We start from the raw sequence: 55,220 nt of genomic DNA on the forward strand, positions 1-55,220 counted from the left end.
AGCCTGGCCAGCCAAGACCAGACCACGGGCATCGACCAGATCAACCAGGCCATGGTGCAGATGGACCAGGTCACGCAGTCCAACGCCGCGCTGGTGGAAGAGGCGGCAGCGGCCGCGCAGTCGCTGGAGCACCAGGCGCAGACGCTGGTGCAGGTAGTGAGCGTTTTCAAGACCGGCGCGTCCGGTCAGCGGGCCTTGGCAGGCTGAACGCCTGGGGGCCGGGGCAGATTTGGCACACACAGGAGAACCACAGATGGCTTATTTCCAATGGGCAGATGACATGGTGATCGACAACGGCCCCATCGACCAAGACCACCGCAAGCTGGTGGAACAGGTCAATGCCCTGCACACCGCCACCACGGAGGGGCGCGGCCAGGAGGTGGTGGGCGCGCTGCTGGAGGCGCTGATCCACGACACGGTGCAGCACATCCAGCGCGAAGAGCAGCAGATGGCGGCCCTGGGCTATCCGCACCTGGAGCAGCACCAAAAAGGGCACGCGCTGTTTGTGGCCGATCTGCACGGCCTGCGCACCAAGTACCAAAGCGGGGGCATTACCGTGGCGGCGCAGCTCTCGACGCTGCTGCGCGACTGGCTGTCGCTGCACATCCGGCGCTACGACAAGGAGATGGTGGGTTTCATCCGGCAAAAAGACCGCGAGGGCCGGACAGTGGCGCATTCGCGGCGCCCGGCTGCGCTACTGAATTAGTAGCTGCTTGCGCCCATTGGACGGGCGCTTGAAGCTGTTTTGGCTTGAAATCAGCGCGGCGCCAGCACGGCCATGGTGATGCGCGATACGCAGGTCAGTTCACCCGCGTCGTTGACCATGTCGATCTGCCAGACCTGCGTGGTGCGCCCCACATGCACGGCGCGGGCCGTGCCCGTGACCCAGCCGCTGGTGGCTGCGCGGATGTGGTTGGCGTTGATGTCCAGGCCCACCACACGGTGGCCTTCGGGGCTGGCGTAGTTGGCACCCATGGAGCCCAGCGTCTCGGCCAGCACCACGCTGACGCCGCCGTGCAGCAGGCCAAACGGCTGCTTGGTGCGGTGGTCCACCGGCACGCGGCCGCGCAAAAAATCATCGCCCACCTCGGTAATTTCAATGCCCAGGTGCGAGATGGCGGTGTTGGCGCCAGACTGTTGGATGGCGGCCAGGGAGAGGGGTTTTTTCCAGATCGGCATGGGTTTTCTTCAGGCGGTGGCGGGTCACAACAAGGCGGCATTATCTGGCGCAGGGGGCACCGGCCCTGTCACTTGCGCGCCCCCGGGCCGGGGGGCGCCGCAGGCCGGGGCGGGCACTGCGGCAGGGGCGGCGTGGCGCTGGGCGTCAGCGCATCAACGCATCAACGCATCAACGCATCAACCGCGCATGGTGCCGGTTTCGACAAAGCGCTGGTGCCACGACAGCGCTTCGGGCAGCAGGTGCGGCGTGTGCTGGCCACCGCCGCTGTGGCGCGCGCGCTCCAGGTAGTCGCGCAGGGCGGGGCGAAAGTCCGGGTGGGCGCATTTGTCGATGATGAGTTCGGCGCGCTGCGTGGGCGAGAGGCCGCGCAAATCGGCCAAGCCCTGCTCGGTGACGATGACCTGCACATCGTGCTCGGTGTGGTCCACGTGCGAGGCCATGGGCACGATGCACGAGATGGCACCGCCCTTGGCCACCGAGGGCGTCATGAAGAACGACAGGTAGCCGTTGCGCGCAAAGTCGCCCGAGCCGCCGATGCCGTTCATGATGCTGGTGCCCATGATGTGCGTGGAGTTGACGTTGCCGTAGATGTCGGCCTCGATCATGGCGTTCATGGCGATCACGCCCAGGCGGCGCACCAGCTCGGGGTGGTTGCTGATCTCTTGCGGGCGCAGCACGATGCGCTGGCGGTAGAAGTCGATGTTGCGCGTGAAGTCTTCCAGCGCCGCCGGGCTCAGCGACAGCGCCGTGGCCGAGGCGCTGGCCAGCTTGCCGCTGCGCAGCATGTCCAGCATGCCGTCTTGCAGCACTTCGGTGTAGGCGGTGAGGTTCTCAAACGGCCCTTGGTTCAACCCGGCCAGCACCGCGTTGGCGATGTTGCCCACGCCCGATTGCAGCGGCAGCAGGTTGGCGGGCAGGCGGCCCAGCTTCACCTCCTGCTGCATGAACTCGATGATGTGCCCGGCAATCTGCTCGGACACCGCATCGGGTGCGGCAAACGTGGAGTTGCGGTCGGACTGGCTGGTGTGCACCACGGCAATCACCTTGCTCAGGTCGCAGCGCAGGTAGGGCTCGCCAATGCGCTCATCGGGCGCGGTCATGGGGATGGGCTTGCGGTGCGGCGGGCGGTCGGTGCCGTAGTAGATGTCGTGCATCCCTTCCAGGCCGGGGTTTTGCAGGTCGTTGACCTCCAGGATGATTTTGTCGGCCTGGTCCAGCCAGGTCTTGTTGTTGCCCACCGAGGACGACGGAATCAGGCGCCCGTCGGGCAGCACGCCGGCCACCTCCACCACCGCCACATCGAGCTTGCCCAGAAAACCGAACCAGACAAACTGCGCCATGTGCGAGAGGTGGATGTCCATGTACTGCATCTGCCCGGCATTGATGCGCTGGCGGCAGGCCGGGTCGGACTGGTAGGGCATGCGCATTTCAATGCCGCCGACCTTGGCCAGCGCGCCGTCCAGCTCTGGCGCCGTGGAGGCGCCCGTCCACAGGCCGATCTTGAACGGCTGGCCCTGGGCGTGCAGCGCCTCGATGCGCCGCGCCAGCGCCATGGGCACCGCCTTGGGGTAACCCGCGCCGGTAAAACCGCTCATGCCCACATTGGCACCGGCAGGAATAAGCGCTGCCGCCTCGTCGGCTGACATGACGCGCTGGAGAAAGTCTGGGTGGCGTACCCGATCGGCCAAGGACATGGAAAAACTCCGCAAGATGTGCTGGGCGCCGCAGGCTGCGGCGTGCGAAAGTTGCGGATTCTATCCGGCACACCTTGCGCTATCAGGGTTTGCCCTGACAGGGTTTTTACCGAGTCGGCGCGGCGGTGCCGGAGCGGTTGAGCAGCGCGTGCAACACGATGGCGCCAAACGTGGCGGTACCGATGCCGCCCAGGGCAAAGTCGCCAAACTTGAGCGTGAAATCGCCCGTGCCCAGGATGAGCGTGACAGCGGCCACGATGAGGTTTTTGTTGTCCGAGAAGTCCACCCGGTTGTCCACCCAGATTTTGGCCCCGGCCACGGCAATCAGCCCGAAAACGACGATGGAGACGCCGCCCATCACAGGCAACGGAATGGACTGGATCACGGCGCCAAACTTGGGCGAAAAGCCCAGCAGCACGGCAATCAGCGCCGCTGCCAAGAACACTGCGGTGGAGTAGATTTTGGTGGCCGCCATCACGCCGATGTTCTCGGCATAGGTGGTCACGCCGGTGCCGCCTGCTGCGCCACTGACCATGGTGGCAATGCCGTCACCAATGAAGGCGCGGCCCATGTATTGGTCGAGGTTCTTGCCGGTCATGGCCGTCACGGCCTTGATGTGGCCCAGGTTTTCGGCCACCAGAATCACCACCACGGGCGCAATCAGCAGCATGGCCGGGCCGCTGAACACGGGGGCCGAGAAGCTGGGCAGCCCCAGCCACGGCGCCGCTGCCACCGCCGACCCATCGAGCGCCTTGCCCAGGCCCAGGCCGTTGGCCAGCAGCGCATACAGCAGGCTGGAGACGATCAGGCCCACCAGAATCAGCAAGCGCTGCACCATGCCGCGCGTGAGCACCGCCACCAGCCCGACGCAGACAAACGTCAGCGCCTGCATCCAGCTGTCAAAGTTGCTGGCGGCCATGTTCTTGACCGGAATGCCCGCCAGGTTCAGCCCGATCACCGCCACCACGGCGCCCGTGACCACGGGCGGCATGAAGCGCTCGATCCAGCCCGTGCCCAGCACCTGCACCACCACGCCAATGAGCGTGTAGATCAGGCCGCAGGCGATGATGCCGCCCAGCGCCAGGCCGATTTGTGCGTTGGGGCCTTTGCCGCCATAGGCCGTGGCGGCAATCACCACGCCGATGAAGGCAAAGCTCGAACCCAGGTAGCTGGGCACCTTGCCGCCGGTAATCAAAAAGAAGATCAGCGTGCCGATGCCGCTCATCAAAATGGCCAGGTTGGGGTCAAACCCCATCAGGATGGGCGCCAGCACGGTGGAGCCAAACATGGCAATCACGTGCTGCACGCCCATGGCGCCCGTTTGCGCCCAGGGCAGGCGCTCGTCGGGGCCGATCACGCCGCCTTGCAGTAGTACATCCGCGCTTTTCTCGCGCCATTTCAGCAGTCCCATGGTGGTTTTCCAGATGGTGAAAGGCTGAAATGCTACGCCCAAATGCGACAAGGACGGCCATGCCGTCCTTGTTTTTTGCTATTTATTCAATAGCTGTTAGCGCTTACCGTGCGTGGCTTTGAGGCCAGAAAGACCTAAAAACCATGCCACACGGTGTGGCGCCCGTGGTTCAGGCCACGCTGCGGGCGGGCAGCACGGTGCCACGGCATTCGCCAAAACCGATGCGTGCCGCACCGGCTTTTTCGCACCAGCCGCGCAGGATGACGGTGTCGCCATCTTCCAGGAAGCCGCGCTGCTCGTCGGGGGCGCCAGGGCCGCTCAGGGTGACGGGCTCACGGCCCCCCTTGGTCAGCTCGATCAGGGCGCCGGCCTCGGAGGGCGTGGGGCCGGAGATGGTGCCCGAGCCCAGCAGGTCGCCGGGCTGCAGGTTGCAGCCGCCCACGGTGTGGTGGGCCACCATTTGCGCAGCCGTCCAATACTGGTGGCGGAAGCTCGTTTGCGACACGCGCACCGGGCCAGCGCCCGCAGCGGTGCGCTGGGGCGTTTGCAGCAGCACTTCGAGCTGGATGTCCAGCGCGCCCTCGGCGTTGTTGCTGGCGTCATCGAGGTAGGGCAGTGGCTTGGGATCGGCAGCGGGGCGCTCCCAGGCCTGACGGTAGGGGGCCAGGGCCTCCATGGTCACGATCCAGGGCGAGACGGTGGTGGCAAAGTTCTTGGCCAGGAACGGGCCCAGGGGCTGGTATTCCCAGGCCTGGATGTCGCGCGCCGACCAGTCGTTGAGCAAGCAAATGCCGAAGATGTGCTGGTCGGCTTCGCCCAGGGCAATGGCCTCGCCCAGCGCGTTGCCCTGGCCGATGTACATGCCGACTTCCAGCTCATAGTCCAGGCGCTTGCATGGGCCGAACTCGGGGGCCGTGGCACCGGCGGGCATGTATTGGCCCAACGGGCGGCGCACTTCCTGGCCACTGACGCCAATGCTGGAGACGCGGCCGTGGTAGCCCACGGGAATCCAGCGGAAGTTGGGCAGCACGGGGTCGGTGCCGTTGTCGCCGCGCATGATCTTGCCGATGTTGGCCGAGTGGTGGACGGAGGTGTAGAAGTCGGTGTAGTCGCCGATTTGTGCGGGCACGTTGTACTCCACGGCCACTTGCGGCACCAGGCAGCTGCGCAGGGCTTCGACCTTGGGGCCTTCAGCGCCTTCCTTGAGCAGGTCGAACAGGCCGTGGCGCAGCGCTTGCCAGGCCTTGGGGCCCAGGGCCATCAGCACGTTGAGGTTGTGGTAAGCGCCAGCCAGGGCGGCTTCTGCGGCCAAACCTTCGAGGCAGCCCACCACCACCACCCGGGCCAGGTCGATCACCTGGTCGCCAATGGCCACGCCACCGCGAAACGCTTCGTCTTCCTGGTAGTGGCGGAACACGGCCAGGGGCAGGTTCTGGATGGGGAAGTCGGTGCCGGGCGTATTGGCCGAGGCCACCCAGCTGCGGGCTGCGGGATCGTGGGTGTGGTTCAGTGCGGTCATGCGATCAGACTTTCTGGGTAAAAAAGAGGGTGGCTTGGGCGATGGCCGGGCCACGGTGCCGTACCAGGTGTCGCGCGCGACACCTGTCGCCCACATTGTGGTGCCTGCGGCGCCGGGCTAAAGGGGCAATCAGCGGGGGATTTTGCCGGGGAATCGGCGGCATCAGGTGCGCTGCACAAACACCAGCACAAAGCGTGTGCCGCTGGCGTCGCTGTCCACCCGCACACTGCCGCCGTGCAGCTGCATGATGGAGCGCACGATGGCCAGCCCCAAGCCACCCGAGTCGCCCGGCTGCGCGCGTGCCGGGTCGCAGCGGTAAAAGCGGTCAAACAACCGGGGCAGGTGCTCGGGGGCGATGGGGGTTCCCTGGTTACTCACGGTGATCTCGGTGCCGCCCGCGCATGGCCCGCTGGCGATGCGCACAGGGCTGTCGGCGCTGCCGTAGCGCAGGGCGTTGGCAATCAGGTTGGCCAGTGCGCGGCGCAGCAGCTGCGGGTCGGCGTGCAGCGTGCCGTGGGCCGCGTTGACCAGCACGATGCCGCGCTCCTCGGCCATGCCCTCGAAGTAGTCGCACAACTGCGCCACCGTGTCTTGCAGCGCGACGGGTGCGCGGTCCACGGCGGCATCGGGCTGCTCGGCGCGGGCCAGAAACAGCATGTTGTCGATCATGCGAGCCAGGCGCTCGTACTCTTCCAGGTGCGAGGCCAGCAGGCTTTGGTACTCCTGGGGCGGACGTTCTTTGCGCAAGGCCCACTGGGTGTGGCCCAGCAGGTTGTTCAAGGGCGTGCGCATCTCGTGCGCCAGGTCTTCAGAAAAGCGCGACAGGCGGCCAAAACCGTCCTCCAGGCGCGCCAGCATGTGGTTCAGGGCCTGGCCCAGGTGCTGCAACTCGTGCACCTGCTCAAACCCCTCCACGCGCAGGTGCAGGTGCTGTACGTCGATGGCGGCGGCGCGCGCTGCCAGGTCACGCACCGGGCGCAGGCTGCGCTGGCTCAGCGCCCAGCCCAGTGCAAACGCCAGCAGCGCGCCCGTGCCCAGCGCCAGCCACAGCTTGGTGCGGTAGGCGGCTAGCATCTGCGTGCGCTCGGCCAGCAGCTTGCCAGCCACCAGCGTCAGGTCGCGATCCCCGTGGCGCACATGCAGCCAGGCCAACCGCGAGGGCACAGCGCCGCCGCCTTCGCCCAATTGCACGGCAGCGTGGCGCGCCAGCACTGGCACGGCCAGATGCGCCGGGTTGACCTCGATGAGCGGCTGGCCCGCACTGTCGAGCACCCACAGCAGGTTCTCGCGGTTGCCCAGCATGTTGGCGTAGAGCTGGGGGCGCAGTTGCAGGGCTTCGATGCTGGCGGTGTCGTCCAGCAGCGCGCGCATGCGCTCGATGCGCCCCACCAGCGCCTGGTCGTCACGCCAGGCAATTTCGCGCTCCAGCGACTGGTACAGGTACAGGCCCAGCACGCCCAGCACCAGGGCACTGGCCAGGGCAAACAGCAGCGCCAGCCGCAGGGCCAGCGCGCGCGGCCACAGCCTCATGCCGGCACCTCCAGCGTGTAGCCCATGCCGCGCACGGTGTGGATCAGCTTGAGCGGGTAGGGGTCATCCACCTTGGCGCGCAGGCGCCGGATGGCGACATCCACCACGTTGGTGTCGCTGTCAAAGTTCATGTGCCAGACCTGCGAGGCGATCTGCGCGCGCGAGAGCACCTCGGCCTCGCGGCTGATCAGCAGGTGCAGCAGCGCAAACTCTTTGTTGGTCAGCGTGATGCGCTCGCCCGCCCGCGTGACGCGCCGGCGCAGCACATCGAGCTGCAAATCGGCCACCTGGAACTGGGCCACCTCGCGCGGCGGCCCCCGGCGCAGCAAGGTGCGCACGCGCGCCAGCAGCTCGGCGTACGAAAACGGCTTGACCAGGTAGTCGTCTGCACCCAGCTCCAGGCCCCTGACGCGGTCTTCCACGGCGTCGCGCGCCGTCAGGAACAGCACGGGCGTCTGGCTGATGCGCCGGATGATCTGCAACAGCTGCCAGCCGTCGATGCCCGGCAGCATCACGTCCAGGATGACCAGGTCGAACGCGCTCTCCTGCGCCAGAAACTGGCCGTCGATGCCGTTGTGCGCCACCTCGACCAGATACCCCGATTCGCCCAGTGCCTTGCGCAGGTAGTCTGCGGCCTTGACCTCGTCTTCCACCACCAATATGCGCATGTGCGTATGCCTCCAGGGGGCCAAGGTTAGGCGCATTCGGTGCGGGCGGGGATGACAATTTTGTAATCCCCGTGCCATCGTTTTGACGGGGTGGGATGGGCACCATCACAGGTCTTCGCTGTCCGAAGCCCCTGAAAGGAACCCGCCCATGCTGTTGCGCACTGTCCCCCTGACCTTGACCGCCTTTGCGCTGTGCGCCTGCGCCGCCACCAGCGCCCTGGCAGCTCCGCCCGCACCGGCGCCCATCGCACACCAGCCCAATGTCTCGCTGGCACTGGCCAATGCGCTGGTCCATGCCACCTTGGCCGCCTGCCACGCCGAAGGCCGCTCCGCCGTGGCAGCGGTGGTAGACCGGGGCGGCAACCTGATCGCCGTGCAGCGCGATGACAGCGTGGGCCCGCACAACACCGAGGCAGCGCAACGCAAGGCGTTCACCGCGCTATCGACCAAGACGCCCACGCGCCTGCTGGCCACCAACGCCCGGGCCAACCCCGATGCGCACAACCTCAACACCATCGGCTCCTTGCTGCTGATCGGCGGCGGTGTGCCGCTGACCATGGGCAAGGACGTGATTGGCGCCATCGGCGTGGGCGGCGCGGGCGGTGCCGCGCAGGACGAAGCCTGCGCCCTCCAGGCCATCGCCCAAGTGATGCCCAGTGCAGCACCTGCGCCAGCCCCCTGATTTTGTGACGACTGACCCGCTTTCTCCCTCAACCGCAACCCCAAGAAACCTGACCATGACCTCTTCTTTCAAATCCCTGTGCGCTGGCATCGCTTTGTGCGGTGCTTCTGCCATCGCCTTTGCCGCGGGCAACCCCCTGAGCGTGCACGTGCTCAACCTGCAAGACGGCTTGCCCTCGCCGGGCGTGAAAGTGCTGCTGGAAAAACAAAGCGGCAAGGATTGGACAGCCCTGCACAGCGGCACCACCAACGAGCAAGGCCGCATCACGGCCCTCTTCCCCGAAGGCAAGGCCATGGAAAAAGGCACCTACCGCGTCACCTTCCAGACCGGCGATTGGTTTGCCAAAAACAAGGCCAGCACCTTTTTTCCTGAAGTGCCCGTGATCTTTGCCGCAGATGGCACCGTGCCCCACTACCACATCCCGCTGCTGCTGAGCCCCTACGGCTTCTCGACCTACCGCGGCAACTGAGGCGGCGCGCCAGGCCCAGTGCGATCGCCGGTGCCGGGCGGGTGCGCAGGGAACTTCAACGCGCGGCGGGACGCCAGTTCACCAGCACGATCCCTGCGGCCACCAGCACCAGCGCCCCCACCAGGGGCAGCGTGACCGGCTCGCCCAGCCACCAAGCGCCAAACAGCAGCGCAAACACCGGCGTGAGGAAGACGAACACCGAAATTTTCGTGGCGGGGTAATGCGCCAGCATCCACATCCAGGCCAGGTAGCTGGCAAACGCCCCGACCAGCGCCTGCACCAGCAGCGAGGTGGCAGCAAAGGCGCTGATATCCAGGCTCCAGCGCTCGCCCAGCGCCAGCGACACCAGCGGCAGCACCGCCGTGCTCACGGCCACCTGATAGAACAGCTGCTTTTCCGGGGCGATGCCGCCCAAAGGCGTGCTGCGGATGACAACCGTGGTCAGCGCCCAGAGCAGGCCGCCCAGCAGCCCCAGCACATCGCCCAGCCAAGCCAGCGGCTGCGCTGCACGGGCTGCGCCCCACAGGCCATCGCCCAGCGCCCAGGTCACGCCCATGAAGGCAGCCGCCAGCCCCAGCCATTGCAGGCCCCGCAAGCGCTCGCCGGGCACAAAATGCGGCAGCAGCAGCGCCACCCAAAAAGGCGCGCTGTACAAAAACACCGTCAGGCGCGAGGCGGTGGTGTAGCGCAGCCCCGTGTACAGGCAAACAAACTCTGCGGCAAACAACGCACCGGCCAACAGACCCGGGCCCAGCGCGTGGTCGCGCCGCCACAGCGCAATGCCACGCCAGCGGCACCACAGCACCAGGGCCAGCGTGGCCAGGGCAAAACGCACAAAAGCCTGGAACACCGGTGCCACTTCTGCCACAGTGGCCTTGACCAGCACCTGCTGCAAGCCCCAGAACAGGCAGCAAGCCAACAACAGCGACATCGCCAGGGCATCAAGGTGGGATTTGCGGGCAAAAGGCATGCGGCATTATCCAATGCAGACCAGCGCACTGGCGGACATGTTCAGACACACCTGCCGCAGCAGGCGCGCGGTACACTTTGCGCCTTCAGAGCGCATCTTTTTTTGCCCCTCCCTAACGCACCAGTCCACCCCATGGCCATTGACACTGCGGGCCAGTCCCGCGCCAGCTTTGACCTCAAGAGCGCTTCGCTGCCGGTGGTGGCTGTGGTGCTCAAGACCACCAACACCGAGGTGCTGGCTGCAGACCTGGCCCGGCGCCTGGCAGACGACCCCGGTTTTTTCGACAACGACCCCGTGCTGATTGATCTGGCACCGGTGCGCGATGCCGACGAACCCATCGACTTTGCTGCGGTGTCGGCCCTCTTGCGCCAACACCACACGCTGCCCGTGGCCGTGCGCGGCGGCAGCCCGGCGCAGATGGAAGCGGCGCACGCTGTGGGCCTGGTGGCAGCCCCCGAGGCGCCACCGGCGCGTGTGCAACCCACACCGTCCGACCCCGCCCCCACGCCAACCGAAGCAACCCACACAGTAGAGGTGGTCGAGGTGGTGCGCGAAGTGCCCATCCCGGGCCCCGGCACCGTGGTGGTGGACAAGCCCTTGCGCTCGGGCCAGCAGGTGTATGCGCGCGGCGCTGATCTGGTGGTGCTGGCCATGGTGAGCTTTGGCGCTGAAGTGATTGCCGATGGCAACGTCCACGTCTACGCCCCACTGCGCGGGCGCGCCATTGCCGGAGCGCGCGGCGACACCAGCGCCCGCATTTTTACGACCTGCATGGAGCCCCAGCTGGTCTCCATTGCCGGCATCTACCGCACCACCGAAGTGGCCATACCTGCCGAGATTGCCGGCAAGCCCGCCCAGGTGCGACTCGATGGCGAAAAACTGCTCATTGAACCGCTATGAGCCTGTTTTTTCAGCTGCCCCCATTTCACAGGAATCTCAACCCATGACCAAAATTGTCGTCGTGACTTCTGGCAAAGGTGGCGTGGGCAAAACCACCACCAGCGCCGCCTTTTCATCGGGCCTGGCGCTGCGCGGCCACAAAACCGCCGTGATCGACTTTGACGTCGGCCTGCGCAACCTCGACCTCATCATGGGCTGTGAGCGGCGCGTGGTGTACGACATCATCAACGTCATCCAGGGCGAAGCCAACTTGAACCAGGCGCTCATCAAGGACAAGCAGTGCGACAACCTGTTCATCCTGGCCGCCTCGCAAACGCGCGACAAGGATGCGCTGGTGCTTGAAGGCGTGGGCAAAGTGCTCAAAGACCTGGCAGCCATGGGGTTTGAGTACATCGTGTGCGACTCGCCCGCTGGCATCGAAAGCGGCGCCCTCATGGCCATGCACTTTGCCGATGAGGCCCTGGTCATCACCAACCCCGAGGTGTCATCGGTGCGCGACTCCGATCGCATTCTGGGCATGCTGGGCTCCAAAACGAAACGCGCTATCGACGGCGGCGAGCCCATCAAAGAGCACCTGCTGATCACGCGCTACAACCCGGGCCGGGTCGAAGATGGCCACATGCTGTCGCTGGAAGACATCCAGGATATTTTGCGCATTCCGCTCATCGGTGTGATTCCCGAATCCGAGGCGGTGCTGCAAGCGTCCAACCAGGGCCTGCCCGCCATCCACCTCAAAGGCACTGACGTGGCCGAGGCCTACCAGGACGTGGTGGCACGCTTTCTGGGCGAAGAACGGCCGCTGCGTTTCACGGATGCGCAAAAACCCAGCTTCTTCAAGCGCATCTTTGGCGGAAGGTAGGCTGGTCATGTCTTTGCTGTCCCTGTTTCTCGGAGAAAAAAAGACCTCCGCCACCGTCGCCCGCGAGCGCCTGCAAATCATCCTGGCGCACGAGCGCACGGGCCGCAGCGCCGAGATCCCTGACTACCTGCCCGCGTTGCAACGCGAGTTGCTGGAGGTGATCTCCAAATACGTCTCCATCAGCCTCAATGACATCAAGGTCAACCTGGAACGCCAGGAAAACCTGGAGGTGCTGGAAGTGAAGATCGAGCTGCCCGAAGTCGGGCGCTGACCCCTATCGGGGCCTGCACAGGCCGTTTGCAGCAGTCAGAGCGGGTGCTCGGTGTAAAAGCGCCCGCCGTGGTAGAGCAGCGGCGCGGCGTCTGCGCGGTGGGTGCAGCGCTCCACTTCACCGACAAAAATCACGTGGTCGCCTTCGTCGTAGCGGCTGCGGTTGAAGCACTCGAACGTGGCCAGCGCACCATCGAGCAGCGGCGCACCGCTCACGCCGGGCGTGTGCGCCACCCCGGCCCAGCGGTCTTCTGTGCGCGAGGCAAAGCGCTCGGCCAGCGCCTTCTGATCGGCACACAGCACGTTGATGGCGTAGTGCGATCCTGCGGCAAACACCGGCATGGAAGCGGCCTTGTGCGCCAGGCTCCACAGCACCAGGGGTGGTGTCAGTGACACCGAATTGAAAGAACTGGCCGTGAGCCCCACCAACTCACCGGCGGCGCTGCGGGCCGTGACGATGGTCACCCCCGTGGCAAACATGCCCAAGGCATCGCGAAACTCACGGTGAGAAAAACTGGGTGGACGGGGCAGTACAGAAGGCGACACAGGCAGGCGGAATCGAAAAGGGAAGCCCATTATCGTTGTGCTGTTGCGGGCGCGGGCAGAGCGACCCGTTTGCAATATGAACGACGTGGTTGCAAAACAACTTTGTCATTTATTTTTCAACCGCAATGAATAAGATGGCAACCATGCAAACGCCGCAACCCAAAGTCTCTTTCAAGGAGCAGATGCACCAGGCGCGTGAGGACGCAATCTTGCAGTCCACCTGCCGCCTGTTGAGCGACAAAGCCTACGACGCCATGACCATGGATGATGTGGCCCAGGCCGTGGGCATTGCCAAGGCCAGCCTGTATAAACATTTCTGTAGCAAGGAAGAGCTGTGCTGCGCGGCCATGGTGCAGATTTTGGGTCGCCTGCGCACTTTTCTGGACAGTCTGGCACCCGAGCAACCGCCGCTGGACAAGCTGCAAGCGCTGGTACGCTGGTCGCTACAGCGCTTGCTGGCCCACGAGATGCCGCTGCTGCCCAGCCGCAATTCATCGCTGCGCGCCGTCTTGATGGCCAACCCCAGCTACCTTGAGGGGCTGGTGGCCGTGAGTGACCAGGTGGGCCAGTGGATCACCCAGGCCCAGGCCCAAGGGGTGCTCGACCCGTCGCTGCCCCCGCTGGTGGTGCTTTACACGCTGTACGCCCGCGCCTGCGACCCGGTAGTGGGGTTTCTGAAAGAAGGCGGGCAGCACTCAGACGAAGAAATCATTGCGCTGGTGCTGCGCACCTGTTTTCAGGGGCTGGCGGCACGCTGAATCGGCCAGAAAAAAGCCCTGCACACAGGCAGGGCGGCGCGGATGGGGCGCAAACAGAAAGGCAGCAGCGCGATCAGCGCACCACCAGCACAGGCACCCGGCTGTTGGCCAGCACCTGGGTGGTGATGGAGCCCAGCACCAAGGTAGCCAGCGCGCCGTGGCCGTGCGAGCCCATCACCAGCAGATCGTATTTGTCGGCTTCAGCGGCGGCGGCAATGGTTTCGCCCACATGGCCCACTTTGCTGATGGTCTGGAGCTGAATGCCTTTTTGCCCAAGGAAAGTGCGCACGGGCTCCAGCACCTTTTGTGCCTCTTCTTCGTAGTAGCTTTCTACCAGGCCCTTGTCCAGCGCGGCGCGGGCACGTGTGGGCAGGGGCAGTTGCACGTTGATAGCGGTGTAGTTGTGCATGGTGCCCAGCAGTTCTTCGTGGGCAGCCAGATAGGCCAGCATTTTTTTGGTGTAGGGGCTGCCGTCAACGGCCAACAGAATGTTCATGCTTTTCTCCGAAAATGAAAGGTCAAGGCGTGCCAAACATCATACGGTGACGCAGCACTGCGGCAAGAAGCTTTCCTGTTCGGCTTTACGGGCATAGCCCAGCGGATTGGCCACCACCCGGCACTGCCAGGGCGCGCCACCGGGGTGCGTTCCTTGCACGGTGTAGTCAATGGGTGTGTGCAGGTGGCCGTGCAGCCACAGCTGCGCATGCGCCAGCAAATCGTCCAGTGCATTGCAAAAACCCGCCGTGCCCGGCACCAGGCCGTAGCGCGGATCGGCACTGCGCAGGCTGGGGGCAAAGTGCGTCACGGCCACGGTGGGCCCGGCAAACGGCTGGGCCAGGGCCGCGCCCAGCCACTCCTGGCAAGTCAGCGCCTGGGTACGCAGGGCCTCGGCCAGAAATGGCTCTCCGCCGCGCGTGCCGCCGGTTTTGCGCAGGTAGAAATTGGCCGCCCGAAAGGCCTTGTCGCGCAGGCGCAGGCGCCGTGTGAGGTCGGTGCAGCGCTCGTGCTCAGCCAGCGCATCAAAGTCGCTCCACAGCGTGGTGCCGACAAAGCGCACCCCGTCCAGCACCAGCGTTTCGCGCTCCAGCCAGTGCAGGCCCAGGCGGTCGCAGGCGCGGCGCAGGCGCAGGTGGGCGGCATCAAAATCCTGGGCGTCGTACTCGTGGTTGCCCGGCACAAAAATGACCGGCGTGGGCCAGCCCGCAAACTGCGGTAGCGGAGAAAACCGCGCCAGACCAAAGTCCCCATCGGACAGCAGCGAGCCGCTTTGGTACGAGCCGATGTCGCCCGCCAACACCAGCACATCGGCGCCGGGGGCGGGTTCGGGGGCAAAGTGCGGGTGGACTTCGAGGTGCAGGTCAGAGAGCAGCTGGATTTTCATTGGGATGGGGTCAGGGCAAAACAGGGCGTGCGCAGGATTCTGCCTTTGCTGTGGCGCACCGGGCGGCCACACGGCATCGGGCCTGCTGGCTGCACCGCCTTGGCAGGCAAAGCGTCTGCGCCACGGGCTGCCATCCGGCCCACCCGCCCCACAGGGCAGCGCGCCGCTCTTGATCTGCTATAAATTGAATAGCTTATCGCGCTTGCTGCATAAGGGCTGGCGGCTGTTTTGTCTTCAAAATTGGCATCGGCTGGCTAGAATGGCTGCCAGCCACCCTACAGGCCGCTCCCGCCCATGTACCCCCCCCTCTCCTTCACCGCCCCGGCGCTGGCTGCACTGCTCAGTCTGGGCTGCCTCAGCGCCCTGGCCGCCGACACCGACGCCAGCAGCGCCGCATCTGTGCCCGCCGCATCCGCCAGCACCGGCGCCCTGCACCCCATCGCCACGCTCGATCTGCCGCGCTACATGGGCACCTGGTTTGAAATTGCCAAATACCCCAACTGGTTCCAGAAGAAATGCACCGGCGCCACACAAGCCCAATACAGGCTGCAGCCAGACGACACGGTGCAGGTCATCAACCGCTGCAGACTGCAAAACGGTGTCTTGAACGAAGCCATGGGCGTGGCCCGGCAATTGGGCGCAGCCACCTCCGCCCAATTGCAGGTGCGCTTTGCCCCGGCGTGGCTGGGCTGGCTGCCCGGGGTGTGGGGTGATTACTGGGTGATCGACCTGGACGCGCAATACCAACTGGTGGCCGTGAGCGAGCCGAAAAAAGAGTACCTGTGGATTCTGGCCAGAACGCCGCAAGTCGATGCCGCCGCCTACCAGGCCCTGCTGCAGCGGCTGGCGGGCATGGGCTTTGACCTGGGTCGGCTCGAAACCTCGCCGCAGGACTGACTGCGGCTGCGCCCCAAAGCGTCATGCGCCCTTGGCCCGGACGCATGGCCACCGCCAGCCCCTCCCACCAGCGCCTACAAAAAAGCCGCCCGGCAGCACAAGGCGGCAGAGCGGCTTTTTGTGGGCAGGCGCCAGCGGCGCGCGCGGTGGATTACAGGGCGGCAATACGCTGCTCAAGGGCAGCCTTGGTTTGCAGCAGCTCTTGCGGCAGGTGGTAAGCCAGCTGCTCGAAGTGGGCGCTGTGCAGTTGCAGCTCGTCGGCCCAGGCGGCCTTGTCGATGCTGGTGACGGTGCCAAACTGCGCTGCCGAGAAGTCCAGCCCCGTCCAGTTGATTTCGCTGTACTGCGGGGCAATGCCCAGCGCCGTGTCCTGGCCGCTGGTCTGGCCTTCGATGCGGTCAATCATCCACTTGAGCACGCGCATGTTCTCGCCGTAGCCGGGCCAGACAAACTTGCCATCTTCACCCTTGCGGAACCAGTTGACGCAGAAGATCTTGGGCAGCGAGTGGCCCGTGGCTTCGAGCTTGTGCTCCATGTCCAGCCAGTGCTGGAAGTAGTCGCTCATGTTGTAGCCGCAGAACGGCAGCATGGCGAACGGATCGCGGCGCACCACGCCCTGAGCGCCAAAGGCGGCAGCGGTGGTTTCAGAGCCCATGGTGGCGGCCATGTACACGCCTTCCATCCAGGTGCGCGCCTCAGTGACCAGCGGCACCGTGGTGGAGCGGCGGCCACCGAACATGAAGGCATCAATGGCCACACCGTTGGCATCGTCCCACTGCGCGTCCAGCGCCGGGTTGTTGGTGGCGGCCACGGTAAAGCGCGAGTTGGGGTGGGCGGCCTTGGCGCCGGTTTCTTTGGCAATCTGCGGCGTCCAGTCGCGGCCTTGCCAGTCGATCAGGTGCTCGGGCACGGCACCGGTGTCTTTTTCCATGCCTTCCCACCACACATCGCCGTCGTCCGTGAGGGCCACGTTGGTGAAGATCACGTTCTTGTCCAGACTGCGCATGCAGTTGGGGTTGGTGTGCATGTTGGTGCCGGGGGCCACGCCAAAGTAACCGGCTTCGGGGTTGATGGCGTACATCTTGCCGTCGGCGTTGGGCTTGATCCAGGCGATGTCGTCACCGATGGTGGTGACCTTCCAGCCCGCAAAACCGGCCTCGGGCGGCACCAGCATCGAGAAGTTGGTCTTGCCGCAGGCGCTGGGGAAGGCGGCCGCGACGTGGTACTTCTTGCCCTCGGGATTGGTCACGCCCAGGATGAGCATGTGCTCGGCCAGCCAGCCCTGGTCACGGCCCATGGTCGAGGCGATGCGCAGCGCCAGGCACTTTTTACCCAGCAGCGCATTGCCGCCGTAGCCCGAGCCATACGACCAGATTTCGCGCGTTTCGGGGTAGTGAACGATGTACTTGGTGCTGGGGTTGCAGGGCCAGCTGGTGGTGTCTTTTTCGCCAGCGGCCAGCGGGGCGCCCACGGTGTGCATGCAAGGCACAAATTCGCCTTCCACGCCCAGCACGTCGTACACGGCCTTGCCCATGCGGGTCATCAGCTTCTGGTTCACGGCCACGTAGGCGCTGTCGGTCAGCTCCACGCCGATGTGGGCGATGTGGCTGCCCAGCGGGCCCATGGAGAACGGCACCACGTACATGGTGCGGCCCTTCATGCAGCCGTCAAACAGCGGTTGCAGCGTGGCGCGCATGTCGGCGGGGGCCATCCAGTTGTTGGTCGGGCCGGCGTCTTCTTTCTTCTCGGAGCAGATGTAGGTGCGGTCTTCAACGCGGGCCACGTCGGATGGGTCAGACCAGGCCAGGAAGCTGCCGGGGCGCTTGGCGGGGTTGAGCTTTTTGAAGGTGCCTGCATCGACGAGCTGCTGGCACAGGCGGTCGTACTCTTCCTGCGAGCCGTCGCACCAGTAGATGCTGTCGGGCTTGCACAGTGCAGCCATATCGGCAACCCAGGCGATCAGCTTGGCGTTCTTGACGTAGGCGGGGGCCTGAATATCCAGACCTTGCATGGAGGGGGCGTTCATCGGGGAGCTTCCTTCAATTAAAAAACCGGTTTTTCAAAGAAAACGCACCCTGGCGCGGGCTCAGGTGCGGTCTTTGAAAAAACGGCTTGGAACGCTATCGGCGGGCGGCAAGAGAATGAAGCTGCCCGCAGGCAAGGCAGCTTTACAAATGGCGCGGGTCGGCTGGGATGTCGATTTTATGAATCTGCCGCACTTTTGTCTGTCAGACAGTGGGCAAAAGTATGCAAACCGTGCATGAGGTTATGCGCCTGCAATCGGCTTCCCGGTCTCTGCGGCCCGCCAGCGCTCGTAGCCCACGCGGCGCAGTTCGCAGGCCGGGCAGGTGCCGCAGCCATAGCCCCAGGCGTGCAGCACGTCACGCACGCCCTCGTAGCAGGTGTGCGATTGCGCCACGATGGTGGCCACCAGCGCATCGCCACCGAGCTGCTGCGCCAGTGCCCAGGTTTGCGCCTTGTCCAGCCACATCAGCGGCGTCTCGAAGGTAAAGCGCTGGCCCATGCCCAGCGACACAGCCACCTGCAACGCCTTGATGGTGTCGTCACGGCAATCGGGGTAGCCAGAAAAATCCGTCTCGCACATGCCGCCCACCAGCGTGTGCAGGCCGCGCCGGTAGCCCACCGCCGCCGCCAGTTGGAAAAACAGCAGGTTGCGCCCCGGCACAAAGGTGTTGGGCAGGCCCGCAGCCGTCATGGCGATGGCGGTGTCCCGCGTCAGGGCCGTGTCGCTGATCTGGCCCAGCACGGCCAAGTCCACCACATGGTCTTCACCCAACCGCTCGGCCCAATGCGGAAACTGCGCGCGCAGCGATTGCAGCACCTGCAGCCGCACACGCATCTCCACATCATGGCGCTGGCCGTAGTCAAAGCCGATGGTTTCGACGTGGGCAAAGTGCGTGAGTGCCCAGGCCAGGCAGGTGGTGGAGTCCTGGCCTCCAGAAAAAAGAACCAAAGCGTGTCCGGGGCGCATGGGGTATTCCTCGCAAGATAGATGTGAGCCCCGGCACGTACGGCCAGGGCGGTGATTGACAAAAGGGCCGGATGGCCTGTGGGGCGCCGGGGCACTGCACTGTGCAGCGCTGGCCGCGCTCAGACCAGCACCGCCTCCAGCGCGGCAGCGCGCAGGTGCTCCAGCACCTCGGCCACATGGGCCTGGCTGCGCGTTTGCAGCACCAGTTCGATCTCGACGTTTTGCGCCGACAGCAGCGTAAAAGCGCGCTGGTGGTGGACTTCTTCGATGTTGGCCCCGGTATCGGCCACGGCGGCGGTGATGCGCGCCAGCGCACCGGGCACATCGCGCGCGCTGACGCGGACACGCGCCAGCCGGCCCGAGCGCACCATGCCGCGCTCGATGATGGCGGCCAGCAGCAGCGGGTCGATGTTGCCGCCGCACAGCACCAGGCCCACGCGCTTGCCGCGAAACCGCTCGGGGTAGCGCAAGAGCGCCGCCAGCGAGGCGGCACCGGCGCCCTCGACCAGGGTTTTCTCGATCTCCAGCAGCATCAGCACGGCCTGTTCGATATCGCCCTCGTCCACCAGCAGAAAATCATCCACCAGGCGGCGGATGACCTCCTGCGTCAGCGTGCCCGGCGTGCCCACGGCAATGCCCTCGGCAATGGTCGAGGTGCCCTGCGGGTGGTGCGTGCCCAGAATGGCATTGACCATGGCCGGAAAGCGCGCCGCCTGCACGCCGATGATCTCGATGCCCGGCTGCAGCGCTTTGGCTGCCGTGGCCACGCCCGCCATCAGCCCGCCGCCGCCAATGGCCACCACCAGCGTGTCCAGATCGGGCACGGCGCGCAGCATCTCCAGCGCCAGCGTGCCCTGGCCTGCGGCCACGGCGGGATCGTCGTAGGGGTGAACAAAGGTCAGGCCCTGGGCATCGGCCAGGGCGTAGGCGTGCGCGCGGGCCTCTTCGAGCGTGTCGCCGTGCAGCACCACCTCGGCGCCAAAGCCGCGCGTGCGTTCGACTTTCACGCTGGGCGTAAAGCGCGGCATGACGATGACAGCGCGCAGCCCCAGGCGCTGCGCGTGGTAGGCCACGCCCTGGGCATGGTTGCCCGCGCTCATGGCCACCACGCCGCGCGCGCGCTCCTCGGGCGTGAGCAGCGCCAGCTTGTTGCAGGCCCCGCGCTCCTTGAACGAGGCAGTGAACTGCAGGTTCTCGAACTTCAGAAAAATCTGCGCCCCCACGATCTGCGAGAGCGTTTTCGATTCGACGCAGGGCGTATCGAGCACCTGCCCTTGCAGACGCACAGCGGCGTCACGGATGTCTTGGAGAGAAATCATGCGCGCCATGGTAGTGCCGGGCAGCGCGGCGCGCCAGCGCAGCTACCCCCCACACACCCGCAGCACATCGGCCCCATAGGCTTCGAGCTTTTTCGCGCCCATGCCGCTGATGCCCTGCAAATCGGCCAGCGTGCGCGGTTGCAGCTGGGCAATGGCCGCCAGCGTCGCGTCATGAAAAATCACATACGCGGGCAGGCCATGCTCACGCGCCACTTCGGCGCGCCAGGCTTTGAGGTTGATGAAGCGCACCTGCGCGTCCTGGCCCAGGTTGGCGGCGGCAGCAGGCAGCGTGCCAGCGGGGCTGCGGCGTTTGCGGTCGCGCCCGCTGGCGGCGGCGGTGGAGGCACGCAGGCGCACCGGCACTTCGCCGCGCAGCACCGTGCGCGAGGCGTCGGTCAGGCACAGGGTGTCAAAGCTGTGGCCGCTCTCAAGCAGCACTTTGTGCAGCCCCACCGCGCCGGTGGCCAGCAGCTGGCGCAGCACGGCGCGCAGCTGCGGCTCGGTAAATTCGGCGCCAATGCCGAAGGTGGAGATTTTGTCGTGGCCAAACTGCTCGACCTTCTCGGTCTTCTTGCCGCGCAGCACGTCCATGATGTGGCCGGTGCCAAAGCCGATGCCGCTGCTCTGGTGGACGCGGTAAATGGTGGACAGCAGCTTGCGCGCGCAATCGGTGGCGTCCCACACCTCGGGCGGGTGCAGGCAGTTGTCGCAGTTGCCGCAGGGTTCGGACGCCTCTCCAAAGTAGGCCAGCAGCCGCACGCGGCGGCAGTCGGTGGCCTCGGCCAGGCCCAGCAGGGCGTCCAGCTTGCCGCGCAGCCCCTGCTTGAATTCTTCGCCCGCCGGGCTCTCGTCGATCATGCGCCGCTGGTTCACCACGTCCTGCAAGCCATAGGCCATCCAGGCATCGGCGGCCAGACCGTCGCGGCCCGCGCGGCCCGTTTCCTGGTAATAGCCTTCGATGTTTTTGGGCATGTCCACATGGCCTACAAAGCGCACGTCGGGCTTGTCTATGCCCATGCCAAAGGCGATGGTGGCCACCATGACGATGCCTTCTTCGCGCAAAAAGCGGTTCTGGTTTTGCTGGCGCACGTCGGCAGGCAGGCCAGCGTGGTAGGGCAGGGCGGCAATGCCCGCCTCTACCAGCGTGGCGGCCAGCTCCTCGACGCGCTTGCGCGATTGGCAATAGACCACGCCCGCATCGCCCGCGTGTTCGCGCTCGATAAAGCGCAAGAGCTGCGTGGTGGCGTCTTTTTTCTCGACGATGGTGTAGCGGATGTTGGGCCGGTCAAAGCTGCTGATGAACAGCTGCGCTTCTTCCAGGCGCAGACGCTCAATGATGTCGGCGCGCGTGAGCGCGTCGGCGGTGGCCGTGAGCGCAATGCGCGGCACCCCGGCGTAGCGCTCGTGCAGGATGGACAGCGCGCGGTACTCGGGCCGGAAGTCGTGCCCCCACTGGCTGACGCAGTGCGCCTCGTCGATGGCAAACAAGGAGAGGTGGCCTTGTTGGTACAAGTCGTCCAGCAGCCCCAGAAAGCGCGGCGTGGTCAGCCGCTCGGGCGCGGCATACAGCAGCGTGATGGCGCCGGTTTGCAGGCGCAGCTCCACGTCCTGGGTCTGCTCCCAGTCGAGCGTGGAGTTGAGAAAGGCCGCATCCACCCCGGCCTCGTGCAGCGCGCCGACCTGGTCGTGCATGAGCGCGATCAGGGGCGAGACCACGATGGTCACGCCGCGCCCCTGCTGCTGGCGCACGATGGCGGGCACTTGGTAGCACAGCGATTTGCCCCCGCCCGTGGGCATGAGCACCAGCGCGTCGCCGCCAGCGATCACGTGGTCAACGATGGCCTCCTGCGGCCCGCGAAACGCGGGGTAGCCAAAAACGCCGTGGAGAACGGAAAGCGCAGCAGACACAGTGGACTCTTGTTTTGATAGCTGCCAGCGCACACCGGGCGGGCGCTGGAGGCCGATTGGACTGGTATTTTGACGGCAGCAGGCACAGCGCGCACCGCCAGGGCAGGGGCGTATTGTGGACTGGGCTGGCGGGCCACAGCCGCCGCTTTGCAACCGCGCCCCGCGCGCCGAAAATACCCACCCGGGGTGCCACGCCCCTTGATACAACCTTCTCTGACCTCTGCCATGCCCATCTACGAATACGCCTGCCACGACTGCGGTCACGCCTTTGAAGCCCTGGTGCGCTCCAGCACCGTGCCCGAATGCCCCGCCTGCCACTCGCTGCACCTGGAAAAGCAGCTCTCGGTGTTTGCCACCAGCAGCAGCGAATCGGCCCAGTCAACACCCCTGCCACCCAGCAGCTGCGGCGCCTGCCCCAACGCCAACGGGCCGGGCGGCTGCGGGTTTGGCGGGATGCACTGAATGGGGCAGCGGTGCGCCCAGCCTCAGGACGGCCCCGCCGGGGTGGCCGTGAGCTTGAGCCCCAGCGCGTGGATGACCTTGAGGATGGTGCCGAAACTGGGGTTGCCCTCGCCGGACAGCGCTTTGTAAAGGCTTTCGCGCCCCAGACCGGTGTCGCGCGCAAGCTGGCTCATGCCACGGGCGCGGGCAATGTCGCCCAGTGCGGCGGCAATGAAAGCGGCGTCATCTGGCGCCTCCTCCATGCGGGCATATAAGGTCATGTCGTGCGCTCAGTGATACCGTCGACTGAACTCACTGCCTTGGCCTCCTATAAGCCAATTACCAAAACTTGAACCAAGGCTTTGCTGGACGTGGTGCTGACGCGCGCACTGCGGTGCTAGCACTCTGCATTGCGCGAAATTTTTCTATATCGCATTGAAGGTGATGAAGCTGACCAGCAGCATCGGCCGCTCTTTTCTTTTCCGACTCGACATCGGAACGCAACCGCACAATCGTTCTCAATGCCTCGTCGAGTCGAGCCGCTTGACGTTTGTGTATGACAGACAACTCTGAATAAGCATCAGCGTTTCTGATTGCATCATTGGCTGGCTGCGTTGAGTTCACGACAGACGTATCAGGAGTCGATTTGGCAACAAGCACATGTGGCGCTGACGCGCTCACCGCGGTGCTAGCACTCTGCATTGCGCGAAATTTTTCTATATCGCATTGAAGGTGATGAAGCTGACCAGCAGCATCGGCCGCTCTTTTCTTTTCCGACTCGACATCGGAACGCAACCGCACAATCGTTCTCAATGCCTCGTCGAGTTGAGCCGCTTGACGCTTGTGTATGACAGACAACTCTGAATAAGCATCAGCGTTTCTGATTGCATCATTGGCTGGCTGCGTTGAGTTCACAACAGGCGTACCAGGAGTCGATTTGGCACTAAGCACCTTAGCCTGCTCAGCCCTCCGCCAGCCAAGACAAAGATTTCCAATAACGTTGGTAAGTGCGGTTTCGAAATCGCGTGTCACATCAGAAAAACCAGTCTTTGCGTGAACCATCTCATGGATGAGAACGCCTGCGACTGATTCGAATGAGCGAAGCTGCTTTCGGCAAATCACGATGGACGAGGTTGCTGGATCCCAACATCCTAGAGTTTGGCTGTTGCTCATCAGATCTGGTCGCATGGTGTTCGATATCCTGATGGATTTCACATTGCCAGGCAGGCCGCCGTACGCGTCAATGATGAATGGAACAGTGTCGAAAATTTCGCGTTCTCGCGCGTCGAGCTTGCCCACTTCGACGAAATCAAATGTGAAACTGTCGTTGTAGATGTGGGTGAACTGTGTCAGATCGACCATTCGATTACCTTCGAGGTCAACCGAGTCGGCAATTTTTTCCCGAAGGTTCTCAGGAATCGTCAGGATGGTCATGCCGCTTTGCCTCGCTTGATCCATCAGATCAGGAAACCTCATCGCCTCATCAGCAGTCACCAACATGACTTTTCCCTGGGCGTTCACAATGCGGACAGCATGCTCTTGCACATCAATCCATGCCAGTTCGTCATGCATCGTGCCCTCCTGGAATCGCGAGATGTCGTCGGAAAGCTTGCGGGCTACCTCACCATTAGAAGATGCAAGAAGAATCTTCTTGACGCTATCAGTGTAGGCAGTACGCCCCACATGAGAGCGTTCCCGATTGATAGCTTTTTTGATCGCAGCATTCAAGACCGTGATGTTGTACGAGAAGAGAAAGTTGGCTTCTTCAGCTACCTTCACACCGTTGATGTAAATCGCACTGGGTCCAGAATGGCAAGTAATGATCTGGCCGAACCGCGTTGTATCCAGCAGGTTTTCATCGGAGAACTTCAGAAATAGCGCCTTCGCTGCCTTCATCTCGCTGTCCTCGGCGCCGGTGAGTTCAAATTCAGTGCCGACGAATGAAGGATCCACAGGATCCTCAATAACTGCGTGCAAAGTCAGGATGTCACCAAATCCGTGCTTGGCCGATTTGTTCGTGTGTATCGTCCCAAACCGCGATCTGATCTTCACCCGGACGTCGTGGCGCTCGAAGGTAGCAAGCGCATCTTTCAGTCCAATACCAAAGCGCCCAATAACGTTAGGGCTCTCAAGTTTCTCTTGGTTCTCGTTCTGTGTCAGATGGGTGTAACGAATGCCGCGCCCAAAGTCTCGAACGATCCAGGATGCTCCGCGCTTCTCGATACTCACGGAAGCCGTGCCTGTCAGAATCTGCTCATCAAGTGCGTTGGCTATCACCTCCCTGATGGCATGGCGAACTTCCCAGTTTTCCAAGATCTGCTCAATGTTGAGATCGAAATTCTTACTACCCATCTGGTCTCCTCCGTTGCTTGGCTTTAGATGCCTGTTCCGTGGTGCGTCCAAGACGAATGCTCCCCGATATCTTGAGCTCAATTCTCTGACGCTTCAGTCAATCGAATCAAAATGCACCTGACCGAGGCTCCAGGGACAAGCAGCTGAGCTGGTAGCCCCTGCCTTTCTACAATCGCCCCCATGCAAGCCCTTCACTACACCCGCGCCGCCCAACTCCCTGCCATCCTGGCCCAACGCATCGCCATCCTGGATGGCGCCATGGGCACCATGATCCAGCGCTTCAAGCTGGGCGAGGCGCAGTACCGGGGCGAGGGCTACAGCGGCCCCGATGGCGCAGGCGACCGTTTCAAAGACTTCCCGCGCGACGTCAAGGGCAACAACGAGCTGCTCAGTCTCACGCGCCCCGACGTGATCCGCGACATCCACGAACGGTATCTGGCCGCCGGTGCCGACCTGATCGAAACCAACACCTTCGGCGCCACCACGATTGCGCAGGAAGATTACAAAATGGCCCACCTGGCGCGCGAGATGAACCTGCGTTCGGCGCAGTTGGCGCGCGCCGCCTGCGACAAGTTTTCTACGCCCGACAAGCCGCGCTTTGTCGCTGGCGCCCTCGGCCCCACGCCCAAGACCGCCAGCATCAGCCCCGATGTGAACGACCCCGGCGCGCGCAATGTCGATTTCGAGCAGCTGCGTGCGGCCTACTTCGAGCAGACCGAAGCGCTGATCGAGGGCGGCGCCGACGTGCTGCTGGTCGAGACGATTTTTGACACGCTCAATGCCAAGGCGGCGCTGTTTGCCATCGAGGAAGTGTTCGACCAAACCGGCGAGCGCCTGCCGCTCATCATCAGCGGTACCGTCACCGACGCCTCGGGGCGCATTCTGAGCGGCCAGACCGTCACCGCTTTCTGGCACAGCGTGCGCCACGCGCGCCCGCTGGCCGTGGGCCTGAACTGCGCGCTGGGCGCGGCGCTGATGCGCCCCTACATCCAGGAGCTGGCCAAGGCCGCGCCCGACACCTTCATCAGCTGCTACCCCAACGCCGGCCTGCCCAACCCCATGAGCGACACCGGCTTTGACGAGACGCCCGAAGTCACCAGCCGCCTGGTACACGAGTTCGCCGCCGAGGGGCTGGTGAACATTCTGGGCGGCTGCTGCGGCACCACACCCGACCACATCGGCGCCATCGCCAGCGCCGTGGCGCAGGTGCCGGGGCGCAAGATGTTCTACCCGGCGCAAGCCTGATTTTTAGGCCAAAACGGCCTCCAGCCCTTGCGCAGAGCGCGCGAGCAGCTATCGTTTTTGATTATCTATGCCTTCCATTTCTGACCCCGGCGCCAGCGCCCCCGCGACCGATCCCGCCGCCACCGCCGCACACGCCGCACGCAAACTGGAAAAGCGCCTGGTGCGCCAGGTCAGCGCAGCCATTGCCGACTTTGGCCTGATCGAACCGGGCGACAAGGTGATGGTCTGCGTCTCGGGCGGCAAAGACAGCTACGGGCTGCTGGACATCCTGCGCAAGCTGCAAGCGCACGGCAACACGCCATTCGAGCTGATCGCCGTCAACCTCGACCAGAAGCAGCCGGGGTTTCCGGCCCATGTGCTGCCGCAGTACCTGGGCGGCCTGGGCGTGCCGTTCCACATCGAGACGCAAGACACCTACAGCGTGGTCAAGGCCCATGTGCCCGAGGGCAAGACCATGTGCAGCCTGTGCAGCCGCCTGCGCCGGGGCGTGCTGTACCGGCTGGCCGATGAGTTCAAGGTCACCAAAATCGCGCTGGGCCACCACCGCGACGACATGCTGCAAACCTTTTTCCTGAACATGTTCTTTGGCGGCAAGCTCAAGGGCATGCCACCGAAGGTAGCGAGCGACCGGGGCGACCACATCGTCATCCGCCCGCTGGCCTATGTGGCCGAGGCCGACCTGGCGCGCTGGGCCGAGCTACAGCAGTTTCCGATCATTCCGTGCACGCTGTGCGGCAGCCAGGACAACCTGCAACGCCAGCAGATCGGCCAGATGCTGCGCGACTGGCAAACCCAGTACCCGGGCCGCATCGAGAACATGGCCGCTGCGCTGCAAAACCTGGTGCCCTCGCACTGCATGGACAGCCGCCACTTCGACTTCAAGGGCCTGCAAACCACCGGCGTGGCCGACCCCGACGGCGACACCGCGTTTGACGACGTGCCGCTGCCCAGCGCCAGCGCGCTGGCACGGATTGCCATCAGGGAACTGTGATGCCACCCCACACGCCTGAACTGCTGCTGCCCGCTGGCTCGCTCGACAAGATGCGCGCCGCCTACGACTTTGGCGCCGACGCGGTGTATGCGGGCCAGCCACGCTACTCCTTGCGCGCGCGCAACAACGAGTTCCGGCTGGAACAAATCGGCATCGGCATTGCCGAGGCGCACGCGCGGGGCAAGAAGTTCTTTGTCACCAGCAACCTGCTGCCGCACAACGACAAGGTGCGCACCTACCTGCGCGACATAGAGCCGGTGATTGCCATGCAGCCCGACGCGCTCATCATGGCCGACCCGGGCCTGATCATGATGGTGCGCGAGCGCTGGCCGCAGGTGCCTATCCACCTCTCGGTGCAGGCCAACACCACCAACACGGCGGCGGTGAAGTTCTGGCAGCGCATGGGCGTGGCGCGCATCATCCTGTCGCGCGAGCTGAGCCTGGACGAGGTCGAGCGCATCCGCCAGGACTGCCCGGACATGGAGATCGAAGTGTTCGTGCATGGCGCGCTGTGCATTGCCTACTCGGGGCGCTGCCTGCTCTCGGGCTACTTCAACCGGCGCGACCCGAATCAGGGCACCTGCACCAACGCCTGCCGCTGGAGCTACGCCACCCACAGCGCGGGCGTGGACGGCAACACCGGCGAGGCGGCGGCCATCGGTGCGTCTGGTGCGTCTGGCGAAGGCAGCGGTGACGGGGGCGGTAGCAGCGCTGGCCATGGCTGCGGCAGTGACCACAGCGCGCATGGGGCTGCAACAGCCCAGCCCATCGCGTGGCTGGACGCTGCGCCACCGGCCAGCGCCCGTGCGTCGGCACTGGACGACGGCCCCGGCAGCTACATCATGAACAGCAAGGATTTGCGCGCCGTCGAGCATGTGGCCCGGCTCACGGCCATCGGTGTCGATTCGCTCAAGGTGGAAGGGCGCACCAAAAGCCTGTACTACGTGGCCCGCACCGCGCAGGTGTACCGCCGCGCCATCGACGACGCCGTGGCCGGGCGGCCTTTTGACCCGTCGCTGCTGCACGATCTGGAAGGCTTGTCCAATCGCGGCTACACCGCTGGCCTGCTGGAGCAGCGCCCGGCCCACGATTACCAGAACTACGACAGCGGCCACTCGGCCAACCAGCGCAGCCAGTTTGTGGGCGAGGTGCGCAGCGTGCAAGACGGCTGGGCCGAGATCGAAACCAAAAACCACTTCGCCGTGGGCGACCTGATCGAAGTCATCCACCCCAGCGGCAACACCACGCTGCGCCTGGCCGCCATGCGCGGCGCCGAGGGCCAGCCGCTGGCGGTGGCGCAGGGCCACCCGGTGCGGGTGTGGATTGCGCTGCCCGAGCGCTACGCGGGCGCCCTGCTGGCACGGGTGTTCGAGCCGGCGCAGTGATGCAAGCTGGCCTGCTGCGCGCCCGGTGCCTGGGTCGGCAGCGTGGCAGGCACTGGGCGCCGGGCTGCGGCTGATTTATAGTCAAATCCGGCTCCCGCGCTGGCACAGCAAGCGCAAGCAGCTATCAAAAAAAGAGCTATCAGGCGACAGCGGGCGCCCGGTAGCCGCCTGTATCCCTCCCGCAACCGGGGTAACGGCATGAGCATGCAGATTGATCCTTCGCACCTCCCAGTCCAGGGCGCCCCCGGGGCAGCCCCGGTCGCTGGCACCGCGCCGGTCGCATCGGTCGCACCCGTCACACCGGCTCCGCCCGGAACGCCCGCGGCGCCCGCCCCCGCCCCGGTGGCCGCAGCACCCGCCCAGACCACGCAGGTGAACATTTCGCCGCAAGCGCGCCAGACCGTGGGCGAGGCCGCTGCCGCCCTGCAACGCCAGGGCTTGCTGCTGGATGCGCTGGCCACGGCAGCGGGCGTTCCTGCACCGGGCGCACCAGGGGCAGGGGGCGCAGGCGCGCCCGGCAGCCCCGCCACGGCAGCAACGCCCAGCCAGGCGCTGGCAGCAGCCGTCTTGGCCAATGCCACCGGCAACGCGGCCCGCAGCGCCAGCAGCAGCACGGGTGCCAGCGCCCTGCTCGGCACCAGCGCCACCGGCACCACGCCGGGCACCACCGTGCAGGCGCTGGCTGCGCCAGCGGGCACGGCCCCGGCCATGGCCATGGCCACGGGCGCCACCGTAGCGGTGCCGTCTGCCGGTGCGGCGGCATCCGTGGCCTCCAGACCATCGGTGGTGGCAGGCCCGCAAGGGCCGGGGGCGGCCACGGGCCCTGCGCCCACCACCAGCGCGACACCCACCTGGCCCAGCGGCGGGGTCAGCGCGCCGCTGCAATCGCTGCTGGGGTCGCTGGTGCAACAGGCCACCGCCGCCGTGCTGCCCCAGCGGGTGCTGGCCATCCAACCCTGGCCACCGGCGCTACACGCCCAGGTCGATGGCGCGGCGGCGGGGCCGCGCGGTGGGGCCAACGGCCCGGCCCCGGCGCCGCTGCAAACCTGGCTGGTGCGCCAGGGTGTGGTGCAAACACCCGAAGGCGCCCGGGGCGTGTCGATGACGGTGCGGGTGCCAGCGCCCTGGCTGCAAGCGCTGGAGCAGGCACAGACAGAGGCCACGCCCACCCGGTCGTGGCAGGTGTGGCTGATACCCACCTTGCCCACGGCGCCCCCGCCCGCGCCCCCGGCGCTGCAAGCAGCGTTTGCCGGGCCATCGCAGGCGCTGCAATCGGGCACGTTTGCGCTGGCGCTGGAGTCGCCCGGCGGCGGGGCGGCGCGCACCAGCGCCTTGCTCACGCTGGAGTTGCAGCCGCTCTTGCCAGCCCCCGCCGCAGCCCAGCTGGCGGTGTATGGCCGTGATTTGCCGCACCAGCGCCAAGACCCCTGGCTGCAAATGGCAGCGCTGCAAGCCAGCGGCCAGGTCGAGCGCGATGAAGACCGCGCCCGCCACGGCAGCGCCGCGCTGTGCGATACCCCCGACTGCCCCTACCTGGGCCGCGCCGCCTGTGTGCAGCCGTTTTGTGCGGCGCTGCGCGTAGTGCCCCAGGTGGGCGCCGCTGCGGCGCTGGGGCCGGGCCCCCACACGCCCTAACGGGCTGGGGGGCGCCGCACCCGCGCCCAGAAGCTCAGGGGTACAAACCGCGCATTTCGCGGGCGCGCAGGATGCGCGTGCAGGCCACGATGAAGGTGGCCGTGCGCAGGCTCACGCGGTGCTCCTGGGCCACCTGCCAGACGCCGTCAAACGCCTCTTTCATGATGCGCACCAAGCGCGCGTTGATCTCGTCCTCGCTCCAGAAGAAGCTGGAAAAGTCCTGCACCCACTCAAAGTAGCTCACCGTCACGCCGCCCGCGTTGGCGATCACGTCGGGCAGCACCAGCACGCCCTTGTCGTGCAGGATGTCGTCGGCCTCGGGGGTGGTGGGGCCGTTGGCGCCCTCGATCACCAGCTTGGCCTGGATGCGCGCAGCGTTGTCTTGCGTGATCTGGCCTTCCAGCGCAGCGGGGATGAGGATGTCGCAGGCCACACCCCAAAAATCAGCGGGCGCCATGGCCTCGGCACCGGCAAAACCGCCCACGCCGCCGTGCGCTTTCACATGGGCCAACAGCGCTGGCACATCCAGGCCGCTGGAGTGGCAGATGGTGCCGGTGTGGTCTTGCACCGCCACCACCTTGGCACCGGCCTCGGCAAACAGCTTGGCGGCTGTGCCGCCCACGTTGCCAAAGCCCTGTACGGCCACGCGCGCGCCCTCCAGCACCAGCCCCGTGCGCCGGGCCGCCTCCACGCCCACCGTGAACACGCCGCGCCCCGTGGCCTCCACACGCCCCAGCGAGCCGCCCAGCTCCACCGGTTTGCCCGTGACCACGCCGGTGGCGGTGGCGCCGGTGTTCATGGAATAAGTGTCCATCATCCAGGCCATGATCTGGCCGTTGGTGTTCACGTCGGGGGCGGGAATGTCTTTGCTGGGGCCGATCAGCAGGCCGATCTCGCTGGTGTAGCGGCGCGTCAGGCGCTCGAGTTCGCCGCGCGAGAGGGTTTGGGGATCGACGCGCACGCCGCCCTTGGCACCGCCGTAGGGCACGTTGACGGCGGCGTTCTTGATCGACATCCAGGCCGACAGCGCCATCACCTCCGACAGCGTCACGTCCTGGTGAAACCGCACGCCGCCCTTGCCCGGGCCGCGCGAGAGGTTGTGTTGTACGCGGTAGCCCTCAAAGTGGGCGATGGTGCCGTTGTCCAGCTCGATGGGCACGTCCACGATCAGGATGCGCTTGGGGCGCTTCAAAGTCTCGACCCAGCGCGAGAGGTTGCCCAGGTAGGGCGTCACGCGCTCGACCTGTTGCAGGTAAGTGCCCCAGGGGCCAAGGTGCTCGGCTTGCAGGTACGAGGGCAGGGCGTGCGTGGGCACGGCGGGGGTGCTGGGGGTGAAAGACGACATGGTGCGCTCTCCTTGCGGTGGGGTGAAGGTGTGCAGGATAGACCTGCGCAGGCCGCCTGTCCAAGGCCGATTCAGAGGGGGCCATATGCCGGCCTTGCATGGCCTGCACCGCCTTGCCGGGAGAAGCAAATTGCTCTGTTTTTGATAGCTTTAAACGCACACCCAGCGGGCTTTAGAGGCCAAAAACACCTGAAAATTGCGCAGATTACTCCACCGTGAAGTGCTCCAGCGCTGGGTCGCCGCTGGGGTAGCGCAGATCGAGGTTGTGCAGCACCTCGCGCAACAGCGTGGCGATCATCAGGTTGCGGTGGGTTTTGGAGTCGGAGGGCACCACTGTCCAGGGCGCCCAGGGCGTGTGCGTGGCCGCCAGCAGCTGCTCGTAGGCGCGCTGGTAGTCTGCCCACTGCTTGCGCACGGCGATGTCGCCCATGTCGAACTTCCAGTGCTTGGCCGGGTCGTCCAGGCGCTCTTGCAGGCGCTGGCGCTGCTCGTCAAAGCCGATGTGCAGGAAGAACTTGACCACCACCGTGCCCGTCTCGCTGAGCATGCGCTCGAAGTCGTTGATGTGCGCCAGGCGCTGGCGCTGCTGCTCGGGCGTGATCCAGCCGTTGACCACGGGCACCAGCACGTCCTCGTAGTGGCTGCGGTTGAACACCGTCAACTCGCCCGCACCGGGCACCTGCTGGTGGATGCGCCACAGGTAGTCGTGTGCGCGCTCCACCTCTGTGGGGGCCTTCCAGCCCACGGCGTGTACGCCCAGCGCGCTCATGCGGCCAAACACGCCACGGATGGTGCCGTCTTTGCCCGAGGTGTCCATGCCTTGCAGCACCACCAGCAGCTTGTAGCGCTTGTCGGCGTAGAGCAGGTTTTGCAGATCGTCCAGCTCCTGCGCCAGGGCTTCGACCACCGCTTTGTCCTGCACCTTGTCGCCACTGGAGAAGGGTTTGGCCGCAGCGTCCAGGGCGTTGAGCGAAAACGCTTTCTTGCCGTTGCCGTTGCCGTTCTTGCCGACCTTGTCCGGGTCGACCAGTGGTGCGGGTTGCCATGGCGCCCAGCGGTGCACCAGTTCCTTGTTTTTGCTGTCAAAGGGCGAGGTCATGTGTGCTTCCGAAGGAGGAGGGGAGGGCCAGCATAAAACACGGGCGCACCGGACTCAGGCCAGGGGCGGCACGGGCGCGGTGCGCGCGGCCACGTCGGCCTGCATCAGTGCCACAAAGCGCTGTGCGCCCAGGCCCTGCGGGCGCTCTTTGGACCACACCAGATCCACCCACAGCTCCGTGCCGTTGCTGAGGTTGTCAAACGGCATCTGCACCAGGGTGCCCGCCGCAATGCGCGTGCGCACCAGCGCCAGCGGCTGCCAGCCCCAGCCCAGGCCCGCCTCGATCAGCCCGAGGGCGGCAATGTGGTTGTCGGTGCGCCAGTGGTGGCGGGCGAACACAAAGCGCGCATCGCTGTGGGCCAGGTCGCGCCCGGCCACCACGATCTGGCGCGTGGTGGTCAGGTGCTCTTCGCGCAGCCGGGCGCTGTCGGGGTTCTGGCCGCGCGCCACGGCGGCGGCGCGGGCCGCTTGCAGCACGGGGTGCTGGGGCGCCATCACGGCCACCAGGGTTTCGCTGCCCACTTCCTGAAAGCCCTCGCGCCCGTCGATGCTGGGGCGTTCAAACACCAGGGCCAGCTGCGCGCGCCCGGTGTGCAGCAAATCCAGCGCATCGGCCTGCGGCGCGGCCAGCACCTCGACCTGCAACAGCGGGTACTCCTGCGCCAGCGCCGCCAGCGGGCCGCTCCAGGGGGCCGCCAGCAGTTCGGGGGCAATGGCCAGCGTCAGCCGCTCCTCCAGCCCCTGGGTCAGCGCCAGCGCCTGGGCGTTGAGTTGCTGCAACTGCGCCGCCAGCAGCCGCGCCTGGGGTTCGAGCGCGCGCGCTGCCGCCGTGGGGCGGGGTTCGCGGCCCATGCGCTCGAACAGCAACACGTCGAGTTCGGCCTCCAGGTGGCCCACGGCCATGCTGACCGCCGAGGGCACGCGCCCCAGCGCGCGCGCCGCCGCCGAGAAAGAGCCGTGGTCCAGCACGGCCAGAAAAACCTGCACGCTGTCAGAAGAAAAAGCCATGGCGGAAAAGGCGCTGCGCCTGCCAGAAAAACCACCAATCTATCAGTAAAACTGAAATAAGTTGACTTAACGTTTCAGAAAACAATGAATACATTCGCCCCCTATGCACCACAAACCTCCTTTGATTCCGGGCCTCTACGGCCTGCGCCGCCGCGTGGTCTATGTCACGCTGTACGAGTTGATCGCCATCGCCGCCGCCACCGTGGGGTTGGCCCTGCTGTCGGGGCAGGGCGCGGGGCATTCGGGGGTGGTGGCGCTGGTGGCCTCGGTGATTGCCGTGCTGTGGAACCTAGCGTTCAACGCACTGTTTGAGCGCTGGGAGTCGCGCCAGGCTGTGCGCGGGCGCAGCATGGCGCGGCGCATGGCCCATGCCATCGGCTTTGAGGGTGGGCTGGCGCTGATCCTGATACCCATCTTTGCCTGGTGGTTTGGCGTGACGCTGTGGCAGGCGCTGGTCATGGACATCGGGCTGGTGGTGTTCTTCCTGTGCTACACCTTTGCCTTCAACTGGGGCTTTGACCGGGTGTTTGGCCTGCCCGCCTCGGCAGCCTGAGGGAATGGCGTCTGGCAGGCAGCCGGTAAGCTCAGGCCCACCGCATTGCCCCAGACAACACCATGAACCTTATCGAACAGCCATTCTTCAACCGCGTTGCCCCTGACCAGGTTCGGTGTCGTCATTGACGGGGGAACGTTCTGATGAAACTCAAAACCGTCACCCTGCGTGGCTACAAATCCATCGCCAATCTGGAAGCCTTCGAACTGCGCAACCTCAACGTGCTGATCGGTGCCAATGGCGCAGGTAAAAGCAACTTTATTGGCATCTTCAAGTTGCTGGCGGCGCTGGCAGATGGCAATCTACAGACCTTCGTACAGAAACAAGGCGGGCCGGATGCCTTGTTACATGGCAGCCGCAAGCGCACACAACAGATCGACGCTGAGATTTATTTCGAACCTGGGTATCAAGGAATTAGCAACGGCTACCGCATCAGCCTGACGCCCACAGCGGACAACCGTCTGATCTTTAGCCGCGAAGAAACCTGGATCGACGGCCATTACGCAGCCAAGGCTATTTCGCTCGGCACAGCGCACGACGAAGCCAAGTTACGCGATGACCAGCAAGCTGTCAGCACCTATGTGCGTCCGGCAATGCAAAGCTGGCGGCAGTACCACTTTCACGATACCGGCGACTCTGCCGCCGTGAAGCGCCCGCACGGTAGCAATGACAACCTGCGCCTGAAGTCGTCGGCGGACAATCTGGCTGCGTATCTGGCCATGCTCAAAAAAACATTCCCCGATGCCTACCAGCGCATCGTGGACACCATCAAGCTGGCGGCGCCCTTCTTTGGCGGTTTTGTGATCCGCGACCCCTTGCCCGAGAACATTGAGCTGGAGTGGTTCGAGCAGACTGATCCGGATACCCCCTACAAGGCGCATGTGCTCTCCGATGGCACCTTGCGCTTTATTTGTCTGACCACGCTGCTGATGCAGCCCGCCCACCTGCTGCCTGACACGGTGCTGATCGATGAGCCAGAACTGGGCTTGCACCCCTATGCCATCAATCTGCTGGCGGACATGCTCAAGCAGGTGGCGGAAACCAAGCAGGTGATCGTTTCCACCCAATCGGTAGAGTTGCTCAATGCCTTTGAGCCGCAAGATGTAGTGGTTGTGGAGCGCGAAAGTGGCACGACGGTGCTCAAGCGGCTTGATCCGGAGGAATTGAAGGACTGGCTGGAGGACTACAACCTCGGCGACTTGTGGAAGCGCAACGTGCTGGGCGGGAGGCCGACCCGATGAAGCGCGTGTGCATCGTCTGCGAAGGGCAGACTGAAGAAACCTTCGTGCGGGATGTGCTGGCACCAGCGTTTTATCACTTGAACTTGAACCTGATCCCCGAGATGGTGGAGACCTCTCCCGGCCACAAAGGTGGCGCATTGAAGTACGACCGGGTCAAACGCCACTTGCGCAATACGTTGCGGCAGAACAGCGCACCAGTAGTCACGACCTTGTTTGACCTGTATCGCCTGGACAGCGACTTCCCCAGTTTTGCTGCATCGCAAGCGCAGCCCGACTTATCTCGGCGCTTGAATGTGCTGAAACAAGCCTTGCACGCCGATGTAGTGGCCGAAGCTGGTTGTCAGCCAGAACGGTTCATCCCCTACATCCAGCCCTATGAGTTTGAAGCCCTGCTGTTCAGCGATGTGCCGACATTGACGCGCATTGAACCGGGATGGCAATCGGCAACCGCTGCACTGGCAGCGGCGCGCGCAGTTGCAGAGTCACCCGAGCACATCAACGACCGCCCCGAGACCAAGCCTGCTGCGCACCTGGAGCGCGAATTGAACAACCCCAGTTATCGCAAGCGCCGCCATGGCCCCATCGCTGCTCAGAAGATTGGGCTGGCCAAGATCGAGGCCGAGTGTGCATTCTTTGCCGCATGGCTGGCACAAATCAGGGAGTTGGCACAGCCATGATGGCCGCACCACGGTGGATTGGCAGGTGTGCCAGAGCGTGCGTGCGCGTCTGCGGATTCTGGTGCTGCGCCGTTTGCAGAAGTGGAAGTCCCCACCAGACCAGCAGCCCAATGCAGTGGGGTTGGGGCGGGCGCTGGGCGCGCCAACCCGCAGGCTCCTGATAATGGGCGCCACGATGCGCAGCCCTTTGTCTTTTCCTTTCGTGGTGTTCTGGGGCATGTGGTGTGCCCTGGTGGCGGGTTGCGCCAGTCCGCCGCCCACGCCGCGCGGCGAGGTGCAGGGCGCTGCTGCCGCGCCCGCCGAACTGGCCCAGTCCGATGTGAACCGCCTGGCCACGCTGGCCATGCAGGAAAACCTCGACAGCCTGTACCGCCTGATGGAAAAGCTCTACCGCCGCAACCCCGCCGAGTGGCGCAAAACCAGCGCCCTGGGCCGTGAGCACGCCATGGTGCAAGTGCGCGCGGCCATCGCCCTGCGCCAGCCCTGGGCACCGCTGCAAGGCCAGCGTGACGTGGCGGCGCTGGCCCTGGCGCTGGCCCCCGAATTTGCCGACGACCGCGTGGCCGCCTTCATCCACGCCGTGGCCGACATGCTGATCACTGCGCACGGCGGCAAGACCGAGTTTTTCCTGATCGACGGGTTGGACGCGCAGCACCTGTACAACGCCGCGCGCAACCTGGAGGTGGCTGTGTGGATGCTGGCCCAGCGGCGCAGCGCCAAAGGCACGCCGCTGCTGCTGGCCGACGAGATCAACGCCAGCGAGCGCAACCTGAGCTACGAGCGCGAGTTTGGCAAAGTCATCGCCCGGCTCGACCTGCTGGCCCTGGTCACCACCGAGAAGTACCGCCGCGCCGTCATCGGCTATGTGCAGGGGCTGGCGGGCAGCACGTTCTTGCAGTTTTTGCCGGTGCGGTAGGGACAGCCGGGCCGCTTAAAATCGCCCGCTTCGCCCAAGGAGCGTTGCAACGGCCAGCCAAACCACTGGCGCTGTCAGGCTTGGGCACTGCCAACCCGCCCCCCGCAACGACGCTCGCCTGTTCCGGGTTCCATTGCACAGGTGAGTCGCATGTCTGAAATTTCCCTTCCCCCCATGAAGCTGTCGGGCCTGGAGCCGGTCTCCATTGGCGAGGGCACACTGTTTGTCAACGTCGGCGAGCGCACCAACGTCACCGGCTCCAAAGCCTTTGCCCGCCTGATCCTCAACGGCCAGTTTGAAGAGGCCCTGGCCGTGGCCCGCCAGCAGGTCGAGAACGGCGCCCAGGTCATCGACGTGAACATGGACGAAGCCATGCTCGACAGCAAAGCGGCCATGGTGCGGTTTTTGAACCTGATGGCCTCCGAGCCCGACATCGCCCGCCTGCCGGTGATGGTGGACAGCTCCAAGTGGGACGTGATCGAGGCGGGCCTGCGCTGCCTGCAAGGCAAGGGCATCGTCAACTCCATCAGCATGAAAGAGGGCGTAGAGGCCTTCAAACAGCAGGCCCGGCTGGTCAGGCGCTACGGCGCCGCCGCCGTGGTGATGGCCTTTGATGAAAAAGGCCAGGCCGACACCTACGCGCGCAAGATCGAAATTTGCGAGCGCGCCTACCGCATCCTGGTCGATGAAGTGGGCTTCGCGCCCGAAGACATCATCTTTGACCCCAACATCTTTGCCGTGGCCACCGGCATTGAAGAGCACAACAACTACGCGGTGGATTTCATCGAGGCCACGCGCTGGATCAAGCAGAACCTGCCCGGCGCCAAGGTGTCGGGCGGCGTGAGCAACGTATCTTTCAGCTTCCGAGGCAACGACCCGGTGCGCGAGGCCATCCACACCGTGTTCCTGTACCACGCCATCAAGGCGGGCATGGACATGGGCATCGTCAACGCGGGCATGGTGGGCGTGTATGACGACCTCGAACCCGTGCTGCGCGAGCGCGTGGAAGACGTGGTGCTCAACCGCCGCCCCGATGCGGGCGAGCGCCTGGTCGAAGTGGCCGAAACCGCCAAAAGCGGAGCCAAGGACGAGAGCAAAAAACTCGAATGGCGCGGTACCCCCGAGGCCCCCAAAACCGTGGCCGAGCGCCTGAGCCATGCGCTGGTGCATGGCATTACGGACTTCATCACCGAAGACACCGAGGAGGCCTACCGCGCCATCCTGGCCCAGGGCGGGCGCCCGCTGCACGTCATCGAAGGCCCGCTGATGGCGGGCATGAGCGTGGTGGGCGACCTGTTCGGCCAGGGCAAGATGTTTTTGCCGCAGGTGGTCAAATCCGCCCGCGTGATGAAGCTGGCCGTGGCGCACCTGATTCCGTACATCGAAGAAGAAAAGCGCCAGGACGAGCTGGCCGGGCGCGACGTGCGTACCAAGGGCAAGATCGTCATCGCCACCGTCAAGGGCGATGTGCACGACATCGGCAAGAACATCGTCACCGTGGTCTTGCAGTGCAACAACTTCGAGGTCATCAACATGGGCGTGATGGTGCCCTGCCACGAGATTTTGGCGCGCGCCAAGGCCGAGGGCGCCGACATCATCGGCCTGTCGGGCCTGATCACGCCCAGCCTGGAAGAAATGCAGTACGTGGCCGCCGAGATGCACAAGGACGAGCATTTCCGCGTCAAGAAAATCCCGCTCTTGATTGGCGGCGCCACCTGCAGTCGCGTACACACCGCCGTGAAAATTGCCCCGCACTACGACGGCCCCGTGGTCTATGTGCCTGATGCGTCCCGCAGCGTGGGCGTGGCGCAAAGCCTGCTGGGCGATGGCGCTGCCGCCTTCGTGCAAGAGATCAACGCCGACTACGACAAAGTGCGCCAGCAGCACGCCAACAAAAAGCAGACGCCGCTGTGGCCGCTGGCCAAAATCCGCGCCAACAAAACGCCCATCGCCTGGGGTGCTTACCAGCCCCCGGTGCCGCGTGCGCTGGGCCGGCGCGTGTTCAAGAACTTTGACCTGGCCGAGCTGGCCGCCTTCATCGACTGGGGGCCGTTCTTCCAGACCTGGGATTTGGCCGGGCCGTACCCCGCCATCCTCACCGACGCCGTGGTGGGCGAGCAGGCGCAGCGCGTGTTTGCCGATGGTCAGGCCATGCTGAAAAAAATCATCGAAGGCCGCTGGTTGCAGGCCAGCGGCGTGATGGCGCTGCTGCCCGCCAACAGCGTGGGCGACGACATCGAGTTCTACACCGACGACACGCGCAGCGAAGTGGCCATGACCTGGTACGGCCTGCGCCAGCAAACTGAAAAGCACGCCGACGACGGCCCCAACGGCGAAAAAATCACGCGCCCCAGCCGCTGCCTGGCCGACTTTGTCGCGCCCAAGGACAGTGGCATTGCCGACTACGCGGGCCTGTTTGCCGTCACCGCCGGGCTGGGCATCGCGAAAAAAGAGCAAGCGTTTATCGACGCGCACGACGACTACTCGGCCATCCTGTTCAAGAGCCTGGCCGACCGCCTGGCCGAAGCCTTTGCCGAGTGCCTGCACCAGCGCGTGCGCACCGACCTGTGGGGCTACGCGGCCGATGAGCAACTCACCCCCGAGCAGTTGGTGGCCGAGCAATACCGTGGCATCCGCCCCGCGCCCGGCTACCCCGCCTGCCCCGACCACAGCGCCAAGACCGAGATGTTCCGTGTGCTGCAAGCCCACGAGATCGGCATGAGCCTGACCGAGAGCCTGGCCATGAACCCGGCCGCCAGCGTCAGCGGCTTCTATATTGGCCACCCCGAGGCGGTGTATTTCAACGTCGGCAAGATTGGCGAAGACCAGCTGCGCGACCTGGCCCAGCGCCGGGGCATGGATGAGCAAGCACTGCGCCGCCTGCTGGGGCCGAACCTGTAATTGCAGGTAAAACTGGCATCCAGCGCTTACTGCATAAGCGCTTGCAGCTATTAATTTAATAGTAAAAATCGACAAAGCCAGGCCACGCACCAGCGCGTGGGCACGGCGGTTACAGTGTTTTCATGCCTCTGCCCGCTGCGCCAATCCCACCTGACTCTCCTGCCACCGCTTCTGCTGCGCCTGACGCCCCCGCGCAGACACCTGTGCCGCTGCCCCCACCAACCTGGTGGCCGGTGCGCGCCGTGCAGCTGTGGCTGGGCGCCGATGGCTTGCGCATGAGCGCAGCCATGTCGTTCTACGGCATGCTCAGCCTGGCACCGCTGCTGGTGGTGGTGGTGGCGGGCCTGGGCTGGTGGATAGACCGGGCGCTGCTGGAGCACAACCTGCTGGAGCAAATCCGCACCTTCACCGGCGAGCGCACGGCCCAGGTGGTGCAGCAAGCGCTGGCCAGTGCGCAGGCGCCTGCACAGGGGCTGGTGGCATCGGCGATTGCGCTGCTGCTGTTGCTCTGGGGCGCAACGGGGGTGTTTGCCGAGCTGCAATCGGCGCTGGCGCGGCTGTGGCAGGAGGACAACCCCGTGCCCTCATCACGCCCGCCGTGGTGGAGCACGGTGGTGCTGCGCCTGCGCGGTCTGGCCTATGTGCTGGTGCTGGGCTTTTTGCTGCTGCTGTCGATGTTGCTGTCAGCGGTGCTGGCCGTGGCATCGGCCTGGCTGGGCGGGCTGCTGCCGTACCGGCTGCTGTGGCTGGGCTTGAGCGAGGGCGTCTCGTTTTTGTTTGCCGCAGCGCTGTTTCTGGGCCTGATGCGCATCAGCGCCGATCCCAAGCCACGCCTGCCCTACCTGGCGCAGGGGGCGCTGCTGGGCGCGGGCCTGTTCATGCTGGGGCGCCATGGCCTGTCGGCGTATTTGTCGGGGGCGGCGGTGGTGTCGGCCTACGGCGCAGCGGGCTCGCTGGTGGCGCTGCTGCTGTGGATTTACTTTTCTTCCGCCGTGCTGCTGCTGTCGGCGGGGTGCGCGCGCGCGCTGCAAGAGCGGGCGCTGCACCAGCGCACCAGCGCCCCGGCGGCAGCAGACTGAGCGCTGCGGCGCGCTGGGAGGCCAGTGGCTGCCAGCGCACGCGGTGCGCCAGCCGCCTGCACGGCCTCAATCCACGATGATTTTTTGCTCTTTGATCAGTGTGGACAGGCGCTTGCCTTCGGTGCTGAGCAGGGCCTTGAACTCGGTGGTGCTCAGGGGTACGGGTTCGGCGCCCAGGTCGGCGTAGCGCGTCTTGGTGGTGGGCAGGGCCAGCGCCTTGGCCAGCGCCTTGTTCATGCGCTCGATCACGTCGGCGGGCGTGTGGTTGGGGGCCCACATGCCAAACCAGATGTCCAGGTCGGCGTCTTTGAAGCCTTGCTCGCCCACGGTGGGCACGTCGGGGAAGAAGGGCGAGCGCTTGGCACTGACCACGCCCAGCAGCTTGACCTTGTTGGTGCGGATGTGCGGAAAGGCGATGCCAGGGTCGCACACAAAATCGGCCTGGCCGGCCATCACGTCTTGCAGCGCGGGGGCGGCGCCCCGGTAGGGCACATGGGCCACGTCGATGCCCGTGGCCAGCTTGAACAGCTCGCAGGCCAGGTGGGGCGGCGTGCCCGCACCGGCGGAGGCATACGAGAGCTTGCCCGGCTGGGCCTTGGCCATGGCCACCAGATCGCGCGTGTCTTTCACGTCCAGCTGCGGTTTGGCCACCAGGTACATCTGGGTTTTGCCCACGCCGCCCACGGGCATGAGGTCGCGCGAGGGCAGGATGCTGGACTTGAACAGCGATGGGTTGGCCGTCTCCACCGAGGTGGGAGCGATCAGGAAGGTGTAGCCATCGCCGGGTGCGCGGATCACTTCCGAGGCGGCAATGTTGCCGCTGGCACCGGGCTTGTTGTCGATGACCACCGACTGGCCCAGCGACTCCGACAGCGACTGCGAGACGATGCGCGCCATCACGTCGGTGCTGCCGCCGGGGGCAAAGCCGACCACCACGCGGATGGGCTTGGTGGGCCAGTGGGTGCTTTGCGCCTGGGCAGCGCCCACGGCGCCAAGGGCGCACAGGGCCAGGGCCGCTTGGGCCACCGTGCGGCGGGCCAGAGAGAAAGAAAAAGTCATGGTGTTGTCTCCGTTGTGGTTGTCTTAAAAATCACCATTGGCCTGCACACCGGCCAGCGGGCCGGGGGCGGGCGGCTGTCTCAGAGGGCGCTGTTGCGCATCATCTCGCGCAGGCGGAATTTCTGGATCTTTCCCGAGGGGGTGGAGGGCAGGTCGTCGCGCACCACCAGCCGCTCGGGGATGTATTGCAGGGCCACTTTCTGCGCTTTCAGAAACTCGACGATGCCGGGCAGGTCGATGCTCTGGCCGGGCTTGGGCACGACCACGGCGCAGGCGCGCTCGCCCAGGCGCTCGTCGGGGTAGGCCACGATGGCGGCCAGGGCAATGGCCGGGTGGCGGTACAAGAGCGACTCGATCTCCACCACTGGAATGTTCTCGCCGCCCCGGATGATCACGTCCTTGCTGCGGCCCGTGATGCGCAGGTAGCCGCGTGCGTCGATGCGGGCCAGGTCGCCGGTGTCAAACCAGTCGTCGGCATCGGTGCCGTTGAGGTGCGCGCGCTTGAGGTAGCCGCCAAAGTTGGAGCACGCGCGCAGCAGCAGCTTGCCCGGCTGGTCGGGAGGCAGGGCGTTGCCATCGACATCGACCACCTTGATCTCCACGCCCGGCAGCGGGCAGCCGTCGGTGTTGAAGGCGCGCTCGTCGTCGTCATCGGGCTGGATCAGCGTGACGGCGCCGTTTTCTGTCATGCCCCAGGCAGAGATGATTTTGGTGGGCAGCACCTGGCGGGCGCGCTCGACCAGTGCGCTGGGAATGGGCGCGCCCGCGCACAAAAAGGTGCGCAGCGTGGGGATGCTGGCCTGGGCTTCGGCCACAGTCTTGGTCAGGTCAGACAGGAACGGCGTGGAGGCCATGGTGAAGGTGGCGCCTTCGGCCTGTATCACTTCGACGGCTTTTTTCGCGTCCCAGATGTCTTGCAGCACGGCGCTGGCCTGGAGCAGGATGGGCATGAGCAGGCCGTACATGAAGCCAGTCTGGTGCGCCATGGGCGAGGCCATCAGCACCACGTCTTGCGCCCCCAGCCCCAGGCGCTGGGCGTAGGGAAGGATGTTGGCCACCACGGTGTTGGCCGAGTGCATCACACCCTTGGGCTCGCCGGTGGTGCCCGAGGTGTAGATGACCTGCGTGATGTCGTCCGGGCCGGGGCGGTGGGCCGTGAGGATGGCGGGGGCATCGGGCTCTTTTTCCCACTCGGGGGTGGTGAGCAGGGCTTCAAAGCTGTCGGGGCCGCCACCGCCCACCACCACCACCTGCTGCAAGTGCGGCAGGTGGGCCTGCAAGCCTGTGGCCATGTGCGCGTGGTCAAAGCCCCGGAACACCTGGGGCACGATCAGCAGCTTGGCCTCGCCGTGCTGGAGCATGAAGTTCAGCTCGTGCTCGCGGAAGATGTGCATCAGCGGGTTCATCACCGCACCGATGCGCGAGCAGGCAAGGTAGGTCAGCGTGAACTGCCACCAGTTGGGCAGCTGGCAGGCCACGGTGTCGTTCTGGCGCACGCCCAGGCGGTGCAGGCCCACGGCGATGCGGTCGGCCATTTGTGCCATCTCGCGGTAGGTAAAGCGCGTGACGGTGCCCGTTTCCACGCGGTAGGCGCTCAAGGCCAACTTGTCGGGGCACTGTGCCACGCAGGCGTCCAGCGCGTCGTTGATGGTGCGGTCATGCCACAGGCCCTGGGCCACCATGCGGGCACGGCGGGGGGGCAGCAATACGGCGTCGAATTCCATGTTTTGTCTCCTTGATATTCTTAAAAACAGGAGCTGCTTGCGCACACCACGCAACGGTTTCAGGCAGTTTTCATGCTCAAAGTCTGATGGGGCGTGCGCAAGCAGCTATTCTTTTTGAAGCGCATGGGGCACTTCAGGCGGGCACAAACTGGCGGCCCGCGCGGGTACGGGCGATGATGGTTTTCATGATTTGTGCCGTGCCATCGCCAATCTGAAAGCCCAGCACATCGCGCAGGCGCTGCTCCATCAGGCCGCGGTCGTAGCCGCCGTGGCCGTAGCACAGCAGGCACTGGTGGATGGCGTCGTAGGCCAGCTTGGGGCCCCACCACTTGGCCATGCCCGCCTCGGCGGTGTGCGGCAGGCCCTTGTCTTTGAGCCACAGCCCTTGCAGGCACAGCAGGCGCGCGCCCTCGACCTCGGTGTCGAACTGCGCCAGCGGGTGCGTCACGCCCTGGAACGCCGACAGCGGCTGGCCAAACGCCTGGCGCTGGGTGATGTATTCCCAGGTCTCGTCCAACGCCACGCGGGCCACGGCCAGCACTTGCAGACCGATGAGCGAGCGCGAGAAGTCAAAGCCGTGCATGACCTGCACAAAGCCCTTGTTCTCGTCGCCCAGGCGGTGGCTGGCAGGCACGCGCACGTTCTCGAAAAAGATGGAGCCCCGGCCAATGGCGCGCTGGCCGTGGCAGTCAAAGCGGTTGGTGGTGATGCCGGGCGTGTCCATGGGCACCAGCAGGGCGGTGACGCCGTGCGCGCCCGACTCGGGCGTGCCGGTGCGGCCAAACACCACAGTGATGTCGGCCTGGTCAGCGGCGGAGATGGAGGTTTTTTCGCCGTTGATGACGTAAAAATCCCCATCGCGCTCGATGCGCAGGCGCAGGTTGGCGGCGTCGGAGCCACCGCGCGGCTCGGTCAGGGCGATGGCGCAGATGGCCTCGCCCGCCGTGAGCTTGCGCAGCCACGGCGCCACCACGTCGGGCTGGCCGTACTTGGACAAAATCTGCCCGTTCAGCGAGGCCAGCAGGTTCAGGTAAGAAAAGCTCAGATCAGCGCGGGCGATTTCTTCGTGCACCACACCAGCGGCCAGGCAGCCCAGCCCCAGGCCACCAAACTGCTCGGGCAGTTCGGGGCAGATGAAGCCCAGGCTGCCCATCTCGCGCAGCAGGGCGCGGTCGAGCACGCGGGTCTGGTCGCGCTCCTGGAACCCCGGGGCCACGCGCTCTTGGGCAAAGCGGCGCACGGTTTCGGCCAGGGCTTGCAGGTCTTCGTCGATGTAGGGATTCGGGTTCATCTGCGGGACTCCTGGAGCTTACTTGGCGTATTTGCGGAACTCGGGCTTGCGCTTGTCTTTGAGCGCGTTCACGCCTTCGCGCGACTCTTCGGTGTCGTAGTACAGCTTGAGCGCGTACATGCCCAGGCCCGCAATGCCCGCCTGGTGGGCGGTGTCGGCGTTGAAGCTGCGCTTGGCAATGGCCAGCGCGGTGGGGCTGCGCTCGCACAGCTCTTCACCGATTTTTTGCACTTCGGCATCGAGCTGGTCGTGCGGAAAGCAGAAGTTGGCCAGGCCCATGGCCACGGCCTGCTCACCGCTGTAGCGGCGGTTGAGGTACCAGATTTCGCGCGCCTTCTTTTCGCCGACCACGCGGGCCAGAAAGGCCGTGCCGTAGCCGGGATCGACCGAACCCATCTTGGGGCCGACCTGGCCAAACTGCGCCTTGTCAGAGCAGATGGTCAGGTCGCAAATGGTGGCCAGCACATTGCCGCCGCCAATGGCAAAGCCCTGCACGCGGGCGATGACGGGCTTGGGCACATCGCGGATGGCGGTGTGCAGCTCTTCCATGGGCAGGCCGATGGTGCCGCGCCCGTCGTAGTTGCCGTTGTGGGCCGATTGGTCGCCGCCGGTGCAGAAGGCGCGGTCGCCTGCGCCCGCCAGCACGATGCAGCCCACGTCGCGGTCGTATCCGGCCTTGTTCAGGGCGCGGATGATTTCATCGCAGGTCTGGCCCCGAAAGGCGTTCATCTTGTCGGCACGGTTGATGGTGATCCAGGCCACGCCGTTGCGCACTTCGTACAGGATGTCTTCAAAGTTCATGGGGTTCTTTCAAGTAATGGGTTCGCAGAGGGAAAACACAGCACGCCGTCGGGCCGCCCAAAGGCGTGGGGTCTAGCCGTGCATGGTCAAACCGCCCGAGACGCTGAGCACCTGGCCGGTGACAAAGCCCGCGTCGTCGCTGCCAAAGAAGGCAATGGCGCTGGCCAAGTCCTCGCCCTGGCCCAGGCGGCCCAGCGGAATGGCGCTGCGGAAGGCTTCGATCAGCTTGGCCGGATCGCGCGCACCCTCAGCCACCCCGGCCAGCAAGGCGGTGTCGGTGGGGCCGGGGCAGACCACGTTGACGGTGATGCCCTGGCGCGCGTGCTCACGGGCCAGGGTTTTGGACAGGGCCACCAGACCGCCCTTGCAGGCGGCATACACCGCCTCGCCCGAGGAGCCGCCGCGCGCCGCGTCCGACGCCACGTTGACAATGCGGCCATATTGGCGCGCCGCCATGCCGGGCAGCACGGCGTGCAGCATGTGCAGCGCGCCGGTCAGGTTGATGTCGATGAGCTTGGCCCATTCGGCGGGCACGGTTTTGACGAAGGGCTTGAACACGTCCCAGCCCGCGTTGTTGACCAGCACGGCGATGGGGCCCAGCTGCGCCTCTACCGCAGCCACGGCGGCATCGACCTGGGCGCGGTCGGTGATGTTGCAGGCAAAGGCGGTGGCACGGCCACCTGTGGCGCGGATGTCGGCGGCCACTTTTTCAGCAGCCTCCAGGTTCATGTCGAACACGGCCACCTGGGCGCCTTCGCTGGCAAAACGGCGGCAGGTGGCGCCACCGATGCCACCACCGCCGCCGGTCACGATGACGGTCTTGCCATCAAATCTTTGCATATTCTTCTCCAAGAGAGGTCTGAGGGGAGGGGGAGCATTGCTATGCTGGGGAAAGCCCTTGGGCACAGCACATATGTCAATACATTGACGCATATTAGACTTGCAGCCAACGTTCCGCAAGCCACCTCGAATAGGAAAAAATAGTGGAAAACCCTAGAAAAAATACCGAAATCGCGAAGATGGAATTGGCCAACCGGCTGTTCTTTCGCCTCTACCAATGTGCAAACATGTTGCATAAAACAGGCACCCGGGCCGTAGAGGCCCAGGGGCTGACGACGCAGCAGTGGGCGGTGCTGGGGGCGCTGTCGCGGCCCGAAGCAGCCGACGGCATGAACGTGGGCGATCTGGCCCGCTACCTGATGGTGAGCCGGCAAAACCTCTCGGGCCTGCTCAGCCGCATGGAGCGCGATGGCCACCTGGCCAACGCCCCCGATGGCCGCGACCGCCGCTCGCGGCGCATCACCATGACCGCATCGGGGCGCAAGGTGTGGATCGACGAGGCGCAGCCCAACATCCGCCGCTACTACGGACAGGCGCTGGCAGATTTTTCAGTGGGGGATATGGCGCACACCCTGCATTACCTGCTCAAGCTGCTGGACAACATGCAGCGCATTGACGGTGAGGGTGCGGCGGCCGCCGAGGACGGCCAGGAAACCACGGACGACGCTGGCGCCTGAGCGCCGCCCGGGTGCGCCAGCACCGCGCCGCAGGGGCGCGGTGCTGGCGCAGCGCTTTACTTCTCGACGAAGGCGCGCTCAATCACAAAGTCGCCCGGGCGCGTGGTGTTGCCTTCTTCAAAGTCGCGCTGCTCCAGGATGTGCTTGAGCGAGGCCAGCATTTCGGGGCTGCCGCACAGCATCACGCGGTCTTCCAGCGGGTTGAGCGCGGGCACGCCCAGGTCGGCAAACAGCTTGCCGCTCTCAATCAGGTCGTTGATGCGGCCCTGGTTCTTGAAGGGCTCGCGCGTCACGGTGGGGTAGTACTTGAGCTGCTTGCTGACCAGCTCGCCCAAAAACTCGTGCTGGGGCAGCTCCTGGGTGATGTAGTCGTGGTAAGCCAGTTCTTTGACCTCGCGCACGCCGTGCACCAGGATCACTTCCTCGAACTTCTCGTAGGTTTCCGGATCGCGGATCACGCTCATGAACGGCGCCAGGCCTGTGCCGGTGGAGAGCATGTACAGGCGCTTGGCCGGCAGCAGGTAGTCGATCAGGATGGTGCCCGTGGGCTTTTTGCCAACGATGATGGTGTCGCCCACCTGGATGTGCTGCAAACGCGAGGTCAGCGGGCCATCGGGCACCTTGATGCTCAGAAACTCCAGGTGCTCTTCGTAATTGGCACTGACGATGCTGTAGGCGCGCAGCAGCGGCTTGTCGTTGACCCTCAGGCCGATCATGGTGAAGTGGCCGTTGGAAAACCGCAGCGAGGTATCGCGGGTGGTGGTGAAGCTGAACAGCCGGTCAGTCCAGTGGTGAACCGACAGCACGCGTTCTTCAAGAAATGCGCTCATGGTGGATAGGCAAGGAGAGTGACAAAACAGGTTCGGGCCGCAAGGTGCTGCGCCAGGGCAGGGCACACCCGCGAGGGGTGGGGCGTATTGTCCTGTAAAGCGCGGGCGGGCCTTGTCCGGGGCACACCTACTGGATACCAGGCCAAGGCAACGGGGGAGGGCACGCAGGCGCCAGACAAACTCTGGTTGGCAAAACCATGCATCGCGCTACGCTGGAGCACCTCTTCGCTCGCAGGTCTGCGCCATGGAAACTTTGCCCTCTTCCGATCTCAAAACCATCCTGCACTCCCAGCGGGCCAATCTGTATTACCTGGAGCACTGCCGGGTGCTGGTCAACGGCGGGCGCGTGGAATATGTCACCGACGAAGGCAAGCGATCTTTGTACTGGAACATTCCCATCGCCAACACCACCACGGTGCTGCTGGGCACCGGCACCTCAGTCACCCAAGCGGCCATGCGCGAGCTGGCCAAGGCGGGCGTCATGGTGGGCTTTTGCGGCGGGGGTGGCACGCCGCTGTTCAGCGCCAACGAGTTTGAACAGGAAGTGGCCTGGTTTGCGCCGCAAAGCGAATACCGGCCCACTGAATACCTGCAACACTGGGCGCGTTTCTGGTTTGACGAGGCGCTGCGCCTGGCCGCAGCCAAAGCCTTGCAGTCGGCGCGCCTGCGCTACCCGTTGCGACATTGGGGCGAGCACGGGCGCGCCAAAGAAGGGGTGTTTGCCGTACCGCTCGACCGCCTTGCTGCGCTGGTCACGCAGACCACCGCCGCCGTGACCGCCGCGCCCGATGTCACGCACCTGCTGGCCCTGGAAGGGCGGTTGACCAAGCAGCTCTACCAGATGGCGGCACACGCCACGCAAGCGGGCGATTTCACGCGCAGCGCGCGCGGCCAGAGCCGCGACCCGGCCAACACCTTCCTCGACCACGGCAACTACCTGGCCTACGGCCTGGGCGCCACCGCCACCTGGGTGCTGGGCCTGCCCGCCGCACTGGCGGTGCTGCACGGCAAGACGCGGCGCGGCGGCCTGGTGTTTGACGCGGCCGACCTGGTCAAGGACGCCATCGTGCTGCCGCAAGCTTTCATATCGGCGGCACGCGGTGACACCGAGCAGGAGTTCCGCCAGGCCTGCATCGAGCAGCTCACCCGCAAAGAGGCGCTGGATTTCATGATCGACACGCTCAAAGCCATTGCCCTGGAAACCGGGCGTCTGGCAGCTCAGGGTGCAGCACCCGGGGCGGCCAGCACGGCAGCCCCTGAAGCCGCAGTGCCCACAGCACCGGGGACTGGCGCATGAACATCCTGCTGATTTGCGAGTGCGACAAACGTGCGCTGAAAGAAACCCGCCGCATCCTCGATCAGTTTGCCGAGCGCCGAGGAGAACGCACCTGGCAAACCCCCATCACCCAGAATGGCCTCGACACCCTGCGCCGCCTGCTGCGCAAAACCGCCCGCAAAAACACCGCCGTGGCCTGCCACTGGATTCGCGGCCTCGACCACAGCGAACTGCTGTGGGTGGTGGGTGATGCGCGCCGCTTCAATGCCCAAGGCGCCGTGCCCACGCACACCACCCAGCGCAACGTGCTGCGCGCGCAGGATGAAAACGACTGGCACCATCTTCCCGCCATCAGTGCGCTCACCGCGCTGGCTGCCTTGTTGCACGATCTGGGCAAGGCTACGCAAGCGTTTCAGGATCGGCTGCACAACCCTGCGGCGCGGGAGCGCAACCACTACCGCCACGAATGGGTATCGGTGCGGTTGTTCCAGGCCTTCGTGGGCACGGACGACGATGCTGGCTGGCTGCAGCGACTGGCTACTGCATCCGATGCCGATGTGGACGCCGCCGCTTTTGAAGCGCTGTGGCTCGACAAAAGCACGCACCTGTTCTGTGATGGTCTGAGCGACGCCGGTTTCAGTGACAAACAAAAGGCCGAGCGCAATCCCTTCAAGGTACTGCCGCCCCTGGCACAAGCAGTGGCCTGGCTGGTATTGACGCACCATCGCCTGCCGTGCAAACCTGTAAAGAATGAAGCAACTGCATCGGACGAAGCGCCGGAAGGCGGTGGCTTCGCGTGGCGGCGCTTCGGTGCCAAGCCCAAATTTTTGAATCGCATCCATCTCGATGGTTTGCTGGAGCAAGTCAACGCCGACTGGAACGAACCACGTGAATCGCCCAGCCCCACCAACCTGAGCGCCTACTGGGCTTTTCCGCACGGTCTGCCGGTGGGCAACCCAGCGTGGCGCAAGCAGGCGGCACGCTTCGCCCGCAAACTGCAAGCCCTGCCCCCCGGCACTTTCGGCGCACTGTGGCCCGCAGACCCGTTCGTGGCCCATGTGGCGCGCTTGTGCTTGATGCTGGCCGACCACCATTACTCCAGCCTCGGCCTGCAAAAGCCTGAACAAACCAGCAGCCCTTTACGTGACCAGCCTGTGCCCGAGCGCACGGCATACCTGCAACCGCACGCCAAGCTGCACGCCAACACCACTTCCAATGCCGCAGGAAAAAAGGTGTGCAACCAGACGCTGGACGAGCACCTGCTGGGCGTGCAGGCCCATGCCAGCGTGATCGCCCGCGCCTTGCCCAGCCTGGTGCGCAGCCTGCCCGCGTTACCGCACCACAAAAGCCTGACGAAGCGCACCAGCAACGTGCGCTTTCAATGGCAGAACAAGGCGACCGATTTGGCTGCCAGCGTGCGCCAACACGCGGCCCAGCAAGGTGCATTCATCGTCAATATGGCGTCCACCGGCTGTGGCAAAACACTGGGAAACGCCCGCATCATGAATGCGCTGGCTGACCCCCAACTGGGCCTGCGCTGCGCCTTCGCCATGGGTTTGCGCACGCTGACCTTGCAAACCGGGCGCAGCTTCCAGCGTGATCTGGGCCTGAGCGACGACCAACTGGCCATCAAGGTCGGCGGCGCCGCCAGCCGCGAACTGTTTGCCTACTATGAAGCCCAGGCCGAGGCCACCGGCTCGGCCTCTACACAAGAATTGCTGGATGAAGGCGGGCAGGTGCTGTTCGAGGGCAACGATCAGCACCCCTTGCTCATGCGCCTGACCAGCGACGCGCAAACCCGCTCGCTGCTGGCGGCGCCGCTGCTGGTCTGCACCATCGACCACCTCACGCCCGCGACCGAGAGCCTGCGCGGTGGGCGCCAGATTGCGCCAATGCTGCGGCTGATGACAGGCGACCTGGTACTCGACGAGCCGGACGACTTTGACATGGCCGACCTGCCCGCACTCACCCGGCTGGTGCATTGGGCGGGGCTATTGGGTTCGCGCGTCTTGCTGTCTTCCGCCACCTTGCCGCCCGCGTTGGTAGAAGGGCTGTATCGGGCCTACCGCGATGGGCGCACGCACTACCAGCGCCACCGGAGCGAGCGCCCCGACGAGCCGCTCAAGCTGTGCTGCCTGTGGGTGGACGAGTTTGCGCAAACCCACGCCGACTGTGCCAGCGCGAACGACTTTCGCACGGCACATGCCGAGTTCGTCCGCCGCCGCTGCGCCGCCCTGGCAAAGGCAGAGGTACGCCGCCGCGCCGAACTGGTGCCGCTGCCATCCGATTGGCAGGGGCTGGACAAAGCCACCCGCCGTGAAAGCTTTGCCTATTTCGTGCTGCAGCACGCATGGCGCCTGCACCAGGATACGCAAAACCATAGCATCGACCCCGCTACTGGCAAGCACGTCAGCTTTGGCCTGATCCGCATGGCCAACATCGATCCGCTGTTTGACGTGGCTTTGGCCATGTTTCGACTTGGCGCTCCGGCGGCCAACGTGCGCATCCATTTGTGCGTGTACCACTCCCAGTTCCCGCTGCTCACGCGCTCTGGCATTGAACATGAACTTGATAGTGTGCTCCATCGGCGGATCGACAAAAGCGCGGCGAATGGTGATAAAGACCCTGCCTTGCAGCGTCCCGCCGTCCGCGCCCTACTGGCCTTGTATCCAGAGCAGCACCACCTGTTCGTCGTGCTGGGTTCACCCGTCACGGAGGTGGGACGCGACCACGACTACGACTGGGCCGTGGTGGAGCCGTCCTCCATGCGTTCGCTCATCCAGTTGGCAGGCCGGGTGCGAAGGCATCGGGCAGGCGCCGTGGAACGCACCAACATGGCGGTGCTGGACAGCAATTTGCGCAGCCTGGAGCAAAAAAATACGGAAGACGCCGTGTATTGCAAACCCGGCTTTGAAATGAAACGGGTGCAGTCACCCAAAGGCTTGCAACCTACCGACCTGCGCGACTCAGCCACGCACTTTCATTTGCAATCTCACAGCTTGGCTGAGCTGTTGCCCGAGTTGACCGCCCAAGGCGGCGCCATCGACGCACAAGCCCGCATTGCACCGCGCGACAAACTGCAACCCAAAGCCCTGTGGGTGGACTTGGAGCACGCCCGTATGAGCGACACCATGTTGCCGCGCGAAGCCAGCAGCCGCTTCTTTACCCCGGTGGCGCGCGATGCCACCTTGCATTGGTCGGCACCTGGCAGCGTGTGGCTTACCGGCTTATTACCGCAGTACCAGCGGTTCCGCTACGACCCGCAGCCCCGCGTAGATGTAGCTTTGCTGCCCGACGAGGATGCAGAGACACTGATCCTGCACCGCGTGGACGACGGCGCTGGCCCGCGTGAAAAGCTGTTTGTACCCATCCAGAGTCTGGTCACCCCTGTACCCGATTCTGAAGTGCGCGGCGAGCGCATCACTGCCTGGATGCAACTGGACTTGATACAAGCCCTACAGCAATGGGCAGAGCACCATGACCAGCCACTGCGCCGAAGTGCTGAAAAGGTCGCCACCGCCAGCCTGCCTGATCAGCAAGAAGGCTGGCGTTGGCATCCTGTCCTGGGGTTTACGGGCAAAAACTGAAGGGGCTACGCCGACAGAAAGCGCAATGGATAAACCGCTTCTACGTCAGACTGCAATGCCGCATTGAGCTCTGCGGTGCGCAGATCGTAAGCAGTTTGCAGATTCAGCCAAGACTGTGCATCGCCGCCAAACGCGCGGCTCAGTCGCAGTGCGGTATCGGCGGTGACTCCCCGCCGCTCCAACACGATATCGTTGATGCGCGAAGCGGGCACGTGCAAATGCTTTGCCAACGCATTCGCGCTCAAATTCATGGGCTTGAGAAAGTCTTCCCGCAAAATTTCTCCGGGATGCACCGGGCGCATGCCATTCTTGATCATGTTCAAACTCCTGCCCCTGTTCCCCCGAGGCGCGGGATTTTGGCTGCCTCAGTGGTAATCCACTATTTCCACATCAGTCGCCCCTTTGTCTGTCCAGACAAAGCAGATGCGCCACTGGTCGTTGATGCGGATGCTGTGCTGGCCTTGGCGATCCCCCACCAGCATTTCCAGCCGGTTGCCCGGCGGGCTACGCAAGAAATCCAGCGTCGTCGCGGCTTCCAGCTGAGCCAGCTTGCGTTCAGCCACATTCTGGATGTTGGCAAATTGGCGGGTTTTTCCGCTGGTGAACAGACGCTGTGTTTCCTGGCATTTAAAGGAAGTGATCGCCATACAAGTTAATTTATACCGCTTACCGATATTCGGTATGTCTGCCTATGCGGCAGTAAACAGAAATTTCACCCATGAGGTGACTTTTCTAAGCTGCCTTTTCGGCAGGGGTCGAACCTTACACCAGGAAATAGCGCAAAAAAATCATTTTATAACAATGAGTTGACTGGAAAAAATTTTGACTGCAAGATGAAACTACAGTTGAAAAGTCAGCCAAATGGGGCAAAAAAGCTATCTACCGGTTTCAAGATGTGTTCAGTTTTAACAGGGAGGATGAGTTGGAAAACAAAGAAGAATCCACTGAGCGAAGCCAGCGCATACGACAGACCATGCAGGCCCATGTAGCCAGCCGACTTGCCAAGGCATTGGCCAAGTGGGATGGCAAGAACGACGCCATGGCACGCCAGGCCATTGTTGCTGCACATGAAAAATACCAACTTGCCGCTATTTTGGAGAAAGGGCGCAAGGCCAATGGCATGACCATTGCCACCCACACGACTAAAGGCATCCATCCTGATCTCAAAATCAAGCACACCACCAACCTTGCGGTTTGCTTTGAGGAGCTTCCGACGCTTGATGAACTTGGTTCACACGTTCTGAATTCACAAGAAAGCCTTGCGGATGCAACGGGGGACGGCGCCTACAACGCCTCCGCTTATGAGCTTTACCTTTTGTTGGACTGCAAGGTGGAAGGCGCGACATTGGGAGCGCTCTTGCAGTCGAGTGACGCTGATGCGGTGAGTGCTCTTGGCCACGAGCCTGTAGAAGCAGAGCAAGTGGCGGAAGAAATCGTTTTTTTACTGGAAAACAAGTGCGTCAAGCCAGCGACACATGCACTCGGAAAGCAAATTTACTGGCTTTCAGGAACCAACCCCTCCAGCGATAAAGACTATTGTTTATTGGCCCCGTTGTATCCGGCATCGCTGGTGCATCAAGCCTATTTACAGATTCACCCCACCAGATATGGACTGAAAAATCTGGCTGCACGCAAGGCAAGGCGTGACGGCAATGTCCATGAGTGTGCTTATGAAGAATACCCAGACTGGGCACTCCAAAAAATGGGCGGTACCAAACCACAGAACGTGTCACACCTCAACAGTGAGCGCAGGGGTGACAACTATTTGCTGTCATCACTGCCACCGCCTGCGTGGAAAACTAATCAGCGCTACTTGCCGCTGCACGCCAACTCGGTGTTTGAGCGCGCGTTTGGCACACGGCGCACAGTGCGCGGCGCAGTCAAAACTTTCTTGGCATTTTTGCTGACCGACCCGGAACCTAATCGCCCCACTCGCCAGAAGGTGGATAACTTTCTGGACAGCTTGATAGACGAGTTGATCGTTTATGCCGGTGAATTGCAATCACAACCTGCCGGCTGGACGCTGGATAAACGCTACGAAAATTTGGCACTGCCAGAAAAGCTCTGGCTGGATCCTCAGCGGGCAGCAATGTCGGATGAAGGGGAATTTGCACAGCACTGGCTTCGCCAAGAATGGCCGACGCAAGTGGGCAAACGATTTGCACATTGGCTCAACGCCCAACTACAGGGCAAGCTCCCCGTAGGGGATGCCGAAGCGCGCGAATGGCAACGGGTGCTGTTGTCCGATGAATCGTTCATGGTTACCGGAGGCGCCGCATGAGCCCGCCCCGCGCAACTCAACCACAGGCTGTAC

The 55,220-nt window shown here is 64.5% G+C and carries 53 protein-coding genes, 2 pseudogenes and 1 riboswitch (1 of these 56 running past the window's edge); of the genes and pseudogenes, 28 read left to right on the forward strand and 27 right to left on the reverse strand.

All coding sequences use genetic code 11. From position 1 onward, the window contains the following. Both EV674_RS03760 and EV674_RS03765 read left to right on the forward strand, forming a co-directional pair. Window positions 1–207: pseudogene (locus EV674_RS03760) on the forward strand (methyl-accepting chemotaxis protein); the annotation flags it as partial. 46 nt (window positions 208–253) lie between these two features. Beyond that, entirely contained in the window at window positions 254–706 is a 453-nt protein-coding gene (locus EV674_RS03765) for a bacteriohemerythrin (protein WP_132750359.1), read from the forward strand. Window positions 707–756: 50 nt separating this feature from the next. Here the strand turns inward: EV674_RS03765 and EV674_RS03770 are convergent, their stop codons facing one another. From EV674_RS03770 to fahA, 4 genes are all read right to left on the reverse strand, one after another. Next, window positions 757–1,179 (reverse strand): hotdog fold thioesterase, encoded by a 423-nt coding sequence (locus EV674_RS03770; protein ID WP_119012063.1) that lies wholly within the window; start codon window positions 1,177–1,179, stop codon window positions 757–759. A 177-nt stretch (window positions 1,180–1,356) separates the two neighbouring features. Then, entirely contained in the window at window positions 1,357–2,874 is a 1,518-nt protein-coding gene (locus EV674_RS03775; RefSeq protein ID WP_119012064.1) for an acetyl-CoA hydrolase/transferase family protein, read from the reverse strand. Between the two features lie 106 nt (window positions 2,875–2,980). Then, window positions 2,981–4,285, reverse strand: a complete 1,305-nt coding sequence (locus EV674_RS03780) for a solute carrier family 23 protein (RefSeq protein WP_119012201.1) — start codon at window positions 4,283–4,285, stop codon at window positions 2,981–2,983. 169 nt (window positions 4,286–4,454) lie between these two features. Further along, on the reverse strand, window positions 4,455–5,804 hold the full coding sequence (fahA, locus tag EV674_RS03785; RefSeq protein WP_119012065.1) for a fumarylacetoacetase: 1,350 nt from the start codon (window positions 5,802–5,804) through the stop codon (window positions 4,455–4,457). Between fahA and EV674_RS17895 the strand changes: the two genes are divergently transcribed. Next, entirely contained in the window at window positions 5,803–5,925 is a 123-nt protein-coding gene (locus EV674_RS17895; protein WP_277749416.1) for a hypothetical protein, read from the forward strand. The genes fahA and EV674_RS17895 overlap by 2 nt on opposite strands. A gap of 41 nt (window positions 5,926–5,966) precedes the next feature. Here the strand turns inward: EV674_RS17895 and EV674_RS03790 are convergent, their stop codons facing one another. Both EV674_RS03790 and EV674_RS03795 read right to left on the reverse strand, forming a co-directional pair. Next, window positions 5,967–7,334 (reverse strand): heavy metal sensor histidine kinase, encoded by a 1,368-nt coding sequence (locus tag EV674_RS03790; protein ID WP_119012066.1) that lies wholly within the window; start codon window positions 7,332–7,334, stop codon window positions 5,967–5,969. Continuing rightward, entirely contained in the window at window positions 7,331–8,002 is a 672-nt protein-coding gene (locus EV674_RS03795; RefSeq protein WP_119012067.1) for a heavy metal response regulator transcription factor, read from the reverse strand. The genes EV674_RS03790 and EV674_RS03795 overlap by 4 nt, the downstream gene beginning before the upstream one ends. Window positions 8,003–8,150: 148 nt before the next feature. Here EV674_RS03795 and EV674_RS03800 point away from each other — a divergent pair, with 148 nt between their 5' ends. Further along, window positions 8,151–8,684 (forward strand): GlcG/HbpS family heme-binding protein, encoded by a 534-nt coding sequence (locus EV674_RS03800; RefSeq protein ID WP_119012068.1) that lies wholly within the window; start codon window positions 8,151–8,153, stop codon window positions 8,682–8,684. Between the two features lie 55 nt (window positions 8,685–8,739). Further along, window positions 8,740–9,153: a hydroxyisourate hydrolase gene (uraH, locus tag EV674_RS03805; protein WP_119012069.1), complete on the forward strand. Its 414-nt coding sequence runs from the start codon at window positions 8,740–8,742 to the stop codon at window positions 9,151–9,153. A 55-nt stretch (window positions 9,154–9,208) separates the two neighbouring features. Here the strand turns inward: uraH and EV674_RS03810 are convergent, their stop codons facing one another. Next, on the reverse strand, window positions 9,209–10,123 hold the full coding sequence (locus tag EV674_RS03810) for a DMT family transporter (protein WP_119012070.1): 915 nt from the start codon (window positions 10,121–10,123) through the stop codon (window positions 9,209–9,211). Between the two features lie 132 nt (window positions 10,124–10,255). Between EV674_RS03810 and minC the strand changes: the two genes are divergently transcribed. From minC to minE, 3 genes are read left to right on the forward strand one after another with little or no spacing between them, the layout of a single operon-like run. Next, entirely contained in the window at window positions 10,256–11,023 is a 768-nt protein-coding gene (gene minC, locus EV674_RS03815; RefSeq protein WP_119012071.1) for a septum site-determining protein MinC, read from the forward strand. A gap of 43 nt (window positions 11,024–11,066) precedes the next feature. After that, window positions 11,067–11,882: a septum site-determining protein MinD gene (gene minD, locus EV674_RS03820; protein ID WP_119012072.1), complete on the forward strand. Its 816-nt coding sequence runs from the start codon at window positions 11,067–11,069 to the stop codon at window positions 11,880–11,882. 7 nt (window positions 11,883–11,889) lie between these two features. Then, window positions 11,890–12,153 (forward strand): cell division topological specificity factor MinE, encoded by a 264-nt coding sequence (gene minE / locus EV674_RS03825; protein WP_119012073.1) that lies wholly within the window; start codon window positions 11,890–11,892, stop codon window positions 12,151–12,153. 35 nt (window positions 12,154–12,188) lie between these two features. Here the strand turns inward: minE and EV674_RS03830 are convergent, their stop codons facing one another. Next, window positions 12,189–12,632: a flavin reductase family protein gene (locus EV674_RS03830; protein ID WP_241524870.1), complete on the reverse strand. Its 444-nt coding sequence runs from the start codon at window positions 12,630–12,632 to the stop codon at window positions 12,189–12,191. Window positions 12,633–12,832: 200 nt separating this feature from the next. Between EV674_RS03830 and EV674_RS03835 the strand changes: the two genes are divergently transcribed. Then, entirely contained in the window at window positions 12,833–13,456 is a 624-nt protein-coding gene (locus EV674_RS03835; protein WP_119012075.1) for a TetR/AcrR family transcriptional regulator, read from the forward strand. Window positions 13,457–13,529: 73 nt separating this feature from the next. Here the strand turns inward: EV674_RS03835 and EV674_RS03840 are convergent, their stop codons facing one another. After that, window positions 13,530–13,952 (reverse strand): universal stress protein, encoded by a 423-nt coding sequence (locus EV674_RS03840; RefSeq protein WP_119012076.1) that lies wholly within the window; start codon window positions 13,950–13,952, stop codon window positions 13,530–13,532. Window positions 13,953–13,991: 39 nt separating this feature from the next. Beyond that, window positions 13,992–14,837 carry a metallophosphoesterase gene (locus EV674_RS03845; RefSeq protein ID WP_119012077.1) on the reverse strand — a complete coding sequence of 282 codons (846 nt, stop codon included), beginning with the start codon at window positions 14,835–14,837 and terminating at the stop codon, window positions 13,992–13,994. 294 nt (window positions 14,838–15,131) lie between these two features. Here EV674_RS03845 and EV674_RS03850 point away from each other — a divergent pair, with 294 nt between their 5' ends. Then, the gene (locus EV674_RS03850; RefSeq protein ID WP_119012078.1) at window positions 15,132–15,734 is read left to right on the forward strand and encodes a lipocalin family protein; all 603 of its coding nucleotides are present in this window, start codon (window positions 15,132–15,134) and stop codon (window positions 15,732–15,734) included. 151 nt (window positions 15,735–15,885) lie between these two features. Here the strand turns inward: EV674_RS03850 and EV674_RS03855 are convergent, their stop codons facing one another. Then, window positions 15,886–17,760: a phosphoenolpyruvate carboxykinase (GTP) gene (locus tag EV674_RS03855; RefSeq protein WP_119012079.1), complete on the reverse strand. Its 1,875-nt coding sequence runs from the start codon at window positions 17,758–17,760 to the stop codon at window positions 15,886–15,888. Between EV674_RS03855 and EV674_RS03860 the strand changes: the two genes are divergently transcribed. Continuing rightward, a complete protein-coding gene (locus tag EV674_RS03860) occupies window positions 17,744–17,998 on the forward strand; it encodes a hypothetical protein (RefSeq protein WP_132750360.1) in 255 nt (84 codons plus the stop codon). The two genes, EV674_RS03855 and EV674_RS03860, sit on opposite strands and share 17 nt — an antisense overlap. A 2-nt stretch (window positions 17,999–18,000) precedes the next feature. Here the strand turns inward: EV674_RS03860 and queC are convergent, their stop codons facing one another. The 3 genes from queC to recQ all read right to left on the reverse strand — a co-directional run bounded on the left by queC (window position 18,001) and on the right by recQ (window position 21,953). After that, window positions 18,001–18,726 carry a 7-cyano-7-deazaguanine synthase QueC gene (gene queC, locus EV674_RS03865; protein ID WP_119012080.1) on the reverse strand — a complete coding sequence of 242 codons (726 nt, stop codon included), beginning with the start codon at window positions 18,724–18,726 and terminating at the stop codon, window positions 18,001–18,003. A 119-nt stretch (window positions 18,727–18,845) separates the two neighbouring features. Then, entirely contained in the window at window positions 18,846–20,045 is a 1,200-nt protein-coding gene (locus EV674_RS03870; protein ID WP_119012202.1) for a threonine ammonia-lyase, read from the reverse strand. 42 nt (window positions 20,046–20,087) lie between these two features. After that, on the reverse strand, window positions 20,088–21,953 hold the full coding sequence (recQ, locus tag EV674_RS03875) for a DNA helicase RecQ (RefSeq protein WP_119012081.1): 1,866 nt from the start codon (window positions 21,951–21,953) through the stop codon (window positions 20,088–20,090). Window positions 21,954–22,178: 225 nt separating this feature from the next. Between recQ and EV674_RS03880 the strand changes: the two genes are divergently transcribed. Next, entirely contained in the window at window positions 22,179–22,415 is a 237-nt protein-coding gene (locus EV674_RS03880; RefSeq protein WP_119012082.1) for an FmdB family zinc ribbon protein, read from the forward strand. A gap of 23 nt (window positions 22,416–22,438) precedes the next feature. Here the strand turns inward: EV674_RS03880 and EV674_RS03885 are convergent, their stop codons facing one another. Then, on the reverse strand, window positions 22,439–22,675 hold the full coding sequence (locus tag EV674_RS03885) for an addiction module antidote protein (RefSeq protein WP_119012083.1): 237 nt from the start codon (window positions 22,673–22,675) through the stop codon (window positions 22,439–22,441). A 58-nt stretch (window positions 22,676–22,733) separates the two neighbouring features. Beyond that, window positions 22,734–24,746, reverse strand: a complete 2,013-nt coding sequence (locus EV674_RS03890) for a hypothetical protein (RefSeq protein ID WP_193552664.1) — start codon at window positions 24,744–24,746, stop codon at window positions 22,734–22,736. A gap of 180 nt (window positions 24,747–24,926) precedes the next feature. Between EV674_RS03890 and EV674_RS03895 the strand changes: the two genes are divergently transcribed. The 4 genes from EV674_RS03895 (at window position 24,927) to EV674_RS03910 (ending at window position 30,002) form a co-directional block, all read left to right on the forward strand. Beyond that, on the forward strand, window positions 24,927–25,991 hold the full coding sequence (locus tag EV674_RS03895; RefSeq protein WP_119012084.1) for a homocysteine S-methyltransferase family protein: 1,065 nt from the start codon (window positions 24,927–24,929) through the stop codon (window positions 25,989–25,991). A gap of 67 nt (window positions 25,992–26,058) precedes the next feature. Further along, window positions 26,059–26,982, forward strand: a complete 924-nt coding sequence (gene ttcA, locus EV674_RS03900; RefSeq protein ID WP_119012085.1) for a tRNA 2-thiocytidine(32) synthetase TtcA — start codon at window positions 26,059–26,061, stop codon at window positions 26,980–26,982. Next, a complete protein-coding gene (gene trhP, locus EV674_RS03905) occupies window positions 26,982–28,367 on the forward strand; it encodes a prephenate-dependent tRNA uridine(34) hydroxylase TrhP (protein ID WP_119012086.1) in 1,386 nt (461 codons plus the stop codon). Before ttcA ends, trhP begins: the two co-directional genes overlap by 1 nt. Before the next feature lie 198 nt (window positions 28,368–28,565). Then, a complete protein-coding gene (locus EV674_RS03910) occupies window positions 28,566–30,002 on the forward strand; it encodes a hypothetical protein (RefSeq protein WP_119012087.1) in 1,437 nt (478 codons plus the stop codon). A 34-nt stretch (window positions 30,003–30,036) separates the two neighbouring features. Here the strand turns inward: EV674_RS03910 and EV674_RS03915 are convergent, their stop codons facing one another. The 3 genes from EV674_RS03915 to EV674_RS03925 form a co-directional block, all read right to left on the reverse strand. Next, on the reverse strand, window positions 30,037–31,347 hold the full coding sequence (locus EV674_RS03915) for a Glu/Leu/Phe/Val family dehydrogenase (RefSeq protein ID WP_119012088.1): 1,311 nt from the start codon (window positions 31,345–31,347) through the stop codon (window positions 30,037–30,039). A 205-nt stretch (window positions 31,348–31,552) separates the two neighbouring features. Further along, window positions 31,553–32,446, reverse strand: a complete 894-nt coding sequence (locus EV674_RS03920; protein ID WP_119012089.1) for a PPK2 family polyphosphate kinase — start codon at window positions 32,444–32,446, stop codon at window positions 31,553–31,555. A 54-nt stretch (window positions 32,447–32,500) separates the two neighbouring features. Then, a complete protein-coding gene (locus tag EV674_RS03925) occupies window positions 32,501–33,454 on the reverse strand; it encodes a LysR family transcriptional regulator (protein WP_119012090.1) in 954 nt (317 codons plus the stop codon). Window positions 33,455–33,557: 103 nt separating this feature from the next. Here EV674_RS03925 and EV674_RS03930 point away from each other — a divergent pair, with 103 nt between their 5' ends. The 7 genes and pseudogenes from EV674_RS03930 (at window position 33,558) to EV674_RS03955 (ending at window position 40,821) form a co-directional block, all read left to right on the forward strand. After that, window positions 33,558–34,007, forward strand: coding sequence for a PACE efflux transporter (locus EV674_RS03930; RefSeq protein WP_119012091.1), 450 nt, complete (start codon window positions 33,558–33,560; stop codon window positions 34,005–34,007). A gap of 140 nt (window positions 34,008–34,147) precedes the next feature. Continuing rightward, the gene (locus tag EV674_RS03935; RefSeq protein WP_374761661.1) at window positions 34,148–35,248 is read left to right on the forward strand and encodes an AAA family ATPase; all 1,101 of its coding nucleotides are present in this window, start codon (window positions 34,148–34,150) and stop codon (window positions 35,246–35,248) included. Then, window positions 35,245–35,925 carry a DUF4276 family protein gene (locus EV674_RS03940; protein ID WP_119012093.1) on the forward strand — a complete coding sequence of 227 codons (681 nt, stop codon included), beginning with the start codon at window positions 35,245–35,247 and terminating at the stop codon, window positions 35,923–35,925. The genes EV674_RS03935 and EV674_RS03940 overlap by 4 nt, the downstream gene beginning before the upstream one ends. Then, window positions 35,822–36,031, forward strand: a pseudogene (locus EV674_RS17980) (type I restriction enzyme endonuclease domain-containing protein); the annotation flags it as partial. The gene EV674_RS03940 and the pseudogene EV674_RS17980, both read left to right, overlap by 104 nt. Window positions 36,032–36,100: 69 nt before the next feature. Next, window positions 36,101–36,841: a hypothetical protein gene (locus tag EV674_RS03945; RefSeq protein WP_241524871.1), complete on the forward strand. Its 741-nt coding sequence runs from the start codon at window positions 36,101–36,103 to the stop codon at window positions 36,839–36,841. Window positions 36,842–36,871: 30 nt separating this feature from the next. After that, a riboswitch (S-adenosyl-L-homocysteine riboswitch) is annotated at window positions 36,872–36,964 on the forward strand. A gap of 27 nt (window positions 36,965–36,991) precedes the next feature. After that, window positions 36,992–39,742, forward strand: coding sequence for a methionine synthase (gene metH, locus EV674_RS03950; RefSeq protein ID WP_119012095.1), 2,751 nt, complete (start codon window positions 36,992–36,994; stop codon window positions 39,740–39,742). 143 nt (window positions 39,743–39,885) lie between these two features. Next, on the forward strand, window positions 39,886–40,821 hold the full coding sequence (locus tag EV674_RS03955; RefSeq protein WP_374761662.1) for a YihY/virulence factor BrkB family protein: 936 nt from the start codon (window positions 39,886–39,888) through the stop codon (window positions 40,819–40,821). A 66-nt stretch (window positions 40,822–40,887) separates the two neighbouring features. On the opposite strand, the gene EV674_RS03960 is transcribed toward EV674_RS03955, so the two are convergent. From EV674_RS03960 to badH, 5 genes are all read right to left on the reverse strand, one after another. Further along, a complete protein-coding gene (locus tag EV674_RS03960; RefSeq protein ID WP_119012097.1) occupies window positions 40,888–41,880 on the reverse strand; it encodes a Bug family tripartite tricarboxylate transporter substrate binding protein in 993 nt (330 codons plus the stop codon). Between the two features lie 80 nt (window positions 41,881–41,960). After that, window positions 41,961–43,604 carry a cyclohexanecarboxylate-CoA ligase gene (gene aliA / locus EV674_RS03965; protein WP_119012098.1) on the reverse strand — a complete coding sequence of 548 codons (1,644 nt, stop codon included), beginning with the start codon at window positions 43,602–43,604 and terminating at the stop codon, window positions 41,961–41,963. 133 nt (window positions 43,605–43,737) lie between these two features. Then, window positions 43,738–44,895 carry a cyclohexanecarboxyl-CoA dehydrogenase gene (aliB, locus tag EV674_RS03970; RefSeq protein ID WP_119012099.1) on the reverse strand — a complete coding sequence of 386 codons (1,158 nt, stop codon included), beginning with the start codon at window positions 44,893–44,895 and terminating at the stop codon, window positions 43,738–43,740. 18 nt (window positions 44,896–44,913) lie between these two features. Then, window positions 44,914–45,696 carry a 2-ketocyclohexanecarboxyl-CoA hydrolase gene (gene badI / locus EV674_RS03975; protein ID WP_119012100.1) on the reverse strand — a complete coding sequence of 261 codons (783 nt, stop codon included), beginning with the start codon at window positions 45,694–45,696 and terminating at the stop codon, window positions 44,914–44,916. A gap of 72 nt (window positions 45,697–45,768) precedes the next feature. After that, window positions 45,769–46,536, reverse strand: coding sequence for a 2-hydroxycyclohexanecarboxyl-CoA dehydrogenase (gene badH / locus EV674_RS03980; RefSeq protein ID WP_119012101.1), 768 nt, complete (start codon window positions 46,534–46,536; stop codon window positions 45,769–45,771). A 179-nt stretch (window positions 46,537–46,715) separates the two neighbouring features. Between badH and EV674_RS03985 the strand changes: the two genes are divergently transcribed. After that, a complete protein-coding gene (locus EV674_RS03985; protein ID WP_119012102.1) occupies window positions 46,716–47,213 on the forward strand; it encodes a MarR family winged helix-turn-helix transcriptional regulator in 498 nt (165 codons plus the stop codon). 56 nt (window positions 47,214–47,269) lie between these two features. Here EV674_RS03985 and EV674_RS03990 read toward each other — a convergent pair whose 3' ends face one another. Beyond that, window positions 47,270–48,043, reverse strand: coding sequence for a ferredoxin--NADP reductase (locus tag EV674_RS03990; protein ID WP_119012103.1), 774 nt, complete (start codon window positions 48,041–48,043; stop codon window positions 47,270–47,272). Window positions 48,044–48,287: 244 nt separating this feature from the next. Here EV674_RS03990 and cas1f point away from each other — a divergent pair, with 244 nt between their 5' ends. After that, window positions 48,288–49,340 carry a type I-F CRISPR-associated endonuclease Cas1f gene (gene cas1f / locus EV674_RS03995; protein ID WP_119012104.1) on the forward strand — a complete coding sequence of 351 codons (1,053 nt, stop codon included), beginning with the start codon at window positions 48,288–48,290 and terminating at the stop codon, window positions 49,338–49,340. After that, window positions 49,337–52,906, forward strand: coding sequence for a type I-F CRISPR-associated helicase Cas3f (gene cas3f / locus EV674_RS04000; RefSeq protein WP_119012105.1), 3,570 nt, complete (start codon window positions 49,337–49,339; stop codon window positions 52,904–52,906). Before cas1f ends, cas3f begins: the two co-directional genes overlap by 4 nt. A 5-nt stretch (window positions 52,907–52,911) precedes the next feature. On the opposite strand, the gene EV674_RS04005 is transcribed toward cas3f, so the two are convergent. Both EV674_RS04005 and EV674_RS04010 read right to left on the reverse strand, forming a co-directional pair. Then, a complete protein-coding gene (locus EV674_RS04005) occupies window positions 52,912–53,223 on the reverse strand; it encodes a HigA family addiction module antitoxin (protein ID WP_119012106.1) in 312 nt (103 codons plus the stop codon). Window positions 53,224–53,271: 48 nt separating this feature from the next. After that, window positions 53,272–53,553, reverse strand: a complete 282-nt coding sequence (locus tag EV674_RS04010) for a type II toxin-antitoxin system RelE/ParE family toxin (RefSeq protein ID WP_119012107.1) — start codon at window positions 53,551–53,553, stop codon at window positions 53,272–53,274. Between the two features lie 275 nt (window positions 53,554–53,828). Between EV674_RS04010 and csy1 the strand changes: the two genes are divergently transcribed. Both csy1 and csy2 read left to right on the forward strand, forming a co-directional pair. Beyond that, window positions 53,829–55,187 carry a type I-F CRISPR-associated protein Csy1 gene (gene csy1 / locus EV674_RS04015; RefSeq protein WP_132750361.1) on the forward strand — a complete coding sequence of 453 codons (1,359 nt, stop codon included), beginning with the start codon at window positions 53,829–53,831 and terminating at the stop codon, window positions 55,185–55,187. Beyond that, window positions 55,184–55,220, forward strand: partial view of a type I-F CRISPR-associated protein Csy2 gene (gene csy2, locus EV674_RS04020; protein WP_119012109.1) — the start only. The gene runs 1,016 nt beyond the window's last position; the window shows 37 of its 1,053 coding nt (coding positions 1–37); its start codon is at window positions 55,184–55,186; its stop codon lies beyond the right edge, outside the window. Before csy1 ends, csy2 begins: the two co-directional genes overlap by 4 nt.

Source organism: Simplicispira metamorpha, from assembly GCF_004341365.1.
Lineage (GTDB): Bacteria > Pseudomonadota > Gammaproteobacteria > Burkholderiales > Burkholderiaceae_C > Simplicispira > Simplicispira metamorpha.

Excerpts from the sequence above, each read along its gene's own strand:
- EV674_RS03765 (WP_132750359.1), top strand. The coding sequence starts at position 254 with ATGGCTTATTTCCAATGGGCAGATGACATGGTGATCGACAACGGCCCC.
- EV674_RS03770 (WP_119012063.1), bottom strand. The coding sequence starts at position 1,179 with ATGCCGATCTGGAAAAAACCCCTCTCCCTGGCCGCCATCCAACAGTCT.
- EV674_RS03775 (WP_119012064.1), bottom strand. The coding sequence starts at position 2,874 with ATGTCCTTGGCCGATCGGGTACGCCACCCAGACTTTCTCCAGCGCGTC.
- EV674_RS03780 (WP_119012201.1), bottom strand. The coding sequence starts at position 4,285 with ATGGGACTGCTGAAATGGCGCGAGAAAAGCGCGGATGTACTACTGCAA.
- EV674_RS17895 (WP_277749416.1), top strand. The coding sequence starts at position 5,803 with ATGCGATCAGACTTTCTGGGTAAAAAAGAGGGTGGCTTGGGCGATGGC.
- fahA (WP_119012065.1), bottom strand. The coding sequence starts at position 5,804 with ATGACCGCACTGAACCACACCCACGATCCCGCAGCCCGCAGCTGGGTG.
- EV674_RS03790 (WP_119012066.1), bottom strand. The coding sequence starts at position 7,334 with ATGAGGCTGTGGCCGCGCGCGCTGGCCCTGCGGCTGGCGCTGCTGTTT.
- EV674_RS03795 (WP_119012067.1), bottom strand. The coding sequence starts at position 8,002 with ATGCGCATATTGGTGGTGGAAGACGAGGTCAAGGCCGCAGACTACCTG.
- EV674_RS03800 (WP_119012068.1), top strand. The coding sequence starts at position 8,151 with ATGCTGTTGCGCACTGTCCCCCTGACCTTGACCGCCTTTGCGCTGTGC.
- uraH (WP_119012069.1), top strand. The coding sequence starts at position 8,740 with ATGACCTCTTCTTTCAAATCCCTGTGCGCTGGCATCGCTTTGTGCGGT.
- EV674_RS03810 (WP_119012070.1), bottom strand. The coding sequence starts at position 10,123 with ATGCCTTTTGCCCGCAAATCCCACCTTGATGCCCTGGCGATGTCGCTG.
- minC (WP_119012071.1), top strand. The coding sequence starts at position 10,256 with ATGGCCATTGACACTGCGGGCCAGTCCCGCGCCAGCTTTGACCTCAAG.
- minD (WP_119012072.1), top strand. The coding sequence starts at position 11,067 with ATGACCAAAATTGTCGTCGTGACTTCTGGCAAAGGTGGCGTGGGCAAA.
- minE (WP_119012073.1), top strand. The coding sequence starts at position 11,890 with ATGTCTTTGCTGTCCCTGTTTCTCGGAGAAAAAAAGACCTCCGCCACC.
- EV674_RS03830 (WP_241524870.1), bottom strand. The coding sequence starts at position 12,632 with ATGTTTGCCACGGGGGTGACCATCGTCACGGCCCGCAGCGCCGCCGGT.
- EV674_RS03835 (WP_119012075.1), top strand. The coding sequence starts at position 12,833 with ATGGCAACCATGCAAACGCCGCAACCCAAAGTCTCTTTCAAGGAGCAG.
- EV674_RS03840 (WP_119012076.1), bottom strand. The coding sequence starts at position 13,952 with ATGAACATTCTGTTGGCCGTTGACGGCAGCCCCTACACCAAAAAAATG.
- EV674_RS03845 (WP_119012077.1), bottom strand. The coding sequence starts at position 14,837 with ATGAAAATCCAGCTGCTCTCTGACCTGCACCTCGAAGTCCACCCGCAC.
- EV674_RS03850 (WP_119012078.1), top strand. The coding sequence starts at position 15,132 with ATGTACCCCCCCCTCTCCTTCACCGCCCCGGCGCTGGCTGCACTGCTC.
- EV674_RS03860 (WP_132750360.1), top strand. The coding sequence starts at position 17,744 with ATGGAGGGGGCGTTCATCGGGGAGCTTCCTTCAATTAAAAAACCGGTT.
- EV674_RS03855 (WP_119012079.1), bottom strand. The coding sequence starts at position 17,760 with ATGAACGCCCCCTCCATGCAAGGTCTGGATATTCAGGCCCCCGCCTAC.
- queC (WP_119012080.1), bottom strand. The coding sequence starts at position 18,726 with ATGCGCCCCGGACACGCTTTGGTTCTTTTTTCTGGAGGCCAGGACTCC.
- EV674_RS03870 (WP_119012202.1), bottom strand. The coding sequence starts at position 20,045 with ATGATTTCTCTCCAAGACATCCGTGACGCCGCTGTGCGTCTGCAAGGG.
- EV674_RS03880 (WP_119012082.1), top strand. The coding sequence starts at position 22,179 with ATGCCCATCTACGAATACGCCTGCCACGACTGCGGTCACGCCTTTGAA.
- EV674_RS03885 (WP_119012083.1), bottom strand. The coding sequence starts at position 22,675 with ATGACCTTATATGCCCGCATGGAGGAGGCGCCAGATGACGCCGCTTTC.
- EV674_RS03890 (WP_193552664.1), bottom strand. The coding sequence starts at position 24,746 with ATGGGTAGTAAGAATTTCGATCTCAACATTGAGCAGATCTTGGAAAAC.
- EV674_RS03895 (WP_119012084.1), top strand. The coding sequence starts at position 24,927 with ATGCAAGCCCTTCACTACACCCGCGCCGCCCAACTCCCTGCCATCCTG.
- ttcA (WP_119012085.1), top strand. The coding sequence starts at position 26,059 with ATGCCTTCCATTTCTGACCCCGGCGCCAGCGCCCCCGCGACCGATCCC.
- trhP (WP_119012086.1), top strand. The coding sequence starts at position 26,982 with ATGCCACCCCACACGCCTGAACTGCTGCTGCCCGCTGGCTCGCTCGAC.
- EV674_RS03910 (WP_119012087.1), top strand. The coding sequence starts at position 28,566 with ATGAGCATGCAGATTGATCCTTCGCACCTCCCAGTCCAGGGCGCCCCC.
- EV674_RS03915 (WP_119012088.1), bottom strand. The coding sequence starts at position 31,347 with ATGTCGTCTTTCACCCCCAGCACCCCCGCCGTGCCCACGCACGCCCTG.
- EV674_RS03920 (WP_119012089.1), bottom strand. The coding sequence starts at position 32,446 with ATGACCTCGCCCTTTGACAGCAAAAACAAGGAACTGGTGCACCGCTGG.
- EV674_RS03925 (WP_119012090.1), bottom strand. The coding sequence starts at position 33,454 with ATGGCTTTTTCTTCTGACAGCGTGCAGGTTTTTCTGGCCGTGCTGGAC.
- EV674_RS03930 (WP_119012091.1), top strand. The coding sequence starts at position 33,558 with ATGCACCACAAACCTCCTTTGATTCCGGGCCTCTACGGCCTGCGCCGC.
- EV674_RS03940 (WP_119012093.1), top strand. The coding sequence starts at position 35,245 with ATGAAGCGCGTGTGCATCGTCTGCGAAGGGCAGACTGAAGAAACCTTC.
- EV674_RS03945 (WP_241524871.1), top strand. The coding sequence starts at position 36,101 with ATGCGCAGCCCTTTGTCTTTTCCTTTCGTGGTGTTCTGGGGCATGTGG.
- metH (WP_119012095.1), top strand. The coding sequence starts at position 36,992 with ATGTCTGAAATTTCCCTTCCCCCCATGAAGCTGTCGGGCCTGGAGCCG.
- EV674_RS03960 (WP_119012097.1), bottom strand. The coding sequence starts at position 41,880 with ATGACTTTTTCTTTCTCTCTGGCCCGCCGCACGGTGGCCCAAGCGGCC.
- aliA (WP_119012098.1), bottom strand. The coding sequence starts at position 43,604 with ATGGAATTCGACGCCGTATTGCTGCCCCCCCGCCGTGCCCGCATGGTG.
- aliB (WP_119012099.1), bottom strand. The coding sequence starts at position 44,895 with ATGAACCCGAATCCCTACATCGACGAAGACCTGCAAGCCCTGGCCGAA.
- badI (WP_119012100.1), bottom strand. The coding sequence starts at position 45,696 with ATGAACTTTGAAGACATCCTGTACGAAGTGCGCAACGGCGTGGCCTGG.
- badH (WP_119012101.1), bottom strand. The coding sequence starts at position 46,536 with ATGCAAAGATTTGATGGCAAGACCGTCATCGTGACCGGCGGCGGTGGT.
- EV674_RS03985 (WP_119012102.1), top strand. The coding sequence starts at position 46,716 with ATGGAATTGGCCAACCGGCTGTTCTTTCGCCTCTACCAATGTGCAAAC.
- EV674_RS03990 (WP_119012103.1), bottom strand. The coding sequence starts at position 48,043 with ATGAGCGCATTTCTTGAAGAACGCGTGCTGTCGGTTCACCACTGGACT.
- cas1f (WP_119012104.1), top strand. The coding sequence starts at position 48,288 with ATGGAAACTTTGCCCTCTTCCGATCTCAAAACCATCCTGCACTCCCAG.
- cas3f (WP_119012105.1), top strand. The coding sequence starts at position 49,337 with ATGAACATCCTGCTGATTTGCGAGTGCGACAAACGTGCGCTGAAAGAA.
- EV674_RS04005 (WP_119012106.1), bottom strand. The coding sequence starts at position 53,223 with ATGATCAAGAATGGCATGCGCCCGGTGCATCCCGGAGAAATTTTGCGG.
- EV674_RS04010 (WP_119012107.1), bottom strand. The coding sequence starts at position 53,553 with ATGGCGATCACTTCCTTTAAATGCCAGGAAACACAGCGTCTGTTCACC.